The sequence below is a fragment of the Microbulbifer maximicatervae (SeqCode) genome (assembly GCF_052467695.1).
Genome location: NZ_CP174320.1, coordinates 411,200 through 468,870 on the forward strand (window position 1 = coordinate 411,200; position 57,671 = coordinate 468,870).

The following is a 57,671-nucleotide window of genomic DNA, read 5'->3' on the forward strand; positions in this document are numbered from 1 at the left end:
CACTGCTTGGTTCGCAACACCCTGGCTCCGAGCAAAAACGCTGAGAACAGGAAAAAGGAGACTTCAGCAATCACCGGCATCCAAATAGGGACCGCCACCAACAGGTAACCCAAACGGGCCAAGAGCCACAGGCCGACCAAAGCAATAAGTTGGGTTCCCTTTGGCGAGGGGATACCAGTCCAGGTTTGCATGGCCGTGCCGAGAAAACCCACAACAACGGTAGCCGCGAACCCAAACAGCATCTCATGGGAGTGCCAGACTACCCCCATTCGAAAAGCCGGCATCTGCCAACCGAATAACTGCCCCTGCCAGATAACCAGGGCAACCATACTCCACAGAGCAGCTCCCCAGAAAAAAGGGCGAAACGGCATACGCCAAATAGGTGCAATAGACTCCGCGCGCGCGCGGTCAACGATAGGTATCAAAATCCATTCTCCTTACCAACTACGGGAACACCAGGCTCCCTACACAAATAATTCGCAGTACAAGACCACCCCGACAGGCCTGCTTTGCTTGGAGAATCAAAGGCGTCCTAAAAAAAGCAGGACACAGGGGTTTATCTGTCCGGCGGCGCCGCAACCTAGGCAAAAGCGCCGACTTTTCAGTCATCCGCATCAGTGCGGGATATCGCCCGAGATTCCATTTCCAGGGATTGGGAAAGAGCCCTATTCTCACTCAATTAACAAAAATAGTTAACAAAAAAATGAGTAGTCTGTGAATTATTCTAACTGGGGTGAAGAATCTTTTTCTGTGTAGATAGCCTGAAAAAAACCACACGTTTTATAGGGTTATTTCTATTTTCAGGAAAAACTGAGCAAAGGTGAAGTGGACTTGAAGTATCTCACAAGTTTACTCAAATTGGGAAGCACTTCCATTTACAGAAACATACACGGAGCCACCAATAAACAAACACTCAACCAGGAATAAAGCTTGAACCTATTTCCCTAGTAATTCAGTAATTATCTCTCATATACAAACCATTATATTTTCACCATAATTTTATATGGCAATCATTACACGGTGCCCAGTGCCGGCAAGATACAGCCTAAGTTAAAGATTTACGCCAGCCTGTGCAGTGGAGGAATTATGCTCATACCAGGCTATCTTATCGCGGCATCAACCTTACTATTCTGCTGCCAGGCCCTCGCAACCAACACTTATATCCTGTCACAACAGGGTATTGGCAATCTGGCTATAGGGGACCAAAGCGACCCAACCATCATTAACAATCTCATCATGCAAACACAAGATGGTGAATTTAATAATGTGGTGGCTCAGCAATCCAACGGCAATACTGAAGGATCTATTATCCAGTTGCAGAGAGGCGTATCAAACGAGCTAATGTCAGTCCAATCCAGCAGCCTGGGTAGCACGACATCAGTCTCCCAGCTTAATGTTCTCAACAAGGCCGAAACCTCACAGACAAGTACACTGTTTAGCACTATAAGCATCAGTCAGGAACAATCCCTAAATCAAATTACGAGCATACAAAACCTTTCCACTGGTACAACTGCTAACATCTCGCAGATAGGAACCCTAAATTTTTCGGAATCTATCCAAGATGATGTTGCTCTTAGTGATGTCTCTATTAGCCAGTTAGGTAATTTTAATAGAGCTGAGATTATCGATAAAGAAAGTGGCATAGCAAACTCTGCCAGTATTATCCAAAGTGGAAGCCAGAATATTGATACTAGAATTATCCTGATACAGTCTCTGGGAACCAATAATCAAATTCAACAATTTGGCAATAACAACACTGCCCGGATAACAAATACTAACGGCGCCTTTAATACCAACTCAATAGTACAACTTACAGATTCCAGTGCTACTAGCATCCAAACAAGCAACTCTATTCAGGGATTTAACAGTTCCATCCAGCAAGGACAGAGTAATCGCGCTTCTATAATTGTTAATCTTGCTCAAAACAACCAGGCCTTTACATCTCAAAGTGGAGCAAACAACGGGTCCACAATCAACCAGATAAACATCAATAATTTTTCCGAGATAACACAAACAGGAACAAGTAATAGCGCCACGTCAATACAACTCGCTATTGAAGGGGCCAGTAGTGTTGTCACACAAAGTGGATCGGATAATAGTGCTGATATTAGTCAAAGTGGATCAGCCTCTGAGGCAGCTATAGACCAGGAATTTGATCAAAATACATTAATAGCCATTCAAGATGGCTTTAGTGCAAGACTACAGTTGCTGCAACAAGGCCTACAGAATCAAGTAAGTTCAACGCAGTCTGGTTATATTGATGATGCGGATATCATTCAACTGGGTGAGCTAAACACTATCAATCTCACTCAAACCGGCAGCTTTAATAGTGCAGAGCTACTACAACTAGGTACAGACAACTTTCTCAGGGTAATTCAATTGAGTTTTGGTGCTACTATCTCCATTTCACAGATTGGCAGTAACAATTCTGCGATATACATACAGTAGAGAAAGAGGCTAAGAAAAACCATATTATTAATTGCTCAGATTTTTTCTTTCTGGGAAACATCCCCTTTCACAAACAGCAAACTTACAATCAGTGCTGCAGCAGCCAAACACGCATTAACAGTAAATGCCCGATCAATACCTTCAGATAATTCCGGAGCCATCGCAACAACCGTTGTATTCATCGCCAGACCAATAGCACCGCCGATAATTTGGAACATATAAATTAAGGCCGCCGCCAAGCTTGCCCTGGCAGGCCCCAATACCGTAACCGCAGTAGTCGTTATCGTAGGAAAATATAAGCCTAATCCTATACCGAGAGTGAGCATTCCCGGTACCAAGTGCAGATAGTGATCGCGAACCACTAGGCCAGAAAGTAAAAACATTCCCAAACCTAAAAAGAGTGCCGCTCCCGCTAAAATTAGGCGAGCCCCCAAAAATTCATATAACCACCCTGCTATATATGAGACTACCGCATAGGTAATCATCACCGGCAATAAACCCGCACCAGACCAAACTGCAGAATAGCTCAACTCCTTAATTAAAAATTGAGGAATATAAAGCAACATAGATACAAAAGTGACCGATAGAAGCAAAGTCACCAGACAGATAGAAAAAAAGCGCCAATTAGTAGCTACATCCGGGGGAATAAGTGGGTCAGAGCGAGTATGAGGCTCAACCCAGGCAAATACCAAAAAGAAAATCACCGATGTTACTAAAAGTCCAATCACTAAAGGACTTCTAAATCCTACATCGATAACAAAATCCAGAGATAACATTAAAGCCAAAAGGCTAATTGATAATGAGGCCATCCCCCAATAGTCAACCTTTTCATTGCTCTCATCGGGCTTATCATCCTCAATTACTTTCCAGCCCACCAACATTGCCGCCAAAGCGATGGGTAAGTTAATAAAAAAAATCCAGCGCCAGCTAAGAAAATCTGTAAAGAAACCACCCAACAGTGGCCCTACAGAGTTCGCAAAGCCACACACCGTCATTATCAAACCGCCTGCCTGACCGGCGCGGTCATCAGGCATGATCTGATAGGTCATGCCGAGCACAGCGGGCCACATCAGAGCACCACCAACACCCATTAATGCCCGGCTTCCCAGCAGCATCCATTCATTGACGGCCAGACCACCCAAAACTGAGAAAAAGACGAAGATTGAGGTTCCAACAAAAAATAGCCGGCGCCGACCAAACATATCCGCCAAGCGCCCGCCAGTAACTATAAAAATCCCGAACACCAATGCATAACCGTTAATCACCCACTGAAGAGTGGAGATATCTGCGTTAAAGTGTTTTTCCATTGCAGGGATAGCGACGGAGAAGGCCGTAAAATCATTGGCCACCAAAAAGACTGCCAACGACAATGCTGTTAAGCCAATAATCTGTGATCGCGATAGCGGGGTCTTTGAGGCTGCCATGAATGCCAAACTTCACACTTTGCAAGTTATGCAATGGATATATAAGCTTGGACCAATGAAGGACCAACTGCAGCGCAAATTATCAGGCAACACCAAGTAACAGCCTAGAACCAATGGGGTTCTCATAAACTTTATTACTAGAATCTCGGTGCTTTTCTCCTATATCCAGAATGACTTTCTTCCGCAATACTCTGATTAGGTCCCAGCTCAGGCATAGACAAGCATTAATGCCAACAACAATGGCTTGATGTCAGTGTAAGTCCGCAGTCTCACTAATCCTCATTCCATGTTAAGCAGATCGATCAACCCAAAAAGCAGTATCCGGTAGCAGAAGTATTTAAAGCTATCAGCCGATGATCAATCAGGATTGATCGACAGGCTTGAGCGGGGCCCCTTCTCCAATTCTTATAAATCAAAAATCAAAGACTGACAGGATTTTCCCATCAAGGTGCTATCTTTAGCCATTACCATTCTCTCGATCAATCATGGCCATCAGGCCCTGGCGAACAGTACTTACTCATCAACCAAGTAAGAACTGGCAACACTGCTACTGAATATCAAATTGAACAAACAACCACTAACAACTTAATAAATCAAGCTCAGATTGGTGACAATAATAACGTTGAAGCAACACAATTTAACGGCAACAACAATTAAATAATGCCCACGCAGGCAGGAATGAACGATAGCATCACCACTACTTAATTTGGTAATAATACCGCGATTTCTCTGCAGTAAAGCCATGTGCCTATCTCTAGAAATTGGTATGTTCAGACAGCTATCTCCCAGAATCTATCATCCAACCCTCCTCCCAGCAGCCACATCCTAACACACTGAAAATATCAGATATTTTCCGATTTTAGTCCCAGTATCTCAGTGCTTTTATCTCATTCCCCTGAGGAGTCTCATGGTCAATAATTTTTTCCAAGGCTCCAATATCTGAAACGAGCTGGATTTCGACTTTTGGAGAGCCCAATCAAACGGATTACAGAGGAGAAATATCTATGACAAACGGTGAGCACTTATGCCCACCAGAATTTGGAATCATTGAGCCTTTTAGATAAAGCCGCCAATGATCACCGCCCCGGCATAGCCAGGTATTAATGCCGATGGCTTGGAGCCAGTGCAAGTCAGCAGTCTCACTACTTCTCTCACCATTTAGGGCCGATCAAATAACCTCCAATGCCCGACGGATGGTAGGTCGACGTTCGATTACACGGGATTGGATATGGATTTCACCTGTGTTGTACAGGAAGTACTGTGGACGCAGTCAAAGCGCCATAGCGAGTTGAAGTAAAGGAGTTACTTGTGAAGATCTTACCTATAGCCGTTACCGCTCTATCCCTTGCCATAAGTGGCCTGGTTCATGCAGATGACAATGAATATATTCTCTATCAAGAAGGTACGGGAAATACAGCCTCAGGGGATCAAAGTGATCCCTCTATATTTAACAACCTCATCGAACAGACTCAAATTGGGGATAATAATGATGTTGAGGCCATCCAGTCTAATGGCAATACCAACGGCACTATTATTCAATTTCAAGAAGGGGATAATAACACTTCAGATGCCACTCAAGATGCCACCACTGACTCCATCATTGAGGTCATTATCTTTGGTGACGGCAATGATATGGATCCCACGCAAACATCAACCAGCAATTCCTTCATGCAATTGGATGTAACAGGGAATAATAATTCTGGAGGCGGCTCACAGGATGCCACTTCTGATACCTCATTAATATACATCATGGAAGGCAATGACAATCTTGGCTTTTCAGTTCAGAATAATGTTTCCAACAGTTCAATGAGCTTTACCTTTGTAGGTGACGATAATCTTGGCTCCTCTGTACAACAAGACTCCGATTCCGCAACTTTAGTAGCTGAAAGTTATGGTGACGATAATCTTGTTAGCACCACCCAGAATGTCAGCTCAAGCACTACGATAATGATCTTTCAAACCGGGGATAGTAATCTTGCGGCCGCTGGAGAGCAGATTGGCAGTGCGAATAATACAGCCACAATTACTCAAATTGGGAGCTCAAATATAGGTGGACTTGGTCGTTTTAATAGCTTTAGTCAAAGCACTACGTATGAGCAGTTTGGAGACGGTAACCTATTTGATAATGCAACCATTGACTCAAGCAATAGTATCGGAACGGTCCTACAGCAAGGAAATGGCAATACTAGTCTTGCCCTATTACAGACGGTATCTGATAACGCCTATTACATATCACAGATCGGTGATGGAAATATGGTATTTCTTACCCAGTCTGGATCAAGTCACACTGCTGAGATCATTCAGATGAGTGATTTAAATGAGATAAATGCAGATCAACAAAGCTTTGATAACGATCTGTACGCTCTACAAAACGGTGAGGACAACCTGATCAATTCACTGCAGGATGGGGACAGTGAAATGGCAACACTAAGTCAGGCAGGCACCCTGAATGAAATAGATCTCACCCAAAGTGGACAACAGGACACTGCCACTCTATCTCAGGACGGTAACAACAACTTTCTAAGTGTTACCCAAACCGGATTTAGCGATAGCATCAATGTTACCCAGTTGGGTGACAACAATAGTGCCACTTTTACACAATAACTAGTTAATGGAAGCCCATATACTCATATATGGGCTTCTTCTTACCATCCATATTCTATCCACTACCAAACATAAATATAAATCTGCAATGAAATTACTATATAAATCAGACTTTTTTACTAGTATCTCAGTGCTTTTATCTCATACCAATTATCTTATTTATTAACAATACTAAAAGCGATACCGTAAGTAGGGATCAGTCATCACTTCACCATAGGTTGATCAACCGACAAACCAAACAGGAGCAAATTAAATGAATAGTAAAATCACCCAATACAGGTAAAAAAACAGGAATAAATATTTTACTTTAACCGAAGCAAAAATGAACATGGCCTCGGCATCTCCAAGCATTAATGCCAAAAAATGGCTTGGGATCAGTGCAAGCAAGCATTCTCAATACTTCCCTCACTATTTTGGGCCTTTAAACTTCTTACCTAGCGCTCATTAAAATTTAACTGGGCTACAGAAGTTTCATGCGTTAATTACCTTTATAGAAGCAAGAGATCTACCGCTCTTAACGCCATCCATAACTCATTAAATGAAAGGAATCATTTATGAAAACATCAGCCTTTGCAATCACTGCCTTAGCGTTAGCCATTTCCGGTATTGCATACGGTGACAATACTTATATTGGCAATCAAGAGGGAACCGGAAATATGGCCATGGGGGACCAAACTGGTGCCACTGACAGTCTAATCTCGCAGACACAGATTGGAGACAATAACGATGCCGAGGCAATACAATTCAATGCCACCAGCAATGGAACCATTACCCAAACCCAGCAGGGCAACAACAATTCCGCAGATAGTGAGCAAGATGGAAGCAGCAGTTCTTCAGCCGTCATTACTTTGATAGGTGACAATAACAACGCAGGGACGGACCAAATATCAACCAGCAACAGTGTAATGCAGAAAACCTTTATTGGTACTGATAATTTTGGCGGATCAAGACAAGAAGCTACTTCCAATACCACCATGATATATACCATGACGGGAACCAATAATGGTAGTGGCTCTATTCAGGAAAATACAACGAGTACCTTAATGAGTTTTACCATTACGGGAACAGACAATATAGGTAGTTCCTTACAGGAAAATACTTCTAATACTTCAATGATTTACACTATTAGCGGCACAAGTAGTGTTGGCAGTTCACTGCAAAGAGACTCTACCAATAGCTCGATGCAATTTACCATGATTGGCACCGATAATATTGGTTCATCGGGACAGACTAATATGGATTCGGCATTTCTGAATGTAGTTTCTATTGGCGATAGAAACGTCGGCACATCGGGTCAAACGGATAGCTTCAATAGCAGTATCAGTGTTTTTCAAATGGGTGACGATAATAGCGGTGGAGGAGGAGATGATGACGGCAGCTCAAACACTACAGTTCAAGTAACACAAGTGGGAAATTTTAATGTAGGATTTACCGTACGAAGCCAAAGTTCTGATCAATTTACTACAGTTGAGCAATATGGAAATGACAATTCCTTTAGCTCCTCAGATGACAATGCCAATAACAGTGTCGGCTCCAACCTACAGCAAGGTGATAACAATGACATTTTTGTTAACCTGCAATCTGTATCTGATAATAACTACTCCATCAGCCAAATTGGTAATGGCAATGATGCGGAATTGACACAGACCGGTTCCAACCACTCGGCTGAGATAATTCAAATGAGTGAATTAAACACTATAAATGCGGAGCAAACCAACTTAAACGCCGATCTTTACGCCTCACAAGATGGTGAGGACAACCTGATTAATTCCCTCCAAGATGGTGACAGTATTTCAGCCACGCTTAACCAGAGCGGCAATCTCAACGAAATAGATCTGACTCAAAGTGGATCGTCAGATATTGCTACATTATCCCAAGATGGCAATAGCAATTTCCTAATGGTAACGCAGACCGGCTTTAGCGATACCATTAGTGTCACCCAGCTGGGAGATAACAACAGTGCGACATATCTGCAGTAGTTATTCAAGTAGGCATACTTTTTACACGGCTACTTGATAGCAACCTAAATCGATCTAAATATGGAATTATCATGAAGAATATACTATTAATCCCAACCCTCTTCAGCATTTGTATTAGCGCCTATGCCAACAATACATATATCGTTAATCAGGTTGGTGCAGGCAATACCGCCATTGGCGACCAGAGCGATCCAACAATCAGCAACAATTTAATTTCCCAGACTCAAATTGGAGACAATAATACCGCTGAAGCAGAACAAATCAACAGCAATGCTAATGGGGTCATTATTCATAGTCAGCAAGGTAACTTAAACAATACACTCAGTACTCAAGATAATAGTACCAATGGTACTGTTAACGCCACGCAGGTAGGGGACAACAACGAAGTTGTCACAAGCCAAATTAATGACAACTTTAATGGCAATATTATCTCACAGTTTGGGATATTAAATTCCACTAATATAATCAATAACACTTCAAGCTTTAATACCAGCATTGTATTTCAGCAAGGAACCGATAATTTCAGCTCGGTCGTCCAAAATTCAGGAGGAGCAAATAATAGCATTACAGTGACCCAAAACGGCATTCAAAATTCGGCCAGCGTAGCCAGTTTTAATAGTGCAGCAAATACATCTATAGCTATTCAGCAAACAGGTAACTTCAATTCAGTCGGCGCCTCACAGACAGACTCATCACAATTTATGAGTAGCACAATCATTCAAACTGGTGACGATAATCTTGGAAATATCTTTAGTGGAGGAAGTACTTCTGGTAGCGTGACAATGATTCAGTCTGGCAACGCCAATTTATCCTCCCCAGTGCATACCGATAGCACACTTAGCCAAGGTATTAGTAATCAAATAGGCAATGATAATATTGTTGGTGCACTTATTCAGGACGCAACCACCAATGGCTTTATTAATATAACTCAGATGGGCAATCAAAACACTGGAAGTTTTGTGCAAGTTAATAGCGTCAATGATTCCGCCATGCTAGTTCAGCTTGGCGCTAGCAATGAGGCAACCGGTTTTCATTTTTTTAGTAACGACAGTGATGTAAATCTCCACCAGATTGGAGACCAAAATTTTATCTCTAGTTTCCAGACAGGATCAACCAATACTGTGGATGCAGAGCAAACTGGCAATCAAAATACAATAGATTTAGATCAGGACGGCGATTTATTGATAGCCGATATAAATCAAGATGGTATGTTAAACACGATTAACTCAATACAAATGGGACAGGATAACGACGCTTTTTTCTCCCAGAATGGCAATAGTAACTTGCTGGATTCGATGCAACTGAACACTTCATCAATTGCTACAGTTTCACAAACCGGTGACAATAATAGCAGCACTATTTTGCAGTAAAATTAGATTTTGGGCTGATCCAGCGATTAGCCCACTCTCTCGAAATATCTATACTTCTGCAAGCTAGAAATTCATCAAGGGCATTAACAGGAGCAGATCATTAACACAACAACTCATACTTCTACTCTATAAATTCTCTTGACAGCCTTTACATCTAGAAGATAAATACAACCTTCTTCATTGATACATATTGCTTGCAAAACTTATCACGGCCCAGAATCAAGATATCCAAAATTTATACGGATACACCTTTCACTATTAACATCTGCATTTTCAATATTTTCTTCCCAGAATTTCAGTGCTTTACTCCCATATTCGATAGCAGTGACATTGACAATACTATAATAGGCCCTCAACGAAGGCAGCTTCATAGGGCTTATTAATTTCCGTTCAAATCAGAAATTCTACATAGGGAGAGCTTCAATTAAGCATGGGAAATGATTACATCACTACAATTGTTAGTAACCGGACTCAACTGTAATGGCTGCACTCTGGCACTTCAAACTTTCATTGCCAATGAAAACGTACTGAAATCTGTAAAGTAAGCAGCCTCAACGATGATACTCACACCTAAGTCACTTACTAAACCAAATCTCAACCAGAACCTGACTTGAAAAGGAATTCAACAATGAAATTCAAAGCCACAATTGCCGGATTATCCACCCTTGCTGTGATACAGCTAGCACAAGCGAGCAACACCTACATAGTCAATCAAAATGGTAACAATAACACCGCCATGGGGGATCAAAGTGACCCCACCGTTACCAACAACCTAATTATGCAAACCCAAAATGGTGATAACAATACTGCTGAGGCGGAACAAATCATAAATAGCAATAATTTAGTGATCAGTCAGACCCAGATTGGAGATGGAAACTTAGCCATAGCGAGCCAGGAAAATAGCACCAACACAACCTACTCAGTCATACAGATAGGTAACAATAACGAAGTTGATTCCTCTATGTTAAATGACACCGCGAGCACCAATTTCATTTTTCAAAGTGGTGAATTGAATTTCACCTCTACCAATAATTTTAATTCCATGTCTAATATTACCAATGTTATACAGATAGGAACAGACAATGAAACTTTTACTGCTCATGCCTTCAATTCAAGTAACAATTCCATATTGGTAAACCAAAGCGGATCTCAAAATACGAGTTCTCCAGGCGCAAGTTTCGATGCGGAGAACAACAGTATTGTCATCTTACAGGATGGATCGCTGAACAATGGGGGAGTTGGGCAAGTTAGTGGCTCTCAATTTATGACGAGCACGGTCATTCAAAGTGGCGATGATAATCTAGGGGGAGCCAGTAATTTAAATAGTAGCTTCGGCAGTACCTTTTCTAATCAAGTGGGAAGTTTAAATTTAGGAAGTTCAAGCCAAATTGATAGCACACAGAGCCATACATTTATCCAGCAAACCGGTACTGACAATTTAGGTAGCATATCGATAAACTCCAGCGATAATGTTAGCGCCTCCTTCACACAAATAGGCGACCAAAATATAGTTGGTGGCGCAGGCCATTCCTCTAGTAGTAATGGTACTGTAGAGGTCACTCAAATAGGTATTGCGAATGAAGCAATTGCCTTCCAAATTATGAGCGACTTGGGAGTATTAACTCTTTTTCAAAATGGTGAACAAAATATGGCCCTGGCGGGGCAAACAGGGATATCTAACATCCTTCTTGGCGTGCAAACAGGAATACAGAACGTACTTTCTATTATTCAGGATGGTGATTCAATTTCTGCCGATACCAATCAGAGTGGCACACTTAATGAAATTGACCTTGATCAGACCGGCATGAGTAGTGTTGCCACACTTACACAAAATGGTAACAATAATTTTCTACAGGCTATGCAGGCAAATCCATCTGCCTCATCCACTGTGACGCAGTTTGGCGAAAACAATAGTGGTAATATCATGCAGTAACTCACCCACTATTAGCTCAAAGTACACAAAGTAGCGGAATACATGACCATTCATAAAGGACATGCATTAGGAGAAATGCTCATATCATTTACTCCACTTAAGACGTGAATTTCTTTATATGTAGTCGATGATACCAAATGCTTCTGTTTGGTGTCATTTTTTCTGTTAAAAAAGGGTGTAAGTTTATCCCCGGATAATCTTCCTGGATAAATCAAGGCAACAGGGTTAGCCTAAAGCTTTCATAAGCTAGGACTGCAACCTCTATCTAGATTTAAAATTATTCACAACCAGATAAATTTTGATCCATTCTAGAAGAGAAAAATTATAGTGCAAAAAATATCAGTTGGCCTAACTCACTGGAAGTAAACTTTATTACTAACAGTTACACACTTATCTCTCATTGAAAAGACTCATGCTTCATCAATACTTTTACCAAACTTTCAACATACTCAGGGAAACCAAAGGCAGTAATCATATATAGGTAGGGTAGAAGATTAAATAGCTCTACCCGGCATTAATAGATTTCAGGAGGTTTAAAGGAGAATTAGACAGTAAGCATGCATTTAGTAATCGCACAATTTGTAGTCCATATTTGGTGATATCTTAAGCGTGTTCGGCTTTGATCAATAACAGGCATAGCTAAGTATTAATGCCGATTAGTCAGTTTCGGAAAATTTCTTTTGCCAGTTCTGAAGTTTCCCCAAGCAAATATTGATCTCTATAGCGCCAACCTGCTATCAGCTCCAGATAGAAATGGACATTAATGATATTCATTTAAGCTTGTACCTACTCAATTTAAATATGTAACAAGCCTGTTTAAAATTTTGTTTTAGGAAAATGACTACAGTAAAGAAGTCGAGGTTTTATCAATGAGAATGCCTTTTCATATTCCAGCAATCCCATGTATTTTAGCAATTAGCATCAGCGCTACAGTACAGGCTAGTAATACATATATTGTAAACCAAACCGGCAATAACAACATGGCCATGGGAGACCAAAGCGATCCCACCGTTACCAATAATTTAATTGTACAAACCCAGAATGGGGATGATAATACAGCCGAGGCGGAACAGATCATTAATAGCAGTGATGGCGTGATTATTCAGACCCAGATTGGAGATGGAAACTTAGCCAGCGCGAGCCAGGAGGATAGTACAGGCACAACGCTGACAACCTTGCAGATGGGTAATACTAACGAAGTTACATCCAGTATGCTTGGTGACTCTAATAACACCAACTTTGTCTCCCAAACCGGTGAAATCAATTTCACTTCGACTGTAAATTTTAACTCCAGCTCAAACAGCACAAATATTATTCAGATTGGTACTGACAATCAATCTTCGGCTTCTCATTTCAACAATTCAAATAACAACTCCATATTTATTAGCCAGGATGGATCTCAAAATATTAGTTCTGCATCTGCAAGCCTTAATACAGACAACACCACCTCCGTAGTTTTACAAACTGGATCACTTAACAACGGTGGAATTTCCCAGTTTAACAGCTCAGACTTTATGACAAGCACCGTTATTCAGAGTGGCGTAGACAACCTTGGTGGAGCCAGTAACTCGAGTAGCAGTTTCGGAAGTACCTTTTCCAATCAGGATGGTAATGCAAACCAAGGAAGTTCCAGCCAAATTGATAGCACGATGAGCCAGACATTTATCCAGCAAATAGGAAATGATAATTTAGGCGGTGTATCGATAAGTTCAAGTAATAATGTAATCGGCTCTATCACTCAAATAGGTGATCAAAATATTATCGGGGGATCAGGCCACGCCTTTAGTAGCAATGGTACAGTAGAGGTCAATCAGATAGGCATTGCCAACGATGCAATTGCTTTCCAAATTATGAGTGATTCAGCACTATTAACCCTTTCTCAAAATGGCGAGCAAAATATGGCCTTGGCTAGCCAAACTGGATCATCAAATAGCCTTCTAAGTACGCAAACAGGTACACAGAATGTGCTCACTATTTTTCAGGATGGTGACTTGATTTCTGCCGATACAGATCAAAATGGTACACTCAACGAAATTGATCTTAACCAGACAGGTATGAGTAGCTGGGCCACACTCTCACAAAGTGGAAATAATAATTTCCTACAGGCCATGCAGGCGAACCCATCTACCTCAACTACCGTGACACAGTTTGGAGACAACAATAGCGGAAACATAATGCAATAATATGCCTGGCTTCAAGCTCACTTTAATTTCATAGAAAAATATTTAGTGATCATAAATTGGGGATTCACTGAACTGATACAATTATTGAATATATATTATTCTGTTTTGTTATCATATCTATCGTCTCAGTGCATCCCCAAAACTACTATTTCTTATAGAACCAACCATCAGCACATTGAATATCGTGGTAATACCACAAAAAGAGGCAATTTAAAATTACACCCACACTTACTCACACTCTTCGGTTTGTTTGCGCCCCCCCAAATTACCGAAACACTACAGCATCGCTGCACTCACATAGTACTCTCCAAAAAAAGTCCCCTCTTGAAAATTTCAAATACCTGGCTACATATACGCCATCAGACATCCATCGTATTTTAAGTGGTGAACTTAGGAATATATATTTAACATTTAGATCATGCTTACTAACCGCATACCTGCTGTCCAACTCAACACCCTATTAATGCCTAATATTTAAAATACTCAACTAATCTTCCACATCAAAATCTTATACATGGAAACATATCAACATTTAGATGCAAATATTATTGAATTCATACAATAACATTTAATGTGAAAAATACACGCCTGAGAACCCTTTACAAGATACTCACCTTGGAGATATTTTTATTTTAATTAAACCCCTACCACATTCCACTATAATAGATATAAATATATTTATATTATGCTATATAAAGGAAGCTCATATATTTCACATACGAGCCCCTAATAGATTACTGATTGATAAATTTTATAAAAAATTAATTAAATCGGGCTATAAAATTCCACAAAACGTTACCACCAAATTTAACAGGCCATGGAAAAGAAATTGTCTAATAAAAACTTGTTAATCCAAACAATCTGGATCTTTAGTGAGATATTCATTGTTTACCCAAATATTAGTACCACTGCAATCAGGGTCAACTGTATCCCTCAGATCAAAAGGATCATTATCAAAAGAAGAGTTCGCAGAAATAATATTGAAGTTGGAATTAGTAAAAATAAGAACTATACCACCATCTTGGCTATCACCGTTGCCATTATCAGTAGTTGTGTTCTGTGATATCACATTATTTGACGATCCTTCTATTAGAATACCAGCCCCTCCATTTCTGCTTGAAGTGTTGTTAAAAACTCGTGAAAAACTATCATCCACCTGGATTCCATCGGCAACACTACCTGTTACGGTACAGCCAGAAAAAGTATTGTAGTCATCATCCATATCGACTCCGACTCTACCACTATCAGTAATAACACAGTCATTTATAGTATTGTAAATACTATCTATATCTATTCCATCATTAACGCTATTAACAACTTCGGTACCAAGTACTTTGTGATACCCCTCTCCCTCTAAGAAAATTCCATCAAAACAGCCATCAATAACGCCTCCAGTGAGGGTGGCGCCATTACCTTCCATTCGAATTCCTGCACCACCTAGGTCTCCTCCTGTAGTACAGGTCAGGGAATAGTCGCCCATATTTAAGCTGCCACTTGGGCCGACAATAGTAAGTGCATCAGGTTCATCGGTTGTTAGATCACAAGATAAGTCCTCAGTGAGCACTTCTGCAGTTGTAATCACATCGCCACAAGCCACTTCAGCCAAGGCAATTGATGAATATGAAGACGCCGATAAAGCCATTATCGCTAATAGTGCCACCTTATCTACAGACTGCTTAATTTTCACATCCAACTCCTATCAGTTCAGAATAAAGAATACATCTCAGCACAGAGATACTGAGTCCCCTAAGTTTGGATGCAATAATAGCTTCCACCATAAGAAAAATTGCCCAAAATAATTGACGTCCGAATGTATAAAAAACTACGTCATTCTTTTGAAGAAACTAGTGCAGCTATATCGATAGCAATGATTAAATACAGAAAATTAAGCTGGCGCAATTACTTTCTGATGATTACTAGCATTTAACCCTAAACACCATACTCTGATCCAACTTTGGAAAGTACGATTTTATTCGCCAGCTAATGTATGCAGCTTAATTATGAAAAACTTAGGTTGTTTATATAAAATTTACTCATGATAGAAGTACTAACTCCGGGAAACTGTTACTTAATGTTCGGTCATAAAAAGGAGTTATCATGTACACCAAGGCTGGTATTTACGTCGCTCTATCTTTATTTGTTGCCACAAATTCTTTGACTGAAGCAAATAGTACATCACTGTATCAGCAGGGTATCGCTAACAGTGCCACTACTGACCAAAGCGATATTACTAGTATTCACTACCAGATTGACGATAGCAACCAGGGAAGTTCACTACAAGACTCCATTACGAACAGCGATCTTAACTATATCCAGTTAGGCCATCAAAATAACGCCTAAAGTGTTCAAACCGACTCTGAAAATGCTTCTATTTCTGTCTATTAAAAAAGGACAGAAAATTCAGACACCAGTTCACAAGATAATATTATCAATGGAGAAATGCAAGTTCATCAGATAGAATTTAATAACAAACCAACAATAATAGATTTAAACAGTGGCTCTAATAATAATACAATTTCTGTCCAAAGCGGTGATATCAATCAAAATTATGTATTTATTAGCGCGACAAACTCTACAATAGACTATATCAAGTAAGTTGGTGCGGACAACCAGTTTTTCTAACTCACAGTGATAATGATAATGACAAAGTAGAGATTATACAAGCTGGGGCCAGGCACACTATCGATATTAGTTTTTTCTCTACAGCTAATAATGAGGTCATTATTAATTAACTCGGCAGTAGTAATATTGGAACAGTGAATTTAGGCGGCACAAGTAGCGAACTGCAACTACTCAAGGAGGGATATATTAATAGTGTAAACGTCACTCAGAGTGGAGAAGAGACTCATCTCTACGCTCACCAAATAGGTAACCTTAATGGGCTCAGTCCAACCCAGAGTAGAAGACAAAATACTGTCAAATTCTCTCCAGTTGTTAACAATAAATTTATACACATGATCCAAACTGGGGTTAGTAGCAGTGCCGACATACTACAAATAGGTGGTGACAATAGCACGAACTAGCAGCAATAATTTAGCCTTTTCAAGGTTGTCTCGATAGCTGTGCTGACCGGTGAGCTGACGTGATCATCAGGGCGCAAACTCGACTTTATTCCTAACTTTGCCAAACTAAATTCTCATAGCCACATACCAATTCATCGACAAAAATTAAAGTAGCCTTTGATTGAGCTGACGCTATAAATCAAGTGGCTAACAACCCAACCTATGGCTTTAAACCATATCATCGTGTAGTAGAGTGATATTTTTTATGTATTAGCCTCCACTTAAGATTTCCAATCATTATTGACCGCACATATTTTTTCGTAGAAACACGGAAAGTACTATGCCTTTATATGGATGTTAAAGGCAGAGTATATGCTTACCACCCAAAGTCCAAATTGGTAAAGGAGTTATCCAATGAAGACCTATTCGCTTATAGCCACGGCCTTATCCCTTATGATCAGCGGGATTTCCTATGCGGAAAATACTGTCATCCAGAACCAGATGGGTACAGATAATAACGCGACAGCAGATCAAAGTGATCCGACCGTATTTGATAACCTTATTGTGCAAACACAAATTGGTGATAACAACGACGCTGATGCCAGTCAAACTAATGGCAATGTCAGCGGCGCCATTTATCAAACACAGCAGGGGGATAATAATAGTGTCACCTCGACACAAGATGCCACAACCAGCACTACGGCATCAGCACTCCAGGTCGGGGATAACAATATCGTTTTAACCAGTCAGGAAACCGCTTCAAACGGTAACAGTGAAATCCTCCAGAATGGTGACACTAACTTTGCCAGCTCTGAACAAACCTCCTCAGATTCTGATTCTATTTCAATCAGCCAGTATGGCGATCAAAACCTGGCTACTAGTACTCAGGACACGAGTTCCAGCAATGTTGTAGTCATTACCCAATCCGGTGACTTAAATATTTCAACTACATTGCAAAACACAGCAAGCTCTGGTAACAGCGCTACCACAATTCAATTCGGGCAACAAAATGCTGCTGGGATATCTCACCTTAACTCCTTTACCAATTCGGACTTGATAAGTCAGGTTGGTGATTTCAACAATGCCTCAATTAACAGAAACACCTCAAGTTCCGATAGTGCTATCGTAGTACAGTCCGGAGACTCCAATTTTGCCAGTGCTACTAGTTTTGATACTGCAGACAATACATTATCCATCTACCAATATGGGGATAATCAATCAGCGGTTGCCACACAAAGTAGTGCTTTTGAAAGTAACATTTATATTAGCCAAAGTGATGACAATAATATGGCTTTGGCAACACAATCAGGAGCCAGTGACAACATTGAAATTTATCAGTCAGGCTCATCCAATATGGCTACAGCCTTACAGGCGTCGACTGACAATAGCTCCAATATTATTTCCCAGGACGGTACACAAAACGATGCTACTGTCACACAAAGTGGTTCATCGGATACATCCTCTGTTGAACAAATTGGAAATATGAATATGGTTTCAGCCAGCCAAACAGCCTTTAGTGGCTCCCTAGATATCATTCAAGATGGTGACGAGAACGATATTATTTCCACTCAAGATGGCGATATGGAAACTGCGTCAGTCCTACAGGCAGGCGATTTAAATACTGTTGAGCTAGCCCAGAGTGGTATGCAAAATAACGCCACCCTATCACAGGATGGCAGCAGTAATTTTCTTTCTGTTACTCAAACCGGCTTTAATGACACAATTAGTGTTACCCAACTAGGTGACGGGAATAGTGCGACCTTTATCCAATAGTTTCCTCCCAATGGATAAAGGCTACACCAAGCCTTTTCAAGTACCCTTATGTTTTTATGTAAGGAGCTACTTCAAATAACTTCCAGAAGTGCCTTCATTAGAGATTTTGCAGTTAAGGAGTATTTATGAAAATCTCAAGTTTAGCGCTAACTCACCTTGCATTAGCTATTAGCTGTACTGCAGTTGCTGACAATAATTTTGTAATCCAGGATCAGATTGGAATTGGCAATACTGCCACAGCCAATAATGCTCAAACAGATGTTAACAACAGCACAATTATTCAAACCCAAATCGGTTTCAATAATAGTGCAGACGCCTTACAAATTGACGGTACATTCCTTAGTACTATTATTCAACTCCAAATTGGGGATGCCAATGATAGTGAAACGGCCCAGGAGAATACGACCAGCAGCGAGATAAATTCTCGACAGCTAGGGGCCAGTAACAGCGTTAATGCCGGTCAAGGGACTGTTACCGACAGCATACTCGCCGTTAACCAGTTTGGCACATCGAACACTGCCAATTCACAGCAGGTGGTAGCTGACGCAATTTTTTCACTGGCTACACAGGTAGGTACACAGAACTCTGCTGTGATCTACCAGGAAAACCTAAATTCTGGATCTGGTACTTTACAGCAATTCGGAAGTTTAAATACTGGGAATATACTCCAGCTTGCTAGTGGTAACCCCAACGCATCCCTACTACAAATAGGTCTTCAAAATACGGCCAGGGTTGACCAACTGAGTGTCACTGATTCTTTTACCTTCATTAGCCAGATTGGAGAAAATAATGATGCCCAAATCAATCAAATAGATGCCGCAGCAGATAACGCCCAGATAGTTCAGGCTGGCGCAGAAAACTCAGCAGAGGCGACACAAGATATCAGCAATTTTAATACTGTTTTTATCGCTCAGGTCGGCACACTGAATACAGCCACAACCAACCAGAATATTTCAGAGAATGGTACTTTAATTGTAACCCAAGCGGGTTCGGCAAATAGTGTCGAAGCAGATCAGAATACCGATCTTAGCAGCGCACTTATTATTCAAGCCGGAGACCAAAACTCAACAGCTACAGATCAGGTGGGGGCTGATGTAAATCTGACAGTTACCCAGTTCGGCTCTAGCAATTCAGTCACTCTCCAGCAGGACGGCGCTCTCCTCGATGCGACAACAGCACAATTTGGCACAACCAATGAAGCCGTAATTGCTCAGAGTGGTTTAGGTAACACACTAACATTGTTACAAATCGGCGATGGGCACTATAAGGAAATATCACAAACCGGAGTAGACCAGTCATCCTTTACTGTTCAAATAGGCAGCTCAAACTTTGTCAGTGTTATGCAATAGTTTTAACACTGAGAGACTTCAAACAGGGGCAGTATTAACCCTGGTACTAATAAAAAAGTGACCTGGCTGCGGGGGAGAACCAGGTCACTGAAAGGGTTTGGGTGGGGGCTATTCGGCCCCCTGGTTTTTAGTCTTGGTAATCGATGGTCATATCAAAGTTGCCCTCAACACACTTGGCATAATCGCCCTCATTCAGTGCAGAGTAGGCAGTCTGATAATTCACCAACTGACATGCGTAGCTCTCATTATTTGGGGTATCCGCAGACCATCCCCAATCTTTATCCCAGTAAATATCCAGGGATGCTGCACCACCAGTCTGGAACTGCCCCATATTGGCACAACCGAGTTCTTCATCTGCCGGAATTTCTACACCGAAGTATTCCGCTGTGCTCTGGTAGTACTCGATCCGATACTGTGAGCGGTAGTCTTCAGTACCAGAACTACATTCGATCGCTCCATTAATAATATTGGTGGTAACACCGAATCCAGCAGTCAGGTTATTAGCCAGATCCACACTGTTCGGTTCCCAGGTGCCATCGATTACATGCAATATGCTTGGCTTGGGTGGCTGTGGATAGACGAAGAAGAAGATGGAGCTTGCCAGGTTCAACCAGGTATCCGCTACCAACTCCGGTGCTTCCAGCAGGGTGTAAATATCACCGTACATCGCCTGGGAGAAGGGACCGTAGTTATAGTTCCAGCTCAACTGCTTGGCGCCGCGGCCGAAGTAACTCTTGTAGCCACCATCACTATTGATCGCACAGGGCCATGCTTCAGCTGCCCAGCTGCTGCTGGCATCACAGGCGCCGTAGCCACCGGAAGTATCTTCAGTCCAGCCAATTTCCCGCAACCAGTAAAGGCCCTGGCGCCATTCCGGCACTTCCCAACCGGTTGCGTGGGCACCGGTTTCCTGGGCGTAGTGTGCAAACATGACAGCCATCGACTTGCGACAGATCGCTTCGGCATCGCGGCCATCGGTATAGTCACCACAGAAAGCTGGGAACTTGGCTACGGCTCGGAGGAAATTGGTGTAGGTGTACTCTTCCGCTCTGAGGGCGAAAAGGTAATCCCAGTCTTCTTCAGACAGGATACTCTCAACGCGGAGGACATTTTCGGGGTTTGCACTGCGGCCAGGTTGTACCGCCTCAACCACAGCGTTGTCCCGGGTTTCGACAGTATCCTTTACTTCCTGAAGCAGGGAATCACTGCTGGTAATCGACTCTTCCGCAGCTTCCAGTTCGCTGATGCCCATCACATAGCCATCGGCTGCGGCACAGCCATCCTGGCTAATGGAGACCTCGTCCACATCACTGGCTTGAGTGGAGTCAGAGGCCGTCAGCTGGAAGGTGTAGGTTACATCGCTATATACCTCAGACAGGGTCACTGAGGTAGCGCTGCCGGTATAGTTGGTCATCTTTACAACAGGGCCACTGGTTTGGCTCCAAATGTAAGAGATATCGCTGCCGCCGGTACTGCCTGAGCCATCCAGATTAACCGTTCCACTACAGCCTACATTGATACTTGAGGCCGAGATATTTGCGGTTACTGAGCTTTCAGAACCATCGGTATTATCATCATCGTCGTCTTCATCGGTATCGTCCACCGCGAGGTTTTGCACGGTTATCTGTGCTTCTTCAGTAGTGTCACCATCACTGACGATTAGGCTAAAGACATAGCTCACATCAAAAGTGCTTGATGGTAGGGTAACAGTGGTGGATGCGCTGGTCGCAGAAGCAATATCTGCTTCAGGAGAGGCCGGGGATAATTGGGCCCAGCTGTAAGATAAGTTGCCGTCGCCACCGGAGGCACTGGCATCAAGTGTTACAGTGCCACCACCGGTAATTTGTGTCTGCGACACTGAGGCACTGATCGTAATGGGAGTGCTGTCAGAATTATCGTTGCCATCGTCACTGTTGTCGTTATTGTCGTTATCACTGCCGCCATCATTGCCACCGGTGCCGGTGTCATCATCGGAGCCGCCATCACTGGAGCAACCATCCGCTTCCTTAAGAAGCCAAGGGGAACCCCAGGTATTTTCAGCCGTTAATGCATCGGTGGGGTGGTCGTCACCATTAGCCCACCACTGGGCAACAAATAAGTCGCCGTCGTAACAAACTTCTTCGCCTTTGCGATAGTTTTGACCGGAAATATAAGTATCGGAATCATCGGAACCACCAGTGCCACCACCGCTGCCGGAATCTGTATCATCATTGTTACCAGAATCCGTATCTCCGTTATTTCCGGTATCAGTATCATCATCAGAATCGGTGTTATCACCATCACCAGAATTGGAGTCATCGCCACCACTGGTATCGCACGCACCTGACTCCTCCAAAATCCAGGGGGAGTCCCAGCGGTTTTCTGCTGTCAGGGCATCCGAGGGGATTTGAGAAGCTGTTGCCCACCATTGAGCTTTATATAAGTTTCCCCCGTAGCAAACCTGGCTGCCACCGGAATAACTCTGCCCCGCAACGTAGTCGTCGGCGGGTTGTGCCGCACTCAAACCTTGAGTGCCCAGCATCAGCGCCGATGCTATGGCTGTGCGAATAAAAATATGGCTCATAGAATCTCCAATTGTCGTTTTTAGGGTTCTATTTAAAGTTTTACGCGATGAGGCAAATACCAAACTGCCAGGTATTATTTGCAAAAATAGAGATCGAGAGCTTGTGTGAATAACGTATAACGGAAGGCATTAATAAATAGAGCAGACATTCTTGGCATAAATATTTATACACTGCCAGGATGCTCTAAATTGAAAGGAGCCCACTTCCCTTCCCCGTCTTTATTTACTCAACTGGGTGCAACTGCCCCTACACCTTTAATAATTATCACAAACACTTACTTTATTTCTGTACGCTGTTCAGATAGCCCCATACGTACTCAGCAGTTTCGATAAATAGCAAACAGAATGGTTCCAGATTTAAACAGAATATTTCGTGACCATATCGACACAGGTCACGTGCGCCAGTGAGCAAATGTCTAAATTCAAGATCAAAGGCACGTAAAAAGCGGAAATTATAGGTTTTTAAATCTACATAAAACCATAAAAGAGAAAAATTTTACCAATAACAATACAGGATCAAAATGTAAGGATAATTACCTAGCCAACAGACACCAATAGATAAGTTCATGGCGCTTTACATCGTCTAAGTGAGAAAAAGTTCCCAATCTAACCAGGAACTACCACTGATAAATGCAGTTTTTCACAATTCCTATATCTTTCGTCAGTGACTTTTCTCTCAAAATAAAAGTACTTCTGGCCCATAGTATTTCCCTCACTCCATGGCGACACTTTAGATCGGCAATATCAGCAGTAATAAGCCGTAACTGACAGTCACTTATCCTTTGGCTAGCACCCCGTGCCCCAAGCAGGAAAGAACTCAAATTAGTTCAACAAAGGGAGATCTTTGTGAAGCCTTACACTATCCTTTTTTCATCCACAATTCTGTTGTTAGGTACTCTTAGCCACGCGGACACAAGTACTGCCACTGTAGAGCAATACGGCGATAGCAATCTGGCAACAGCCGAGCAAGCCGACTCAACCATTGAAAATAACTTAATAGAACAAAGGCAAACGGGTAGCTCCAACTCTGCCGAAGCGATGCAATCTGTGAATTCATCCTTGGGCTACATACTTCAAATGCAAACTGGAGACAGTAACAGCGCCATCGCCAGCCAAGAAGAAAGCACTTCAACCACGGTGCAAATTGTGCAATTGGGTGATAATCAGACCGCACTCAGTACCCAGATACTTACCACTACGACTAATGGGGAAATCTATCAGGAGGGGCTATTGAATAACGGTAGACTCTTCCAAAGTGACTCCATTGGCAATACAGGCTACTTGTTCCAATCTGGACAAAGTAATATGGGGTTTGTTCGCGCCACAAGTGGTGACTTCCACTCAGGCTCACTTCTCCAAACAGGAACCTTGAATGATGGTGCCCTAATTCAACTACGCGGTACCTTCTATACCTCTACCGTGACACAAAACGGAATAGGAAATGAGGCGACCAGCTTGCAGAACTTTGGCGAGTCCCTTATTAGTGAGCTCACCCAATTAGGTGATGGTAACAATGCCATTCTCTGGCAAATATTCAATGAAAACAGCTACGCCCAAACAAGTCAGATCGGATCAGACAATATCTCTTCCTCTCGACAAGAAGGTGAACTCATGAGCATCACCACCACACAGGAAGGTATGTTTAATGAGGCTGTTGCATTTCAGGAGGGTACTTCGAGTTTCGCCTTATCTCAACAAAATGGGCTGGATAATTTTATTGATATTTCACAGAGTGAAGTCAATGGAAATATCTCAGCCAGTCAAGTGGGCAATGGTAATATCGGGATGATATCCCAATAATAGAGATTAAGATTTTTAATCGAGAGTTTTGATTGTACTGGGCTTAGGGAGCCTCTGAATAACTCCGTGTTACCTCTGGCTTGCAGAGCGGTTCACAATCAAGGCGCGGCTTTGCAAGAATGTCTAGACCTTTCAAGAAGTCGCAACGCGGAGTGTGAATCGCTCTGCAAGCCCCGAAGGGCGGGCCTTGAAGGCCACAGCTGCTGCGTTGCAGCTCTTACAAAGGACTAGAGCCATTCGCGGCGAGCTGCGCCTAACATCTGCAGCCTTCAAGACTCGCAGAGGCATTACGGAGTTATTCAGAGGCTCCTTAGGAACCGTCCAATCGATAATTGCCCGTTAGCAACTGGCCAGCGGGCAATTGTTAAACTCTTGCTTAAGATGCAAACACCCTAAGACGTCCCTCACGCTTCTCCTCGCTAAAGTCACAACTGGTCAACCTAAACATCAATACATATTCGGAAAGGCAATGAGTATCGTGAATATCCCCTGGTAAGAACGCACTACAGTCACCGGGCTTCATTTGATAGCAGCCCCGGCTCACCAGTTGTTCACCGTCGTCTTGATTGAGCAAACCATAGGTAGACATCTCCACTTCACCATGTTGCACCGCGTAAAATACCCAGCCATTGCCATGATTATGTGGTGGACGATAGAGCCCACGAGGCTCCACATGAGCCAGCAAGATAAAACCCTTACCTTCATCCCGGTATAACTCTACACTGGGTTCTTGGCGACTGTGTAGATCAGCCAACCATGCCTCATTAGAATTTGATGCCGCCAATTTTCCCAGGGCTTCTCGACATCTCACAATTGATGAAGTATCAAGTCCCTGCCAATTCGCTTTAAGTGCTTCGACACACTGTCTCAAAGAATTCGTCACTGATTGGTCCTCCTAAAGCTCTCTCGATATCTTGTTGAAAATTACTGCGAATCCACAAATTCAAGATACAACTTGAAGCCAGCTTTAAGTCAACCAGATCTGTGCCTGTATTTTTTTGCTATTAAGGTAGTGGGTGAAGTGTAAAAGCGTTGGACTGGAAAATAGGAATAAATCAGGGAATAGAGATGGGTATTAACGGCTCCAGCAGTTATTAATACCCGCGAGTGCTCACTAAAACGAAGCACTCGCTAATGGGTTTACTTTATAGTTCTGGAGGCAATCTTTAATTTTGCGCTTTGGAAGCAAGCTTGCTGGCAAGAATAGACACCACCTGTATTGTTAATGCGGTTAACAAGAACATTGATGCCAGGCGATAAACGGCATTGAGACCATCCGCTATCTGCGATGGGCTCATGTCTTGCAGGGGCTGGCTGGGTACAAGCCCTACAAAAATCACACTCATCACAGAAGCTCCAGTCAATAAACCCAAGCCTCGTGAAAGGCTGAGAAACCCGGAAATACGCCCACGAACTTCGGCCCGGGCGCTATTCATGGTCATGGTATTAACTGTCGACAGGTAGGTTCCGTAACCCATTGCCATAGTGACGGAAAAAACCAGATAGCCTACCAAGCCCTGCTCCACCCTGAGCAGCCCCATTCCCAAGGCTCCACAAAGCAAAATTAACAGACCCAGTAATACGATACCTCGACTATTGAATCGATCCACGGCTCGACCGGCAAGATTTGAACAAGCAGCCACCATAAATGATCCGGTTGTCATCACCAGCCCTGCGATAAAAAGGTCCAGATCCAGTGCCAGGGTCAAATAAAAAGGCCCTACAATCAGGCTACTCATTACCGATGAAGCCACCAAAAAGTTTCCGGCCACATTCGCCAAGAATGTCTGCTTTCCAGAAGATTCCGTAAATCCTTCACGCAGGGGTTGTACTTTCTGCCTGACATAAAACAACCCCACACCAAATATCACCGATAGAGCGATAGCAATTCCATTAACTACGGAATATCCCTCTCCCAATGGCTTAATCGCCAGGGTATAAAAAACAATGTTAAAGAACAGGAATGCTGCGGCCAGGTAGCGTTTGAGTCGACTTCTGCCATCAACAACTTCGCCGACTATGTTTTCCGGTAGAGTTCGATATGCGAGGAAAAACACCCCCAATCCCACCGGCACTACCAACCAAAAGATAGCCTGCCAATTCAGGTTTTCGACAATCAAGCCGCCCACAATAGGACCCATACCAGTCCCAACCGCAGACAGGCTGCCCAGTAATCCAATTATCTTTCCCGTTTCACTTTTATCGAAAACGTCGCTGGCAATAGCCATAGACACAGCCACGAACATCGCCGCACCGACCCCTTGTATTGCGCGGAAAAAAACCAGAGTCCAAACATTAAAAGACAGCGCGCAAAGTAATGTCGATAAGGTGAATATCAATCCACCGCTTAGGAACAATTTTCTGCGACCCAGCTTGTCACTGAGGCTTCCGGCAATAGGCAGGGTCGCAGTCATACACATCATGTAGGCCACGGTAATCCACTGAGTATTACTGAAGGAAGCCCCTAAGCTTTCGATTAATACAGGCAACGCCATATTAATTGCGCTGACTCCCAAGGCTGCGAGCAAGGTCGCCAAACACAAGGTGACCAAGACTCCTCTTTTGGAAACCTGAGCAGCCTCTTGGGAAATTGGGTCTTCGGAATAACTTTTCGCGGTGTGCATAAGCTGAACTTTGACTTGCCAGTAATGACGCGTGAAACTAGCATACAACTTCAAGTGAGCTTGAGGTCAATGAGCGATGAATAACAGGGAAGAACTGGATATACGCGAAGTCTCCAAACTGTCGGGACTCCCCTCTTCCACACTTCGGTATTATGAGGAAAAAGGCCTGATAAAGTCATGTGGTCGTCGGGGAATTACCCGAATTTTTAAAGCCACAGTGATAGAACAGTTGTCCCTTATCTCCCTTGGCCGCTACGCCGGTTTTTCCCTGGATGAAATTGGCGAGATGTTTTCCTCTAATGGCAACCCCGCTATCGACAGGGAGCAGCTCCTCGCCAGGGCCGACGATCTGGAAAAGAATATCCGCCGACTCGAAGCTATGCGCGATGGGCTACGCCATGTGGCCAACTGTCCCGAGGTCAATCAGCTGGAGTGCCCCAACTTCCAAAACCTGATTAGGAAAGCGACCAAGTTACAGCATAAGGAAGACAGGAAACAGAAGCGACGCTGACAGAATAGCAGCGAATAAAGTCAGGAGACACTAAACTCTGTCATCATTCCCGAGTCCTCATGTTCCAAAACATGGCAGTGCACCATATAGGGCATATCCGGCATCGCCGGCAGCGGGAAACGAACAAATATTTCCGCTTTGCCGCCATCGGATATGGGCATCGTATCTTTCCAGCCGCGCATATAGAGTGGCGGTTCTGCATTATTGTATTTCGTGACTCGAAACTGGCAGCCGTGGATATGTACCGGGTGTAGCATTCTGTCCTGTCCTTCAGAGATCTCCCAGCGCAGGTCCTTATTCCTCGCAACCTTAAACCCGGGCTCGGTAAATGCAAAGGAAACCCCATTAATCGCATTCGCAGTTAATTGCTCTTTTAACGGCAATGCCGGCCCCTCAGTAATTAGCTTCAATACCTTGGCCACCACATCGGGGTTGGTCGTACCTCCGGCAACCATCTGCGGCAGCCCCGTTGCACCAATCACTGCTTGCGCCTGCTTCTGTCGGTTCATTTGCATCACCAGCTTCTGACTGATTGGTGGCAGGTTTTGGGGAATTGTCGGCAGGGATACCAGGCTCTCCGGCAACTGTCCTTTCCCCTCAGATGTTCCAGGCACCACACTGAGAAAACTGTGAGCCTGATCAAATGGCGGCAGGCGCATTATTGGCTGGGGCACTGGCAGTGTTTGGAAGTCGAAAGGCTTGCCATCGCGGGTATCGATCATTACTTCGTAGCGCTCTCCCGCAGCAATAGGCAGTACATCCACTTTCACTGGTTCCGAGAGAAAACCGCCGTCGCTGGCTATTACGTAGAGTGGTCGCTTGTCACTGGTGGCAAGCCGATAGTTGCGCCCGTTGGAGCCATCCAAAATACGAAAGCGCACCCAGCCTTTAGGTGGCCTGACCACCGGATTAATAACGCCATTAACCAGAAGTCGATCCCCACAATAGCCCGCCGCAACCGTCACTTCGTTAAAGCGATGGAAGAACTGACCATCATCGGTAAAGCGGCGATCCTGAATCACTAACGGAATGTCATCCACACCCCACCGCGAAGGTATCGGCAGTGCATCGCCTTCTTCATCATCGATAATAATCAATCCCGCCAAGCCTTTGAGTACCAACTCGGCGGTTGTCGGGTAGAGGTGGGGATGAAACCACAGAGTGGCGGCGGGCTGGATTATGTTCCAATCTACGGTCCAGGTTTCGCCAGGCTTCAATGGCATATAGGGGCCACCATCGGCATTGCCGGGTACGATCAGTCCATGCCAATGCGCAGTTACATTTTGCGGCAGATGATTGACCACGCTGACGGTTACTTTCTCGCCCTTACGCACCCGTATCACTGGACCTAAAAACGGACCATTGAACCCATAAGTACGCGTAGTCACCCCCGGCAGGAAAGACTGCTTGCCCGGGCGCGCTGCCAATTTAATCCGGCCTTGCCCATCTGCACGCAACTCCGGGGGAATCGGTAAAGCCTGACGGCGACCCTTCTGTGCCTGGGCAGCTTTGGAAGTCGACACCCCTGTTAGTAAAGCCGCCCCCAATGCGCCAGAGGCAAAACAAAATTCCCGTCGCGACAATTGAGCCATGGGCTCACCTCCCTATGTGCCATAGCTCCAAGTGTCTAAGGCACTGGTCATTTTTATCCCCAGAAATCTTAGACGGCTTATTCCCATGGCCCAGTAGTAAGTTGCGACAACAGTGCGCTCAATACAGAGTGGTACCCCGGTGCACAACTCAGTGATCCACAGCTCTTGTGTTCTAAGTGAACTCGGTTAACCTTGCCCACGAAAAGTTAGTAGCGAAAATAAGAAGAGTAATCCCTATGCCGTTTCTTATTCTATCCATCCTTATTCAGGCGGCTTTTGTAATTCACGTGCTCAAAACCGGGCGTAACACCACTTGGATTTGGGTTCTGGTGATGCTGCCCATGGCCGGAGTTATTGCTTACCTGGTCCTGGAAATTCTGCCGGAAGTAAACCAATCACGCAGTGCCAAAAATGCGCGCAGGACGGTACGGAAAACTCTAAATCCCAATCGGGATATCCATCAGGCTGCGCAAGAATTGTCCCGTTCCAATAATGTGGAAAACTCTATGCGCATGGCCGATGAATGCGTGAAACGCGGCCTTTATCACGAGGCAAAAACTCTCTATGAAAAGTGCCTCCAGGGGGTTCATCAGGATGACCCTGAGCTGATGTTTGGGTTGGCTCACTGTCAGTTTGCTCTCAATCTGTTTGAACTGGCCAAGGAAACACTGGACCAATTAATCGAAAAGAACCCCGATTTTAAAAATCAGGATGCTCACTTACTTTACGCTCGTACACTAGCGGCATTGAAGCAAGTAAAAGAGGCCTACCACGAGTATGAAACACTGTACCAATACTACAGCGGACCAGAAGCGACTTTTTACTTTGCCTTATTCTTGAAAGATCAATCCCAGGTGGAAAAGGCCAATGTATTGTTCAATGAAATCCTTGATAAATCCAAAACACTGGGCAAGCACTACAAAGCAACTCATAAGCAGCTGTTAAAGCAGGCAAAACTGGAAGTATCCTGAGACTCAATGGTAAAAAGGCTCCCAATATGATTTTGGCGGTAGATGTAGATTACCGGGACCCCGGAGCAATGGTAGCCGGGGTCGGCTTTGAGAATTGGTCAGCTCCTGAGCCCGAGCAACTCTATCTCAGTAAAATAGAGAGTACCCTGGCCTATGAGCCCGGTGCTTTCTACAAGAGAGAACTCCCCTGTATCCTCACCCTAATCGAGGAGCACAAGATAGAAGCAGAACTGATTGTTATCGATGGTTATGTATTTCTCGGAGGGGAACAAAAACCGGGTCTGGGTGCCCATCTCTACTCCGCTCTCCAGCAGGAAGTTCCCATCATCGGTGTCGCCAAGAAACCGTTTAAGGACACCCCTGTTGAGGCGGAGCTGCTGCGGGGAAAAAGTGTAAAACCGCTGTATATCAGCAGCCTCGGTCTCCCTTTGCCGGAAGCCAAAAATTTGGTGAAAAAGATGCATGGAAACCACCGTATCCCCACTTTATTAAAACGCGTGGACCGCGAGTGTCGAAAGTCCCCACGATAATTCCCGAGAGAATGAAAGGCGGTTATCCCCGCCATTTCCCAGTCACATCCCTGGGACTTTCTTCCTACATTTTCAATACTTATTTCTCATATCCTACCCCTTCGATGCCAGCAATAATTTTTCTATTCGGCGGGAAATAGCTACTGAAAGTAAAAGCTACCTGGCATCCGTTTATCCCATAGGGTTAATTTGGCGCTTAGATAGACGGCTAGCAGTAGCTAAGATCCCATACTGATGTATTCGGCTCGTAGTTTTTGATGTCTACTTGTGAAGTACGAGTGGGCGATGTTCATTAGCAGCCCCGAATGGGCTCCTTAGAAGTTTTGTAGTAAAGGAGTTACTCATGAAATTATGCGCCAGTATTGCGACACTCGCACTGGTTGCCTTTAGCGGCAATGCGCTGGGCACCAACTCTACTGACTTGGAACAAATCGGTTCAGGTAACTCAGCAAATTCCGATCAAACTGAAGCGGGTTTCGGCAATACTATTATCAAACGCCAAATAGGTGATACTAATACCGCTACCGCCACTCAAAGTGGCGGTGTTATTAACAGTAGTATTCAGAGTTCCCAGATCGGCAGTCAAAACGAGACCACGATATCTCAATCCGGTGGTGCTTCTCTAAGCGCAACCAATACACAAATCGGATCGCAAAATACTTCCGAGATCACCCAAGAACTCTCTCTCGATAGCCAGGTATCTATTCTGCAACTCGGTACCTCCAATGCTTCCACTATCGAACAGCGCTTTGGCAGCGGTAATACCATTACCAATATCCAGGATGGAGACAGTCACTTTTTTATTGGTCGCCAGGAAGCCAGTGCTAACGGCAGCATTTTTGTATTCCAGGACGGCGAAAGGCAAAGTGCCGTGGTAGAGGAAACCGCAGGCAATATAGGCAGTTCCGTTTTAATCTTTCAGTTTGATCGGGACGACTTCGCCACCGCCAGCCTGGTTTCCACAATCGATGGCACCTTGGACATACTGCAGGATGGCAGCGATATCTATGGCGGGCTCGCACAATTTGCCAGTGTCAGCAGCAGTATGACCTTACGGCAAACAAACAATCGCCACTTCGCGTTTGCGACCCAAGTAGACAGTCTGTTCAATGACCTTCTGATTATCCAAAGGCTCGGCGATGCCAATATCACCTCGATTACCCAAACCGGTGCCTTTAATACCCTTGAGTTGCGCCAAAATGGTGGGGGCAACAACGCGGCTTTAGAACAATCCGCACTGAGTAGCAGTATCGATATACGCCAGACCGGTACCACCAACCAGATTACGGGTTCCCAGCTGGGTGCCGAATTCAACTCCATGAACAGCGAACAGTTCCTGATTGATAATGTGGTTGTTATTAATCAAGGCGGCTTCCTGATCAGCGCGACCAATGAACAAACCGGGTTGCAGAATGTTGCCAATATCGAGCAGGCAGGAACAGAGGTAGATATATTCACCCGTCAGTTGGGTTTCGATAACCGGGCAACGTTCGAACAGGCTGGTGAGTCTCTTTCAATAAGCTCCCGACAATTTGGCGATAGTAATAACATCACCATCACCCAGAGCGGTGACTCCAACTCAGCCTTTAGCCTGCAAATTGGTAACAATCACACCAAGGAAATTACCCAGACAGGTTCTAATGGCCGCGCTTTTAACTTCCAGATCGGCGGCGAGAGTAATACCGGCGTAATCCTCCAATAATTTCAGCCAAAATTCAGAAGCCCCCGGTAATACACCGCGGGGCTTTCGATTGCGGTCGCTACAGGAAAAAGAAGAAGGGAAAAGTCGTTGTGCAGCCCCGCGAGAGCGGGGAACAACTAGGATGCACTCCGACAACTTCTCCATCGTCGGTTTATCCCCGAGTATTCAGGGAACACCTTGCGCAGAGCACAAAGGCCATGCCTTATCCGGTTTACCCCTGTACAAACAGGGAACAGTCGCGCAAAAGGAGCGCGATCATAGCACACCCTCATTACATCCCCGAGCCTTCGGGGAAACATTTTCAGAACTAATGTCCGTGCGCTATCGGCTACGGTCCAGCCCCGCCCAGCGGGGGAACAAACTCAGGTGTCGGCACAACCCAACCCCACACTCGGTTTACCCCCGCAGCAGCGGGGAATAGCCCGAATCATTACCGTGCAGCTTTGACGATTTTCCACGGTTTAACCCCGCCTGGGCGGGGAACAGCCTCAGTTAAGATCGCCTTATTGCGCAATTACCGGTGCAACTCCGCTTATGCGGAGAACCTATTCGGAAAGGAGTGTATAACAGGATACCCTCCGGTTTAGCCCCGTATATACGGGGAACAGTATGACGCTGGTTTGACCATCATCTCACCGGTCGATTTATCTCCGCTGATGCGGGGAACTCTCTAAATATGCCTATTTGCTATCCGCTAAAGTCTTAGTATCGTTGCCGATGCTTTTGAATCCCAGCCCTCGCTCTCAAACACTTCCAGCTGTATAACAACTCTATTTATCCCAATCAGATTCGGCGGATTAACATCAATCCACAACCAAATGCTTTGGCCGGTCCCATACCCGCAAAAATATTTCTTATAAATAATTCGGGTTCAGTAACCAAAAGCTCTCCCCGGTAATCCACTGAGCTGAAACCTGCACCGCGCTGCTTTTTATGTAACAAATTCCAGCGATAGCCATTGCAGTGTAGCTTTGGTGGGTAAATATCAAATCCGAGGCGTGCCCCCCGGTGAATTAACCAGCTGCGAGCGGCAGTTTGGCTGACATCCTGTAACCGGGTTTCAATCTGCCCCTGGTCAAACTGCTCCGGCTTTGCCTGCACCAAGCTCTGTTTGAGCTGCCCTTTGCCTCCTTCAACAGGTAAGCCATGCAATTCGCACTGCTCCCGCAACCAATGGTATTGGGCATCCATCAGAACATCGTGCCGCTTGCCACGCTTTTGCCCTTCGGTTTTACGAGCCACAGTAGGGTTCGCCCGCAAGCGGAATGCCAGCCGATCGCCGGGGTTTAAGCGGGGGTCGAAGATTTTAGTCTCTACCAAAAATATCGGATTATCCTGCGCAGGCCGGACTTTTGACAGCAGGTAATACACCGGTAGATTGCGTTTGCTAAGCAACTGCTCCCGCGAGGATTCCTCACGAAATAAAAAGCGCTCATCACCCTCAAAAAGATCCCACAAGATTTGATGGATACCGTAGCTGTTCTCGCTGAGCAATCGCGCCAGCTGCTTCTGCACCGCTAGCGAGGGAGATAGTTGAACTCTGGATAAATACATAGCCGGTCCCTTATAACTGCCAGAAGTTTTCGATACGCGGCTGGAACTGCCAGCGCTTGCGGGATAAGGGCTGATCGAGACGGCTGAGCCGCTGTACAGATCCGGCTGAAAACTCTCCATCTTCCGCAGAGAAATCATCCAAGCTGCCCTCCCAGTAGTAACGACAACTCTCTTCAATAGGCAACCAACGCTCCTGCCGGGCCCACTCCGGTTGGTAATCTAGCAGTTCCGGGGGGTCGTAATGATCCAGGGCACTGCGGAAATTGTCCGCACCGATCACCCGTGCGGCAGTGGGGGCTGAAAGGGGAAATGCCTTGCGCCCCAGGTAGAGGTGATACTTTGGCCGGGCCAGGGCTGCACACAGCTCCGCCAGAGTCCAGTTAGCCTCTTCACAGGATCTCAGGGCCACTATCGCCTGCGCATCCACCAGATACTCCCTGCGGGATAACAGGGTTCCCAGACGCGCTTTCCCTACAACCAGCTCATCCCGGCGCGTATGGTAGCGGCGCTTGCCAGCGGAATCTGGGACCTGCACCGTGTGGAAATCCTTTAGCAAAGTACCGACATTCAGCACCTTTACCGCCTGGCGATATTGCCGGGCCAGGTTCTGGTGTAAGTCCTCTCGCTCCCGGGGTATCCCTAGTGCCGCACCAAATAGTCCCGCAATAGCGGATTTACCCGGGTAGTGTGCGCTGTGGCGGGATTCCCCCACAGCCACTTCCCCCCAGGAAGCCATGGCACCGTAAAGACGAAATACTAGGTATTCCATAACGCCACCTATTCGCTGACAAAGGCCAAAAGTTCCTCGATATTACCTTCGCCAGTTACGGCATTGAGAACGAAGCGACTATCGGCACAATCCCCGTACACCTTATCGAAACTCTGCAATTGCTTTTGCAGTGCATCAATAGCGTCATGGGCGTAATCCTCGCTATAGCGATCAACCGGCTTCAGGTAGGCCGCAGAGAGAGAGCGCGGTTGCTGGTCACCGGCTTCGGCCACGACATAAGAGGCATAGGCACGGCTGGCATAGCTGTTTTGTTTACCGCTGGGAGAAACTTTAAGGATTGTCTCAGTTAGCGCAGCTACGGCTCGATCGGCCAGGGGTTTATCCCCGCCAAGGTTTTCAATTAGCAGCTCTTTGTTAATGCAGATATAGGAATAAAATAATCCCGCAGCAAAACCCGCCTCCCCCAAGTGAGCAGCACCGGCATCCTCGCTGCGATCATTCAGGTCGTCTACCGCAGTAAAATAATCATCTTCAATCACTACAGAGTGAGCCGAGAGTGCATGGGCCACCTGGCAGGCCGCTTCAACGTTATAGGTGGGCTTGGAAGCGAGCATACGGCCAAACAAGGCGATATCCACCGCCATGTTTTCCTTGCGCAATAAATCCAATTCTATCTTCTCCGGCTCCCGCCCCTCTTCTGCCAAGGTTTTCAGTAGTGTATTGATCCCGTTTTGCTCGGCACTACTGAGGTGAACTAACTGCTCGATTTCCAAATCGGCCAGAGGGTTATCTTTTTCCGGCTTTTTTAACTTACCGAATTGCTCGGCAACTTTCTGTGCCCACAATTTGGCCTTTTTCTCAGAGACACCCTGATCCAATAAAGTCTCATAGGCCAGTACCCCCTGACGCTTGGTTCTGGTGCCAATTAGGCTATCCCCCTGCTCCGTTGCCAATACCTGCTGGAACAACTCCGACGTTCGCCAGTGACGCTTAAGGCTCTGGGAAGAGATTCGCAGGCGATCACAACCTCCCATCTTCGCTGTTTTTGGCCGCCCCAAGTCATCCCGGTTCAGGTTCGCAGGGGGATAGGCGGTCAATACATGCAATTGAATAAAGCGGCTCATAAATCTCTCCTTGTTGCGACCGTCAGGCCATCACATTACTTCGATTCATTTCTCAGGTATCTGATCAACAGTCACTGTCAATCGGTCTGGCTTTGCTCTGTGCTTAGTGTTGTTATGGGAATAGCATTTAAAAATTCTTTAGGCCCCTAAGACCCCTTTAATTTGGAAACTTTTGAATTTTTATCAATCTGGTAATACGGCGTAGTAATCAGTTGCCCAACGCACAGCCAGGCGTTCCTGTGGATGCCGTGCTGGAATCGTGCGCATCTCTCTTTGCCAGTGCAGCAAATCATTGGCAAGAGAAGCTATATTGGCTCTGCCATCCAGCAGGGCCAGGGCCCGTACTATGCGGCGATAAAACTCAGCCGTATCACGACTTTTTTGTAACTGAAAAAAACGCAGCTCACTTAAAGGGGGGCGCCCACCTCTCTCCCGAGGCATAGCCAGGGACCGGGCAAAACTGATATCCATAGCCTCGCTGCTGTCAACATCAATTGTTTTGCTGGTGTTATCATTTTTTACGTGTGCAATTACGGTGGCTACCAGAGCCGCATCTTCGATACGAATTTGCTCATCTTTCTGCCAGCGCTCGGGCATATCCTTTAAAAAACGGATAAAGGCGGGAGTAGGCATTACATCCATGGGCTCTACCGCACGGCGCAAACGCGCTCGGTCGGCTCGGCCAGCTTTGTCATTGAGCCAGCGGTGCCATTCGCGCAGTCGGCTCACATCTGTATCGCTAAGATATTGATATCCGGCCATCACAATTCCTCCTGTTGTTGCTCAACTTTGGCTGTATTATCCAGAGTCTTTAAACTTGCCAAGCTGGCGAGCTTATTCCTTAAAAAACGTCGCGCCCGGATCACTCGCTGCAATTTCAAGTCTTCCGCAGAGCCCTCCATTGACCAATGGTCAAACTGCGCCAAGGCCGTTTTTTTCAGTGTGTGTACCCAGGCAATAGCCACCGGTGCAGGTGTTAATTGGGATTTCTTGGATTCGAGGGATAATTGCTTGAGCAAGCGATAAAACTGGCTTTCCGTCGCCTGCCAAAACGCCTGATCGACAAATGAAAAATCTCCTTTAGCCTCATTAGGGTTATTAAACCAGGCAGCCTTGACCCTAAAGCGCAGTTCTTTCAAAGTATCTTTTGCAGCCGTTAAAAGCTGCCCTGCCAGCTGAATAAATAGCGACCGGTACTCGGGGGAAATAGGCAGTACTGGCATTTCCTGTTCATACCAGCAACGTGCTTTCATATTGTCCATGTCATAGCCAAATCCCCACAGGCGTACATCGACATTCGAATCCAGTTCTTCGAGAATTTCCGCATATTCCTCATGGAACAAGCGCACCGCCCCGCTCGCTTCATCGCCATTTGAATGGTCATTCCACATAAGACCCAACCAATGCCGATAACCGAGACCACTCTGTTGACCTTTCAAACTCAAGGGTGGGGCTTTTTTCTTGGGATCACGTCGATAGGGCGTCAGGGGATGAATCCAGGGACCCTCGTAATTAATGCCATAATTCTTAGTGGTATATTCCCGGATTAATTGATTCGTCTGCTCTCCACAAAGGTCGCAGTAATCCTTGCCTTCTCTCGGGATTTGGAAACGTATCCTGCGCGGCATACCCCAGTACATTTGCAGAGGATGGGTATCATTGGGAGACGTAGAGGAACCTTGTTTGTCAGAGAGGCGGGAGGGAGCGAGCCAGGGGAAGATACAACTATCAGAGCTTTCAGACCTCGCCCCAAACTCCTTTTGTGGCAAGATATTGAGCCACAATTTCTGCCAAAGGTTGGCATCTTCTGCCTCTGGAATTATCAATGTGGTCAAAGGGCCACCACCACGCAAACTCGTTCTATGCCCCACTCCTCCGGAGGGGGCGTTAATTTGCAAGGTAAACAAGGCACTAGCGGCACAGCTGGGACATACACCCTGCACCCTACCGCCCTTAATAAATAGATCCTGATTATCTCTACAGGTTTTACTGCCCGGCGCCTCAATCAGTAGGGCAGCAATCGACTTTGATTCCCCCACACTCAATTCCAAGTCCTGCATAAATGCAGGCCCGGACTCTTGAAACAATTCAAAATTGGGAGCGTAGTTTTGCAGCCGTGATTTCAGTGTTTCCTCAGTAGGCGCCTTTTTCCAGTAGACTCCCCAATCATCGACACTTTCAGGTGCAAAAGCTGTTTGCAACAGGCCAATTAAAAACTGGAACAGCGCCCCGCGAAAATCCGGTCGTACCGTGCAAATATCCACGACAGGATTATCCACCTCGGCAATTTGCCAAGGAGCAATTCTTTCCTGCATACCGCATCGCCGGATAATTGGCAGCCAGGAATCTTCAACCAAATTCACCACGATCCTCCCTGATCCAGTCTCCGCCCTCTTACTCCGTTATAGCCATGCTTTTTTCAAGAGCTAAAGGGAACAGTTACACTCAGAGCAGTGCGAGCGCCTCTGCCTCATTTTTGAGTGCTCAATCTCTCAGCGTCACTGCCGGGACACTAATTCCGTTACCTTATGCCACTCTGACTGGGGAAAAATGATCTGGCTCAAGTCTGGGCATCTTTCTCACTTTCCGCACCGGAAATCAGGGTCGCGCCTACTACCTCACACAAAGAAAAGTGCTCAGTTATCGCATAGACCACACACAAGATAAGGGTATTAATCCCATTCGCCTCTCTATATGGGAATATTCCTGTACAGACAATTCCCCCACCCTTTAGCCTGCATCAGCTATTGACCTCAATTGTTAATCAACAGATACAAAAAAGCCCCTTGATGGGGCTCAAAACTAGCGACAGATTCTATTGTGAAGGAAATTTAACGAATCGGTATCCAGCTCAATATAAGTTCATCACTTTTAACCGGCCGGTAGCTATCGGCACTGAATCGCCACTACTAAGCCGTTCAACCCTTACCGACTTCAGATAAAAGAAAAGACTTTATTAACTGCTTCTGACTCTGCTACAGAGCTGACATCATTTCTATTAGGTGTGCGGTGATCCACTACTTTTGATTGTATGGATATACTAGATTGGAGTTCGACTGTGAAAGTGCCGGCAATTATTACCGACACTTTCATACTATTAACTAGAAAATTTCGTAGGTGAAAACTTTTAAATTTACATCTTCAATAGCCTCTAAATCACCCTGAATATCAACTGTCAAGGTATCGCACATATCCGCGGCAATTGAACCATTATCTATCGTTAAGACTACTTCATTGCGAAAATCTGAAATGGGCACATTCGTATAAATATTTTTATCGTCCCTATCAACCCCTATTGCAGTTTGAGTACCATCTTTGGCAACACAACTTGCCGTGATCGAAACGTCATACACATAGTCAAAAATTTTAGGATGATTTTTAGTGTAGCAACGCTCTCCCCTATGGGAATAACGACAAACGACATCTGGCCTCAACCGTCCCAAACCAGATACAATCGCAGTAATATCGAAACTGATTTCTTGCGCACTATCACCCAAGATATCAATCTCAGCAATTCGCCGAGTATCCGAAGTATAAGAGTACTCAGTAACATTATGCTTAACGCCGCTAATAAAAGTCATTTCTGCAAAAGACTGACTCGCTAACAACAAGGCAAACACCGGCAACATAGACTTCAAAAACTTCATTTTTCATCCTTAAAAAAATAATCGAGCAGGCAGTATAAATACCCAAATATTAACTAGCAAGAAGATCCAAACAAAAAATTAAAACTATAAATACTTCAGCAATTACAGCAAAAAAACCTATATATTCAGCCTGCATTCACACTCAGTATGCCTTACAAAAATCTCAAAAAAATATAAATCAAAACTCAAATTAACCGATTATTTAAATCTCCACTTATCTTTTCTCGTCACAAAATTGCAGATCACAACATCCCCATCAAACAACAGGAAACCACATAAAGACAAACTTAGCTTTTATTTGAATATTGCCCCGCGATTAAAAAGCAATAATTAACAAAGCAAAGGAAACATCTATCACATCGCAGACATCGACAACATGTTTAAGTGCCTTATGATATTAAAAAGCTAAAACAAACAAAGTAATAAAATATCAATTCAGCTAGCCTAAAGCTTATTCTCGATCGAATTACAGATTAAGTACTCTTTTATTTTACTTAAAGTACACCATCTCGATTACAAGGTAGCTCCTGGGTTATCTCAAACTGGTTAAGTTGATTTCACTCATTCCAACCACTTTTCTTTATTGCTGAATCTAGCATCAATACTCTTCAATCAATTTTCTGCCACCACTTGATCTACTGATGGAGAAGAAGTAGCAGATATTGACTCCAACTATCCACTCTTTTCCTTATGATCAGCTGATACCCTTCAGAGTCGAAATCTGGTGACCTACCATCCTAAAGAGAAAGCAATATCAGGAACCAGCTCCGTTTTTGAGAACTAAGTCTCTCAGCGTCACTTTAGGGGCACTAACTTTATTACCGCATGTCACCCTGATTAGAAAAAATACCTCACCCAAGTCTGGGTATCTTTTCCAGCTCACTAAGGAAGTGTATGTACGGTTGCTTATCAGCCAAAAATCGACTGCTATTATATAAACTGTAAAATATGCAAGGTAATTGCATCAACTTCGGTCATTATTTTGATACTTAAACCCTTTAGTGCAAAGTTATTAGAAACAAATATTAGCTAATTACTTTTAGCACCCCTGCATTTGAACATTAAAAAAGCCCCAAAATAGGGGCTTTACGTTTACTTACTAAGAATTATTTAATCTAAATTTGGCACCAAAATAAGAGCTTCATTTTTTATCTCACCTGCATCCACAGAGACAGCCTCACCATTACTTAGCCTCTCAACCTCAACTGACTCTAGGGTAATCGAAAAGGCCTTACTTACGGGCTTTTCTTCTGGCTCAACTATGTTATTCGAAGAATCAGCACAACCACCAACAAAAGCAGCGATAACTAAAACAAAATAAAAGCGCACATTGGATTTTAAAGGTTTCATATATCCACCAATTAATAGCAGTAATTCCGAAAAACTCTCTGAGGTTTTAAAATTCATACGTCACCAGAAACTGGGCCTCACCAACGGGCAACTGAAACTTTTTGAATAAATCTAATTTCAGATAGCCATTATCAATTGAAAAGAGACCATCGCCGATTAACTCCGAATTACTGGCAATTCCATTGTTATCCATATCCAAATACAAACGCACCCTCTGTATGTCCGATACTTCATCCAACTCACCATCGGCCTTGAGTGTGAGTGACTTCAGCATCGCATCAGCAGAGTCACTCTGTAGGGAGAAAGCCAACACCGGTGCCTCCTCCTCTAACTGAAACTGTGAATTCTCAAGTGCATAGGATTTTATATTTACAATAGGTTCTTTAACATTGAGGGTCGCGACAGCACCAGGATCGACAATAATGCCATTCATCTCTCCGTCATCATCATTGAGGCCACCATCTACCAAGCTAAGCTGGATACAAAAATGGCCCTCATGGAGCCCAGGCTGGTACTTCTCACTACCCGGCTCAGGACAATCACCCAGCTGCCCCAGTGCAGAAGATACACGGTTAAATTCATCCTCAATAAAATCCACCCATCCAACACTTTGGCGATATTTCAGATAACGAGCACCTTCGAGTAAAGCGGCATTTAAAGGGACAACAATGTTAGCGATTTCCCCAAAATCTGTATCGTAAATAACAAAGTCAAAAATACCATGCAGGAATTTATAGCTATTCTGTCCTGCCAAATTATCCTCAAAGAGATTATCTATATCCTCTAACGTAACCTGGCCCAATTGTTGACCGGCAATATAGGCACTATCACCAAGTCTCAAGCTTGTCCCTTCAGAGCTTTGCATCACTGCACCAGTTCTATTTACCGGCAGCTGGGAACGAACCGCTACCCTATCTAGATAGTCCGGTATTCGATCACCATCTAAATCTAAGAATCCCTCAACGCTGTCACTCAGCCCATCCTGATCAGCATCCTCATTATCGGACAATACAGGGGCACTGCCATCCACTCGCAATATCAGCTTCGCAGTATCTGACAAACCACCAGAATCTGTAACAGTAACAGTAACTTCGAAAGCTCCCGACAAACCTGCTGGATCAAAGGTAAATACGCTTTCACCAGAGTCGTTAAGCTGAACTAGCTTTGGGCTGTTCCAACTATAGGTAAATGGGTCCAGCTCATACTCATCTGTGACCCAGGCTTGAATCTCTGCCGGTCCCTGATCCTCATAAATTACAGCCCTGAACTGGCCAGCTTGAAATAGCTTTGCCGTAACTTTGGGGTAAAAGTTAAATGTAGCGCTAGGTATAAGTGGAATACTTGAAATAGCAACTAAACTGTCACCATCAGCCCAATCTTGGAAACTAATCGTTGACCCAATAACACAAAAGCTATCACTGTCCTCGGAGAAATCACTAGCACCGCACCCGTTATCAACTAAAGGGAATTTAGATAAATCAATAACAGATACTTCATTACCTTCTACTGGAGATTCGAAATTAATATAGGGTAATTCTATCTCAGCACCTGTTAAATCCAAGGTCAGCACTACCGAACTGAATACACATGTCGTATCGAAGTCTCCATTGGAAATTGTACTAGACTCAACCGCTTCGCCCGAGCATCCCTCACTAGGGTTTGCCGAGTCTTCTCCTGCGGGCATAACACCCATGAAAGAAACAACGGTATCAACTGTAGTAAGGTTATGTATTTCCGCCGATTGAGCATGTCCCAGAAGGCCTGAGTGTTCATTTAGAATTGTAAATTCCCCTCCATTGAAGTTTATATATAAATTACTGATGGAATAGCCATTACCTTCAAAGGTCGCAATAAACGGGTTTTCACTTGTACCGATTGGCTCCCAGCCCAAGCCCTCGTTCCAGTACTCATCATTCGCATCAACATAACTATCGCCATTGGTATCAAAATTCAGGTCTTTGGTCAGCTCAAAGCCATAACAGCCACTTTCTGGGCAACCATAGTTACTACTGTATAAAGTTGATCCGTCTAGGTTGTTACGAATCTCATTAAGATCTTTGAAACTGCGAATCTCAATCAGACCATCATTATCAATATCAAGATCAAGATCAGAAAGAGAGGCGTCAGCTGATACACCTTCCATGGACAGTAGCCCGACAAATATTACTAACCCCCGAAGTGTCGAAAGCTTTTTGTATTTAGTGGTATAAGACTTCAATCGAAAACTCCTTTTTCTATTTTTACCAAAAATCTCAGCCGATTTTTAATTCACTTTCAGAACTCGTGCCGAGAATAGGGATCGCGAAAGGGAAGCAAAATAGTTACTAACTTGATACCGAGCAACTGGAGTAATCCAGTATCCATCCCCCCAAATAAACCCGCAACCAAACCTCCCGGAAAAGCTATTACATAGAATTACAGGCCTACTAGTGAATGTTTCCTGCCTACAAAATCACATCAACCACCGGTGAGCTCTGCAGATGGCTTATAAATTATTGGAGAGGCACCTGGTCTTCAATGAGTGAGCCAGGAAGGGATATTCAAGGCTATGCAGGGCAACTCCTGACAAAGTGAAAGGTTAATATTTTTATTTTTTAAATAGTAAAAAGCCCGGACCAGCCGGGCTTTTTGGGTGATTCTGAGCTTCTTCGTTTCTTGATCAGTGCGGGACTTGAAAAATAACTTCTAGCCAGTGGTTACGGGACGTATAGGAAAGCACAACAAAAAAGTAACACCACTTTGAATCCTCCCTCTACTGAGGCGTCTCAACGACTGAGCGTGATGCTGAAATTCAAGCGTGACTTCACCTACTCCAAATCGACAAAGTGCGAGGTTACCTAATACTGAACAGGCAAGCCGGCTTTAGCAAAAGTGGTTCTCAAAAGACCCCAAAGGGAGTCCAGAATCGCCCCCCCTTACAACCCTTGGTGGTTGGCAAGGTCCAGGACTTCAAACAGTATGGACCACCAAGACCGCACTATTCAGCTATACATATGCGCGCTTGTAAAAATTTTCATTCGTCTTCGCTATACATACCAGAGTAAAGCCACGTTGAGAAACCGACGAATATTGCACCAACTACAAGATAGCCAATCACCCACAGCCATGGAAAGGCAAGAAGCCAATGCAGGACATAAATTAGGACGAGTATACTAAAACTTATAGACAAGCAACTGCGTAGGGTAGGCATAATTATTCCCTGACTTAGTCAAATAGCTAGTAGTCCATATCATTTCTTGCTGAAATGACTAGCTCTCTACTTGGCCAAAATTGAGATCTAAAGCTGATCTCAGGGCTCAAGCTATATTGATTACATTACTTTGCGTATTGAGCACTGAGCGGAAGAGCCGCATTCGGAGCTACCAGATATCCGCAAGCCAATGATTCTTGCCGCTTGGTTTGGCTGGCTTGTTTTGAGTTGAGTATCTATCTGTAAGGGCCATTGGTGCCTCTACCAGTTTCTAAATTGAACTAGGTAGCACCAAATGTAGCACCAGATAGCACCGGGTGACAACGAACGAGAACGGAGGGCTGTGTACCCTTCAGATAGCAAAAAGCCCGGATTTACCGGGCTTTTTGGATGATTCCGAACTTCCTCGGATCTTGATGTGGTGCCCAGGGCGGGACTTGAACCCGCACGAGCATAGCTCACTACCCCCTCAAGATAGCGTGTCTACCAATTCCACCACCTGGGCAAAAATCTTTTACTGCTGTTCCTCACTTTCCTGGTTAGCAGCTGGCTCTTCTGAACCGGTGCTGTCTGCAGGAATCTGCGGGATATCGCCAGTTTCCAAATCTGTTTCGAGCTGCGGGATATCGCTATCGATAGCCGGCAGTTCTTCAGCTGGGCCAATTTGCTGCACCGCTGCTGGAATTTGCGGAAGGTCCGCATCAACGTTGGTGCCTGCACCTTGCTTAGCCAGGATGGCCAGGCCGAAACTGGTGACGAAGAATACCGTCGCAAAAATTGCTGTCAAGCGGGAAAAGAAATTTCCGCTACCTTGACTGCCAAAAACTGTCTGAGACGCGCCCGCACCAAAGGATGCACCGGCTTCGGCACCTTTACCTTGCTGCAACAAAATCAGGCCAATAATGCCCAGTGCGGTCAAAACGTGTACAACTAATACCAATTTTTCCATCTTCTGGAAACTCTCTACCGGGGTCTAAACAACCCGTTATTCAGTATTCGCCAACCCGCGTGCTGTTAATTTAAACAGCAGCGCGACAAATCTCAGCAAACTCGCTGGCATCCAGCGAGGCTCCACCCACCAGGGCACCATCAATATCTGCCTGGGCAAAAAGCTCCCTGGCATTTGCGGATTTTACACTACCGCCATATAAAATCTGTACTTCAGCGCCCAAATCTCCCAACTGCGAGCGAATAAATGCATGTACAGCTTGGGCTTCATCAGGGGTAGCAGTTTTTCCGGTGCCAATGGCCCATACCGGTTCATAGGCAATCACGGACTGCTTCCAGCCAGCCGAATCAATGATGTCGGCAACCGCTTGAAGTTGTTCTGCAACCACTTCGAGAGTGCGCTCCTGCTCGCGTTCTTCAAGGGTTTCCCCGACGCAAAGTATTGGAGCCAGTCCCGCCTCTTGGGCCGCAACAAATTTTTTCGCCACTAACTCACTGGTTTCTCCGTAGAGACTACGGCGCTCAGAATGCCCGACAATAACGTAACGGGTATTCCAATCCAGTAACATGCTAGCGGAAACCTCACCAGTAAACGCCCCTTTGGGCTCCTGGCTAAGGTCCTGGGCACCCAGACTAAAACCTCCGCTCTTTTCCGCCGCATCAGCCACCAAGCCGAGGTATGGAAAAGATGGGCAAACAACAACACCGGACTTCACACCTTCGAGGTTGAGTTCGGTGAAAAAACGTTCGGCAAACTCGCGGCTGCCGTTCATTTTCCAGTTTGCTGCTACTAGCGGTGTTCGCATGTGTGCTCCTTCAAGGGGCGCAAATCTTAGCGACATTGACGCCAACATACAACCAAAATTATACGAGTTTCTTCTGCGCCCCAAGAGGACCGATTTACTACGGGTTAAATCGCAGCAGATCAGTTATTTCCAATTCGCTCCACCACGGAGGAAATATCTTTGGCCAGCTGTTCTACCAGGACGCTGTCGCGACCTTCAACCATTACCCGGATCAGAGGCTCTGTGCCAGATGGCCGCAGCAGCACACGTCCGCTGTCCGCCAGTCGGCGTTCCGCATCGACAACAATAGCCTTAACATCTGTGTGATCGAGCACACCATCGCGATGAGCCAGTTGCACATTAATCATGTGCTGGGGGAACATTGTCATACGGGACTTAAGCTGATGCAAGGGCTCATCAAACTCACACAGGCCACGCAGTACCTGCAGTGCGGCGATAATACCGTCACCGGTGGTAGACGCATCGGCACAGATAATATGGCCTGACGACTCACCTCCCAGCTTCCACTGATTAGCTGACATTTTTTCAAGCACATGGCGGTCGCCCACTTTGGCTCTCTCAAACGGGATTTTGTTTTCGCGTAATGCAAGCTCAAAACCGTAATTGCTCATCAAGGTGCCGACAACACCACTGCAACCGCCCAGGAATTTATGCTGGTGCATAGCGATGATATACAACAGCTGATCGCCATCGACCAATTCCCCATTGGCATCGACGAACAACACCCTGTCCCCGTCACCATCAAAGGCTATACCCAGGTCCGCACCGCGCTTAACCACGGCCCGTTGCAACTGCTGAGGTTTAGTGGAGCCGCAATCTAGATTGATATTGAGTCCATCAGGGCCCGCTCCAATTACGCTGACTTCTGCTCCCTGCTCACGAAACACCATCGGCGCTACGTGATAAGTGGCTCCATTGGCGCAGTCGAGAACAATCTTCAAACCCTCAAGGGAGAAACCCCAGGGCGTGGAAGCCTTGCAGAACTCGATGTAACGCGCGGCTGCATCATCAACTCGATAGGCGCGACCGAGATCGTCGGAAGTTTCCATCGGCAGCTCGAGAGCGGCTTCAATCTCCAATTCAACCTCATCCGGTAACTTGGAGCCTTCAGCGCTGAAAAACTTAATGCCATTGTCGTGGTAAGGATTATGGGAGGCGCTGATAACAATGCCTGCACCGGCATGGAAAGTCCGGGTCAGGTAGGCGATCGCCGGAGTCGGCATTGGCCCCAACAGGGCGACATCCACGCCAGCATTAATCAGGCCCGCCTGCAGCGCTGCCTCAAACATGTAGCCGGAGACCCGAGTGTCCTTACCGATAAGGATGCGGGGACGTCGGTGGTGTTTAGCTTTGGAAATTCTTCCCAGTACCTTGCCCGCTGCATATCCCAGGCGCAGCATAAAATCGGGAGTAATTGCTCCCTCGCCAACGCGACCACGAATACCATCAGTGCCAAAATACTTTCTTTCCATAACGCTTCTCAATTGTGTACTTCGCCGCTTTTCTGTTCTGTCGGAAAACCACAACAGGACCCTGCGGCTTAAGGTCTCTGTAAGACATCACTCATCAAATTTCGCTGCAAACCAATTGCTGCATGCGCAACACATCCACGGTTTCCGCAACATCGTGGACACGTAAAATTCTTGCGCCTTTTTGCGCAGCCAACATGGCCAGGGCCAAGCTACCGGGGAGTCGGCCATCTACATCTCGATCGAGCAGGCGGCCGATCATCGACTTACGCGACAAGCCTGCCAGTATGGGCATATCCGCCGGCGCCAGCTGCGACAAATTACGCAACAACGCTAAATTGTGCTCATCGGTTTTGCCAAAGCCAAAACCCGGGTCGAGAATGAGCCGGTCCCGTGTCACCCCCAGATCGATACAGAGATCGACCCGTTTCTGCAGATACCTGGCGACATCCTCTACAACATCAGTGTAAGACGGATCATCCTGCATAGTGCCGGGCTGACCCTGCATATGCATCAGGCAGATCGCCAAGCCACTTTCGACGGCTGCTTCCAGTGCACCCGGGCGCTCCAGGGCGCGAACATCATTGATCAGTCCCGCCCCTACCGCAGCTGACTCACGCATCACTGCCGGGGTACTGGTATCGACAGAGATAATCGCGTCAAAGTTCGCTTTGATTGCCTCCACCACCGGCACTACCCGATCCAGCTCCTGCTGCTCGGTGACCGGCGATGCGCCAGGGCGTGTCGATTCTCCGCCAATATCCAGGATTGTCGCTCCCTCAGAGAGCATCTGTTCCGCTCTCTGCAGAGCCAGGGTCAAGTCCAGGCTACCGGAGGCATAGTAATTGCCACCGTCGGAAAAGGAGTCTGGCGTTGTATTCAGAACCCCCATAACCACCGGTTGGGAGAGGTCTAAGGTGTGGTTACCACAGATAATTTTCATTGGCTGAAATAAAAAAATGCCAGATCGGAACAGGCTATCGCCCTATCCCCAACCCGGCATTTGGTTTTGTCCAGTTAGTCGCTTCGGAGAATCAGTGGCCGTTTAATGGGCCGCCGACGGTATTGCTCTTATCCGCCTCAGTTGAGGCCTCTGTGGTTTCAGTATCCTGGGTCGGGCTGTTTCCACCAGAACCGAAGTTATTGTCTTCCCAATCCCTCGGTGCGCGAACTTTGCGGCGAGCCATCAGGTCGTCCACCTGCTCCGCATCCAGGGTTTCGTATTCCATCAGCGCATCTTTCATCGCTTCAAGAATATCTCGGTTATCCTCCAACAGCTTTTGTGCTCGCTCGTAGCAGACATCGATAATACGGCGCACCTCCACATCAATTTCATTGGAAGTCTTGCCGGAAACCGGATTGCCCTGGCCGGGCTGACCGCTTTCATCTTCGCCGTAATGCAATGGGCCGAGCTTTTCAGACAAGCCCCACTTGGTCACCATACTGCGCGCCAAGTCGGTGGCCCGCTCGATGTCATTGGAAGCGCCGGTAGTAACGCCGTCGATACCCAGGGTCATTTCCTCAGCAATACGGCCGCCAAACAGGGAGCACAATTGCGATTCAATCGCGCGCTTGGACAGGCTGTACTTGTCTTCCTCTGGCAGGAACTGGGTCACACCCAGAGCGCGGCCACGGGGGATAATAGTTACTTTGTGTACCGGGTCATGCTCGGGTACCAGTCGACCAATAATGGCGTGACCGGCCTCGTGATAGGCGGTATTCACCTTCTCCTTTTCATTCATCACCATGGACTTGCGCTCGGCGCCCATCATGATCTTGTCACGGGCGCGCTCAAACTCTTCCATGGTCACGGTGCGTCTATTGGCCCGCGCAGCAAACAGGGCGGCTTCGTTGACCAGGTTGGCCAGATCGGCACCGGAGAAACCAGGGGTTCCACGGGCAATCGTCTGTGGGTTCACCTTGTCGTCCATAGGCACCTTGCGCATATGAACTTTGAGGATCTGTTCGCGGCCACGAATATCCGGGAGTCCAACAAATACCTGGCGGTCAAAGCGACCTGGGCGCAGCAAGGCATGGTCCAGTACATCCGGGCGGTTAGTCGCGGCAATAACGATCACGCCCTCATTACCTTCGAACCCATCCATCTCAACCAGCAACTGGTTCAGGGTCTGCTCGCGCTCATCGTGACCACCGCCAACACCGGCTCCACGGTGACGGCCAACAGCGTCAATCTCGTCGATAAAGATGATGCAGGGAGCCTGCTTCTTGGCCTGGTCAAACATATCCCGCACCCGGGAAGCGCCCACACCAACAAACATCTCAACAAAGTCAGAACCGGAGATGGAGAAGAAAGGTACTTTTGCTTCGCCGGCAATTGCTTTGGCAAGCAGGGTCTTACCGGTACCGGGAGGGCCACACATCAATACGCCACGGGGGATATTGCCACCCAGGCGCTGGAACTTGGTGGGATCGCGCAGGAACTCGACCAGCTCCTGTACCTCTTCCTTAGCTTCATCTACTCCGGCAACATCGGAAAAAGTTGTCTTGATCTGGTCTTCGCCCAGCAGGCGCGCCTTGCTCTTACCAAATGCCATAGGACCTGAGCGACCGCCGGCTCCGCCCTGCATTTGGCGCATAAAGAACATAAATACAGCGATAATAATCAGGATCGGGAAGCTGGCTACCAGAAGCTGCTGCCAGATGCTAGGTGACTCAGGCTCGCGACCAACAAATTGCACATTGCTGCGCACCAGCTCATTGGTCAGTTCATCGTCGATAATCTGTGGCTGGATAGTCTTGAAGCGGCTGCCATCGGCTTTTTCGCCGGTAATCACCAGACCGTCTACGATCACGTTCTTAACTTGGCCCGACTGCACATCCTGAACAAAGTCGGAGTAACTGAGAGCCTCATCCCGTGACTGTGGTTTAAAGTTTTGAAAAACCATCAGCAGTACCGCTGCGATGATCAACCACAGTACTAGGTTCTTTGCCATATCATTCAAAGGGATAGCCCTCTCGCTTTCGCAATCAAAATCCGTTCATTCCGGCAACGCCGGCCACATCAATACCGGATAAAACCAGTATAGGTGCGGGGGGTCAACAGCCTTCGCCCCCGATACAGGTATCGCTTATACCATATGGGGAGTCAGACTAGAAATACGCCGATGTTCTCAGTCGCTCTCAGCCCTTAAATCCTCGCGCCACCACGTATACTTCACGTGAACGGGGGCGGGAAGCACCAGGTTTGCGAGTTACGACACTGTTGTAGCTCCCACGCAAGTCGCGGATCAACTCGTCGAAACCCTCTCCCTGGAATACCTTTGCAACAAATGCACCACCGGGCTTAAGTACCTGCCGGGCCATATCGACCGCCAGTTCTACCAAATACATGGAGGCGGGCTGATCAACATCGCGTATCCCACTCATATTGGGGGCCATATCGGAAATCACAAGGTCTGCCAGTTCATCGCCCATGCGCTGTAACAGTTCACTGAGCACCGACTCCTCGGTAAAGTCCCCCTGGACAAAGTCCACACCGGCCAGCGGGTCCATCGGCAATATATCTGACGCCAAAACCTTGCCTTTGTGCCCTACCAACTCCATCGCTACCTGGGACCAGCCCCCTGGAGCCGCACCCAGGTCGACAACAGTCATTCCTGGCTTGAATAAGCGGTCCTTATTTTGTAGCTCCTGCAGCTTGTAGCTGGCACGGGAGCGATAGCCCTCTTTTTGGGACTGTTTGACGTAATGGTCATTAAAATGTTCACGCAGCCAACGGTGGCTGCTCTTAGATCGGCCCATCGGGTACAATGCCTACAATCACTACAGCTTAATTATAAGAGCGGCCACAGACCGCGATCGGGTCCGCCGAACAAACGCTGGCGACGATCGCGGTCTGTGGCCGCTCCCACATCGAATTCCACAAAGTGGTAATGGAGTATTGTATGCCTTTAACCGCCGACCGCAAAAAAGCTCTTCGCTCTCTAGGTCACAATCTGAAACCTGTTGTGACCGTAGCCGGCAATGGGCTGAGCGAGGGGGTGATGGAAGAACTGAACCGTGCACTCGAAGACCACGAGCTGATCAAGGTCAAACTGATGATCGCCGACCGGGAAGTACGCCACCAAATCGTTGGTGAGCTTTGCGAAAAATCCTCATCCGAGCTGGTACAGGAAATCGGCAAGATTGCCCTGATTTTCCGCGCGGCGCAGAAGCCGGATATTCGCAAGTCCAACCTGCTGCGTTAAACAAAAAGGGGAGCTAATGCTCCCCTTTCTTTTCTCAACCAGTGGAAACTGGCTTACACAGCACAGGCAACTCCCAGGATTCTCCATTGGACAGTCGCCTCAACCAGCATTTCTCACCATTGCCGACTAGTTGAAACTTGATCGGCCGCCCCATATCCCGGCCAATCAGAGCCATCTTTTGGGGATTACTCTCAATCACCAAAATAGTATCGTCCACAAACACCCCAGGGCCCAGGGTCACATTAACCCCGCCCAGCGCTTGCGAAACTGCAGCCTGCAACTTGCCCTGAATCTCCGGGCTCGTTTCCTGTAACAGTGCCGGTGCTGCAGTTTCAATACTTTGCTGGGAGGAGCAACCAAGACACATCAATGCAAAACCGCAAAGTTTAGCCAAAGCTGCCATTTTCATTTTATTTCACCATTATGCGGTTACTGCGAGAAACTTCCTTGGTCACTCGTGCATTGAAAATGGGGCCACCCTCGCTTTCACCGGAAATGGCGAATGCGCTAACGGCAATATCTCCACATTCGCCAGTCTCAATGTAATTCAACGCAGTGGCAAATCGCGCTTCATCAGCATTACCCAGGAGATTATCAAAGTCATCCCCGATCACACATCCGGGCAAATCAGCATCATTTCCATAATTACCATTGGGTACAAAGCCATCGGAGTAATCGCCAAAGCCTTTTGCATTCACACCGGAGAACTGAATTGTGAAGTAAGTAGTGCCACAGTTATCCAGGGGGTAAAAACCGTAAGGCTTACCGCAAGTAGTCTCACCGATCTGAATAACTTCTACATCAATTCCGCGCAAGCCATTGATAATGGCCTCACTGGCTGAGCAGGTATTTTCACTGGTTAAGACAAACAGTCGCGACAGGTTTAAAGTCGGCAATTCTTCCCCGTATAAAGACTCATCAACAAAGCCCAGACCGGTCGAGTAGAATGGAGTCCCATCCAATGGCGCTCCGGTAATTGGATTAGTTTCCGGATGCTGGTCGTTAAACTGGGCAATTTCAAATACCTGTCCCGCAGTATTATCACCTGCGATCATATAAGCTAACTCTGCAGCGATATCGAGGTAACCACCACCGTTATAACGAAGGTCTAGTACTAAATCGTCAACAGACTCAGACTCAAGCTCGCTGACAGCATCAATCAATTCCGCTTCGGCTGTCGCAATATGATCATTGAACAACATATATCCGACTTTGCGGCCCGAATTCGTGTCCACCGTTTTAACATATTGAACAGGATCTGATTGCACTGGTGATGCAACCAAAGTGACAGTCTCAATCGTTGAAGAACCCAAAGGTCTTATTTCAAATACATGGGACTCACCATCGTTTTCCGGCCACATACCGTAATTTAAGGTATCGACATCATCACCATAAGCCAGGTCAACGCCGTCCACACTGATAACTTCTGCACCGCGGGTGATAATATCCGGCAGATTACCACCGTTTTCCTCATCCAGATAAGCGACTACCGCTTTACGTGGCGGCTTATCGGAAAGTAGGGCCCACTGGACACCATAACCAACGTACACACCAGATTCAGTTTGTGAATACCACTCATCTGACGGGACCGTATAATGGAAGCGGTCCTTTTCTCGACCGGAGGGAGTTAGAGCGAAAGTTCTTAGCTCTTCGAAATAAGCTAAAGAATCATCGAAGCTCGCTGGATCCTGGTCTTCAATCTCGTCGTACCATAGGTAGAGCTCATTACTCATTGAGCGCAGCCAGTTATTCTCGTCCTCGCGGGTGCCCGCTACATCAGCATAAGCTGAACCCGTTGCTGGGTCTGTGCCACTGCGGGGAGCAACACACCGGCTCGCATAAGTTGAGACAGGCAGGAAGTTATCCTTTTCCCAAGTGCCGCCAACGGCAGTTGGCGTCTCAGAACCATCTCCACTATCAGAGTCAGAGCTACCTCCGCCTCCCCCACAGGCTGCCAAGCCTAAAGCTCCCAGAGTAACAACCCCTGCTAAAGCTAGCTTACGTAGACGGATTTCCATCCCCAAACTCCTATTAACCTTTTTATTAGTAAAGATATGTAAAGCGGTGGAGCCTACCACTATTTGAAAAAGGGTTCGATAACCAAGTTTTTCATCAAAAGAAATTGCTAAACCAAAATACAGAAAGGCCTGAAGAGGCACATCACAATTTGTACCCCACCAGGCCTTTCAGTACAAAACAGGTTAATTACTATTAATAACCCGAGTCAGCAACTAATTGCCGACTTTACCCAAAACCCCCTGCAAACTATCTTTTGCATCACCGAACAGCATGCGTGAGTTTTCTTTGTAAAACAGCGGGTTAGCAACTCCCGCATACCCTGAAGCCATAGAGCGTTTGAGGATAACAACCTTACCGGCCTTCCAAACTTCCAACACCGGCATACCGGCGATAGGCGAGCCCGGTTTTTCCACTGCATCCGGGTTTACCGTGTCGTTAGCACCGATCACCAAAACCAAATCTGTAGCGGGAAAGTCTGGATTAATCTCATCCATTTCCAGAACGATATCGTAAGGCACGTTAGCCTCAGCCAAGAGCACATTCATATGTCCAGGAAGACGTCCAGCTACCGGGTGAATACCAAAGCGCACTGTTTTGCCTGCTTTTCTCAAACGATCAGTCAAGTCACTAACCGCCTGCTGGGCATGGGCTACCGCCATTCCGAATCCGGGAACAATAATGATACTGTCCGCCGCATCCAGTTCATCCGCAAGCTCCTGTTGATCAATGGCAATTACTTCACCATCGACTTCCTCATCGGACACTTCACCACCATCAGAGCCAAATCCACCGAGAATAACGCTGATAAAAGAGCGGTTCATTCCCCGGCACATGATGTAACTCAGGATGGCACCGGAAGAACCCACCAGGGCGCCCACTACAATTAACAGATCATTGCCCAGCATAAATCCGGTAGCGGCAGCGGCCCAACCGGAGTAGCTGTTCAGCATGGATATAACCACCGGCATATCAGCGCCGCCAATAGCCGCCACAAGGTGAATACCTAACAGCAATGCAATTGAGGTCATTAACAGCAAGTTAATAACCGTACCCGCATGCACATCTGCCGGTACAAACAACACACCCAGAACAATACAGGCCAAAATGGCAATCAAGTTAAGCCAGTGCCGGGCCGGTAGCATTAATGGTTTCCCGGAAACCAATCCCTGCAACTTACAAAAAGCAACCAAAGAACCGGTCAGGGTAATTGCCCCAATAAATACACCCAGGTATATCTCAGTGCTGTGGACAACATGAGCAGCTCCGTGTAACTCCACAACCGGATCGAGGAAACCGCCCCAACCAATTAATACCGCAGCCAAGCCGACGAAGCTGTGTAGCAAAGCCACCATTTGTGGCATTTGAGTCATAGCCACACGCTTGGCCAGTGCCAAACCAATCACCGCGCCGACGATCATAGCGATGGCGACCATCCAGTAAGCCCCGGCGGCCACTCCAGCAATAGTGGCAATAATGGCAACTGCCATTCCCACCATACCGTAAATATTTCCCCTGCGCGCAGTTTCGTGACTGGATAAACCTCCCAGGCTCAAGATAAACATCACTGCCGAGAAGAGATAAGCCATTGCAATCATACCGTTCATCACTCTCTCCTCCCGTTACCGGCGAAACATTTTCAACATACGGTAGGTCACAAAGAAACCACCGAATATATTAATACTGGCCACCAACACGCCGATGAAAGCAAGCAGGCTCACCAAACCCGAATTGGCAATCCCAAGCTGTACTAATGCACCAACAACCACAATGCCGGAAATTGCATTAGTAACACTCATTAGCGGAGTGTGTAGCGCATGGGTAACATTCCAAATCACTTGCCAGCCAACAAATATTGCCAGGACAAATACGGTAAAGTGCGAGACGAAATCAGGAGGTGCCACACGCCCCAACCACAGCAATAAGATTGCCGCGATCGCCCAAAATGCAAAAATAGATACGGGAGATTTTCGTTTCTCAGCTTTCTCCTCAACAATTTTCACTTCTTCAGTAGCTTTCGCCGATGGCTTGGGCTGAGCAGAAATTTTTGGTGCGGGTGGAGGCCAGGTAATCTCACCGGATTTAACCACTGTGGCACCACGAATCACTTCATCATCAAAATTGAGATTAATCTCACCATCTTTTTCTGGAGTTAGCTCCCCAAGCAGATGAGCAAGATTGGTTGAATACAGGCGCGAGGATTGTGCTGCTGCTCGACTGGGCAGATTGGTATAACCAAGAATAGTGACGCCGTTCTGCACCACTTTTTCATGAGCCACTGTATAGTCACAGTTACCGCCCATTTCTGCTGCTAAATCCACGACGACAGAACCCTTAGGCATACTGTCGACCATATCTGCAAGCCATAATTTCGGAGCGGGTTTCCCCGGAATTAAGGCTGTGGTGATCACAATATCCACTTCTTTGGCCTGCTCGCGGAACAGTGCCATTTCAGCATCAATAAATTCCTTCGACATCACCTTGGCGTAACCACCGGAGCCCGAGCCTTCCTCCTCAATTTCTACGGTGAGGAATTCAGCCCCCATGGACTCCACTTGCTCACGTACTTCAGCGCGGGTATCGAAGGCCCGCACTATAGCTCCCATGCTTTTTGCCGTACCTATTGCAGAGAGCCCCGCTACACCAGCACCAATAACAAGTACTTTTGCCGGGGGAATTTTTCCTGCTGCCGTGATCTGCCCGGTAAAGAAGCGACCGAAATTGTGGGCAGCCTCCACAACCGCACGATAGCCGGCAATATTTGCCATGGAGCTGAGCGCATCCATTTTTTGCGCGCGGGAAATTCTTGGAATCGACTCGACCGCTAGCGCATTGATATCGCGCTCGGCAAGCTTCTGTAGGAACTCGGCATTTTGTGCCGGCTTCAGAAAGGCGATCAGCGTAGCCCCTTTGGGAATCAGGGCCAACTCTTGATCAGTTGGTGCTTGTACTTTTAATACTATGCCCGCATCAGCCAGGCACTGTTGCATATCCTCACGGACTTCTGCACCGGCTTCAGCATAAGCTTCATCAGTAAAACTGGCCCTGTTACCAGCCCCCTTCTCCACCGCTACGGAAAAACCCAAATCGCGTAATCGTCTTACGCTATCGGGAGTCGCTGCAACACGTGCTTCTCCCTCTGCGGTCTCTCTAGGTATGGCTATAATCACCGCCGTGCCCCTCTTAGTTGATTTTATGAACTTACAGCTACATCTACCTCAAAAAGTATTGGATTGCCCAATTTATAAACAGATCGAGTGTAAACGTCGTCAAAGGGGATGAAAAGAGGGATAACCTGATAGCCGTAATTGGCGAAATTAATAAGACTATATATCCTGAATTGGCTATATAGACCTGAGAGAAATCAGCCAAAATTAGTCTCGCTCGAAACCTTTTTCCCTGAAGTTAAATTGCTATTTGTTTATCCAAAATATAAGGAGTTGTCCTTTTTAAATGGCCTTACCGCTCAATTCACTATGAATTTTCAACCCAAGAAAATCCCCACAGTGGAGTGACCACCTACAAACAAACAAAAAACAACAAAAATTTAGGGGTAACTGACTATTTTTAATAACCGCAAATAGATCACCAAACACACCGTGTTAGTTAAATATTGTCGATAAAGACGACTATCACATTACACGTATAATAAAAAATAACGCGCCATGTGACAGTCTACTCACGCAAACCACAAATGTGCAGATGGTTTTGCTTCCATAGTACCAAGTCACACTTTTCTGCCTGAAAAATATGTACTAGCCCCCTACTTGTGCAAAAAAAACAATATCCGCAGAATGTCGCACCAGGAAAAAGCAGTAACATCAGATTTACCTCATGGAATTAGAGACATACATCCACTCCCCCACCTCTGCGTATTTGGCACAACTATTGATTAAAAGTTGGTAAAGCCCAATAAAAATTATTAGATGAGTGCCGCAGTAAATTGTGACTAATCCAAGCCCTGGAATCATGCTGGTCGATGACAATCCCGAGCGCGCCCAATTGGTTTGTGAGCGATTACGTGCTGCTGGCTACAGCATTCTCGCCCAGATCAACAGTGCCGAAGGCCTCCTCTTCCAGGTGGAAAAATACCGTCCAGATATTGTGCTGATAGACATCGAATCCCCGGACAGGGATATCCTGGAAAGCCTGGCCATAGTCAATCGTGAGGCGCCAACCCCAGTGGCTATGTTTTCAGGTAGCGGAAACGCAGACTTTATTAGTCGCGCGGTCGACTCCGGAGTAAGCGCTTATATGGCCGAGGGAATGAC

At 46.0% G+C, this 57,671-nt stretch carries 41 protein-coding genes and 1 tRNA gene (2 of these 42 running past the window's edge); 16 read left to right on the forward strand and 26 right to left on the reverse strand.

What is annotated here, in order from left to right:
• Positions 1-425, reverse strand: the 5' end (the start) of a protein-coding gene (locus ACJJI8_RS01875; RefSeq protein WP_444934077.1) for an NnrS family protein. 736 nt of this gene lie to the left of the window's left edge; the window shows 425 of its 1,161 coding nt (coding positions 1-425); the start codon lies at positions 423-425; the stop codon falls past the left edge of the window.
• 811 nt (positions 426-1,236) lie between these two features.
• Here ACJJI8_RS01875 and ACJJI8_RS01880 point away from each other — a divergent pair.
• Complete coding sequence (locus tag ACJJI8_RS01880; protein WP_444934078.1) at positions 1,237-2,448, forward strand: hypothetical protein; 1,212 nt, start codon at positions 1,237-1,239, stop codon at positions 2,446-2,448.
• 35 nt (positions 2,449-2,483) lie between these two features.
• Here the strand turns inward: ACJJI8_RS01880 and ACJJI8_RS01885 are convergent, their stop codons facing one another.
• Positions 2,484-3,872 carry an MFS transporter gene (locus ACJJI8_RS01885; RefSeq protein WP_444934079.1) on the reverse strand — a complete coding sequence of 463 codons (1,389 nt, stop codon included), beginning with the start codon at positions 3,870-3,872 and terminating at the stop codon, positions 2,484-2,486.
• Between the two features lie 1,308 nt (positions 3,873-5,180).
• Here ACJJI8_RS01885 and ACJJI8_RS01890 point away from each other — a divergent pair.
• The 5 genes from ACJJI8_RS01890 to ACJJI8_RS01910 all read left to right on the forward strand — a co-directional run bounded on the left by ACJJI8_RS01890 (position 5,181) and on the right by ACJJI8_RS01910 (position 13,941).
• The gene (locus ACJJI8_RS01890; RefSeq protein WP_444934080.1) at positions 5,181-6,476 is read left to right on the forward strand and encodes a hypothetical protein; all 1,296 of its coding nucleotides are present in this window, start codon (positions 5,181-5,183) and stop codon (positions 6,474-6,476) included.
• Between the two features lie 554 nt (positions 6,477-7,030).
• Positions 7,031-8,455, forward strand: coding sequence for a hypothetical protein (locus ACJJI8_RS01895; protein ID WP_444934081.1), 1,425 nt, complete (start codon positions 7,031-7,033; stop codon positions 8,453-8,455).
• Positions 8,456-8,526: 71 nt separating this feature from the next.
• Entirely contained in the window at positions 8,527-9,825 is a 1,299-nt protein-coding gene (locus ACJJI8_RS01900; protein WP_444896190.1) for a hypothetical protein, read from the forward strand.
• A gap of 628 nt (positions 9,826-10,453) precedes the next feature.
• Positions 10,454-11,758 (forward strand): hypothetical protein, encoded by a 1,305-nt coding sequence (locus tag ACJJI8_RS01905; RefSeq protein WP_444934082.1) that lies wholly within the window; start codon positions 10,454-10,456, stop codon positions 11,756-11,758.
• Between the two features lie 869 nt (positions 11,759-12,627).
• Positions 12,628-13,941 (forward strand): autotransporter outer membrane beta-barrel domain-containing protein, encoded by a 1,314-nt coding sequence (locus tag ACJJI8_RS01910; RefSeq protein ID WP_444934083.1) that lies wholly within the window; start codon positions 12,628-12,630, stop codon positions 13,939-13,941.
• An 847-nt stretch (positions 13,942-14,788) separates the two neighbouring features.
• Here the strand turns inward: ACJJI8_RS01910 and ACJJI8_RS01915 are convergent.
• Positions 14,789-15,628, reverse strand: a complete 840-nt coding sequence (locus ACJJI8_RS01915) for a right-handed parallel beta-helix repeat-containing protein (protein ID WP_444934084.1) — start codon at positions 15,626-15,628, stop codon at positions 14,789-14,791.
• A gap of 410 nt (positions 15,629-16,038) precedes the next feature.
• Here ACJJI8_RS01915 and ACJJI8_RS01920 point away from each other — a divergent pair, with 410 nt between their 5' ends.
• The 3 genes from ACJJI8_RS01920 (at position 16,039) to ACJJI8_RS01930 (ending at position 20,065) form a co-directional block, all read left to right on the forward strand.
• On the forward strand, positions 16,039-16,281 hold the full coding sequence (locus ACJJI8_RS01920; protein ID WP_444934085.1) for a hypothetical protein: 243 nt from the start codon (positions 16,039-16,041) through the stop codon (positions 16,279-16,281).
• A 1,076-nt stretch (positions 16,282-17,357) separates the two neighbouring features.
• Positions 17,358-18,716, forward strand: a complete 1,359-nt coding sequence (locus tag ACJJI8_RS01925; RefSeq protein WP_444934086.1) for a hypothetical protein — start codon at positions 17,358-17,360, stop codon at positions 18,714-18,716.
• Positions 18,717-18,841: 125 nt separating this feature from the next.
• Positions 18,842-20,065 (forward strand): hypothetical protein, encoded by a 1,224-nt coding sequence (locus ACJJI8_RS01930; protein WP_444907362.1) that lies wholly within the window; start codon positions 18,842-18,844, stop codon positions 20,063-20,065.
• A 127-nt stretch (positions 20,066-20,192) separates the two neighbouring features.
• Here ACJJI8_RS01930 and ACJJI8_RS01935 read toward each other — a convergent pair whose 3' ends face one another.
• Positions 20,193-22,628 (reverse strand): glycoside hydrolase family 19 protein, encoded by a 2,436-nt coding sequence (locus ACJJI8_RS01935; protein WP_444934087.1) that lies wholly within the window; start codon positions 22,626-22,628, stop codon positions 20,193-20,195.
• Between the two features lie 846 nt (positions 22,629-23,474).
• On the opposite strand from ACJJI8_RS01935, the gene ACJJI8_RS01940 reads away from it, so the two are divergent.
• Positions 23,475-24,428, forward strand: coding sequence for a hypothetical protein (locus tag ACJJI8_RS01940; protein WP_444934088.1), 954 nt, complete (start codon positions 23,475-23,477; stop codon positions 24,426-24,428).
• A gap of 376 nt (positions 24,429-24,804) precedes the next feature.
• Here ACJJI8_RS01940 and ACJJI8_RS01945 read toward each other — a convergent pair whose 3' ends face one another.
• Both ACJJI8_RS01945 and ACJJI8_RS01950 read right to left on the reverse strand, forming a co-directional pair.
• Positions 24,805-25,311, reverse strand: coding sequence for a hypothetical protein (locus ACJJI8_RS01945; protein ID WP_444934089.1), 507 nt, complete (start codon positions 25,309-25,311; stop codon positions 24,805-24,807).
• A gap of 283 nt (positions 25,312-25,594) precedes the next feature.
• Complete coding sequence (locus tag ACJJI8_RS01950; RefSeq protein ID WP_444934090.1) at positions 25,595-27,106, reverse strand: MFS transporter; 1,512 nt, start codon at positions 27,104-27,106, stop codon at positions 25,595-25,597.
• A 22-nt stretch (positions 27,107-27,128) separates the two neighbouring features.
• On the opposite strand from ACJJI8_RS01950, the gene ACJJI8_RS01955 reads away from it, so the two are divergent.
• Positions 27,129-27,563: a helix-turn-helix domain-containing protein gene (locus ACJJI8_RS01955; protein WP_282931385.1), complete on the forward strand. Its 435-nt coding sequence runs from the start codon at positions 27,129-27,131 to the stop codon at positions 27,561-27,563.
• Positions 27,564-27,583: 20 nt separating this feature from the next.
• Here the strand turns inward: ACJJI8_RS01955 and cueO are convergent, their stop codons facing one another.
• Positions 27,584-29,155: a multicopper oxidase CueO gene (gene cueO, locus ACJJI8_RS01960; protein WP_444934091.1), complete on the reverse strand. Its 1,572-nt coding sequence runs from the start codon at positions 29,153-29,155 to the stop codon at positions 27,584-27,586.
• A gap of 236 nt (positions 29,156-29,391) precedes the next feature.
• On the opposite strand from cueO, the gene ACJJI8_RS01965 reads away from it, so the two are divergent.
• The 3 genes from ACJJI8_RS01965 to ACJJI8_RS01975 all read left to right on the forward strand — a co-directional run bounded on the left by ACJJI8_RS01965 (position 29,392) and on the right by ACJJI8_RS01975 (position 32,358).
• Positions 29,392-30,126, forward strand: coding sequence for a tetratricopeptide repeat protein (locus tag ACJJI8_RS01965; protein ID WP_444934092.1), 735 nt, complete (start codon positions 29,392-29,394; stop codon positions 30,124-30,126).
• A gap of 26 nt (positions 30,127-30,152) precedes the next feature.
• Positions 30,153-30,656: an endonuclease V gene (locus ACJJI8_RS01970; RefSeq protein ID WP_444915611.1), complete on the forward strand. Its 504-nt coding sequence runs from the start codon at positions 30,153-30,155 to the stop codon at positions 30,654-30,656.
• Positions 30,657-30,999: 343 nt separating this feature from the next.
• Entirely contained in the window at positions 31,000-32,358 is a 1,359-nt protein-coding gene (locus tag ACJJI8_RS01975) for a hypothetical protein (protein WP_444934093.1), read from the forward strand.
• Positions 32,359-33,141: 783 nt separating this feature from the next.
• Here ACJJI8_RS01975 and cas6e read toward each other — a convergent pair.
• From cas6e to rlmE, 15 genes are all read right to left on the reverse strand, one after another.
• Positions 33,142-33,912 (reverse strand): type I-E CRISPR-associated protein Cas6/Cse3/CasE, encoded by a 771-nt coding sequence (gene cas6e / locus ACJJI8_RS01980; protein WP_444934094.1) that lies wholly within the window; start codon positions 33,910-33,912, stop codon positions 33,142-33,144.
• 10 nt (positions 33,913-33,922) lie between these two features.
• A complete protein-coding gene (gene cas5e, locus ACJJI8_RS01985) occupies positions 33,923-34,681 on the reverse strand; it encodes a type I-E CRISPR-associated protein Cas5/CasD (RefSeq protein ID WP_444934095.1) in 759 nt (252 codons plus the stop codon).
• Between the two features lie 8 nt (positions 34,682-34,689).
• Positions 34,690-35,766, reverse strand: a complete 1,077-nt coding sequence (gene cas7e, locus ACJJI8_RS01990; RefSeq protein WP_444934096.1) for a type I-E CRISPR-associated protein Cas7/Cse4/CasC — start codon at positions 35,764-35,766, stop codon at positions 34,690-34,692.
• A gap of 183 nt (positions 35,767-35,949) precedes the next feature.
• Positions 35,950-36,528 carry a type I-E CRISPR-associated protein Cse2/CasB gene (casB, locus tag ACJJI8_RS01995; RefSeq protein ID WP_444934097.1) on the reverse strand — a complete coding sequence of 193 codons (579 nt, stop codon included), beginning with the start codon at positions 36,526-36,528 and terminating at the stop codon, positions 35,950-35,952.
• Positions 36,528-38,129 (reverse strand): type I-E CRISPR-associated protein Cse1/CasA, encoded by a 1,602-nt coding sequence (casA, locus tag ACJJI8_RS02000; RefSeq protein WP_444934098.1) that lies wholly within the window; start codon positions 38,127-38,129, stop codon positions 36,528-36,530. The genes casB and casA overlap by 1 nt, the downstream gene beginning before the upstream one ends.
• A 738-nt stretch (positions 38,130-38,867) precedes the next feature.
• Positions 38,868-39,413, reverse strand: a complete 546-nt coding sequence (locus ACJJI8_RS02005; RefSeq protein ID WP_444896169.1) for a hypothetical protein — start codon at positions 39,411-39,413, stop codon at positions 38,868-38,870.
• A gap of 1,110 nt (positions 39,414-40,523) precedes the next feature.
• Entirely contained in the window at positions 40,524-40,820 is a 297-nt protein-coding gene (locus tag ACJJI8_RS02010) for a hypothetical protein (protein ID WP_444934099.1), read from the reverse strand.
• The gene (locus ACJJI8_RS02015) at positions 40,810-42,981 is read right to left on the reverse strand and encodes a hypothetical protein (RefSeq protein ID WP_444934100.1); all 2,172 of its coding nucleotides are present in this window, start codon (positions 42,979-42,981) and stop codon (positions 40,810-40,812) included. Before ACJJI8_RS02015 ends, ACJJI8_RS02010 begins: the two co-directional genes overlap by 11 nt.
• A gap of 1,391 nt (positions 42,982-44,372) precedes the next feature.
• Positions 44,373-44,458, reverse strand: a tRNA-Leu gene (locus ACJJI8_RS02020).
• A 9-nt stretch (positions 44,459-44,467) separates the two neighbouring features.
• Positions 44,468-44,902: a preprotein translocase subunit SecG gene (gene secG, locus ACJJI8_RS02025; protein WP_413663227.1), complete on the reverse strand. Its 435-nt coding sequence runs from the start codon at positions 44,900-44,902 to the stop codon at positions 44,468-44,470.
• 70 nt (positions 44,903-44,972) lie between these two features.
• Positions 44,973-45,707 carry a triose-phosphate isomerase gene (tpiA, locus tag ACJJI8_RS02030; RefSeq protein ID WP_444934101.1) on the reverse strand — a complete coding sequence of 245 codons (735 nt, stop codon included), beginning with the start codon at positions 45,705-45,707 and terminating at the stop codon, positions 44,973-44,975.
• A gap of 119 nt (positions 45,708-45,826) precedes the next feature.
• On the reverse strand, positions 45,827-47,179 hold the full coding sequence (gene glmM / locus ACJJI8_RS02035) for a phosphoglucosamine mutase (RefSeq protein WP_444934102.1): 1,353 nt from the start codon (positions 47,177-47,179) through the stop codon (positions 45,827-45,829).
• 94 nt (positions 47,180-47,273) lie between these two features.
• Entirely contained in the window at positions 47,274-48,119 is an 846-nt protein-coding gene (gene folP / locus ACJJI8_RS02040; RefSeq protein ID WP_444934103.1) for a dihydropteroate synthase, read from the reverse strand.
• A 91-nt stretch (positions 48,120-48,210) separates the two neighbouring features.
• The gene (ftsH, locus tag ACJJI8_RS02045) at positions 48,211-50,130 is read right to left on the reverse strand and encodes an ATP-dependent zinc metalloprotease FtsH (protein ID WP_444896163.1); all 1,920 of its coding nucleotides are present in this window, start codon (positions 50,128-50,130) and stop codon (positions 48,211-48,213) included.
• Positions 50,131-50,317: 187 nt separating this feature from the next.
• On the reverse strand, positions 50,318-50,938 hold the full coding sequence (gene rlmE / locus ACJJI8_RS02050; protein WP_108734402.1) for a 23S rRNA (uridine(2552)-2'-O)-methyltransferase RlmE: 621 nt from the start codon (positions 50,936-50,938) through the stop codon (positions 50,318-50,320).
• Positions 50,939-51,081: 143 nt separating this feature from the next.
• Between rlmE and yhbY the strand changes: the two genes are divergently transcribed.
• A complete protein-coding gene (gene yhbY, locus ACJJI8_RS02055) occupies positions 51,082-51,384 on the forward strand; it encodes a ribosome assembly RNA-binding protein YhbY (RefSeq protein WP_108734403.1) in 303 nt (100 codons plus the stop codon).
• A gap of 34 nt (positions 51,385-51,418) precedes the next feature.
• Here the strand turns inward: yhbY and ACJJI8_RS02060 are convergent, their stop codons facing one another.
• From ACJJI8_RS02060 to ACJJI8_RS02075, 4 genes are all read right to left on the reverse strand, one after another.
• Positions 51,419-51,793: a hypothetical protein gene (locus tag ACJJI8_RS02060; RefSeq protein ID WP_444934104.1), complete on the reverse strand. Its 375-nt coding sequence runs from the start codon at positions 51,791-51,793 to the stop codon at positions 51,419-51,421.
• A 1-nt stretch (position 51,794) separates the two neighbouring features.
• A complete protein-coding gene (locus ACJJI8_RS02065; RefSeq protein ID WP_444934105.1) occupies positions 51,795-53,402 on the reverse strand; it encodes a S41 family peptidase in 1,608 nt (535 codons plus the stop codon).
• A gap of 213 nt (positions 53,403-53,615) precedes the next feature.
• Complete coding sequence (gene pntB, locus ACJJI8_RS02070; protein ID WP_413663233.1) at positions 53,616-55,007, reverse strand: Re/Si-specific NAD(P)(+) transhydrogenase subunit beta; 1,392 nt, start codon at positions 55,005-55,007, stop codon at positions 53,616-53,618.
• A gap of 15 nt (positions 55,008-55,022) precedes the next feature.
• Entirely contained in the window at positions 55,023-56,570 is a 1,548-nt protein-coding gene (locus ACJJI8_RS02075; protein ID WP_444934106.1) for a Re/Si-specific NAD(P)(+) transhydrogenase subunit alpha, read from the reverse strand.
• A 775-nt stretch (positions 56,571-57,345) separates the two neighbouring features.
• Here ACJJI8_RS02075 and ACJJI8_RS02080 point away from each other — a divergent pair.
• Positions 57,346-57,671 carry the 5' portion of an ANTAR domain-containing response regulator gene (locus tag ACJJI8_RS02080; RefSeq protein WP_444934107.1) on the forward strand. It continues 262 nt past the right edge of the window, so 326 of the gene's 588 nt are visible here — the first part of the coding sequence; its start codon is at positions 57,346-57,348; the stop codon falls past the right edge of the window.

Bases quoted from the DNA above. Each gene is read 5' to 3' on its own strand.
- ACJJI8_RS01900 (WP_444896190.1), top strand. From the start codon at position 8,527: ATGAAGAATATACTATTAATCCCAACCCTCTTCAGCATTTGTATTAGC.
- ACJJI8_RS01910 (WP_444934083.1), top strand. From the start codon at position 12,628: ATGAGAATGCCTTTTCATATTCCAGCAATCCCATGTATTTTAGCAATT.
- ACJJI8_RS02065 (WP_444934105.1), bottom strand. From the start codon at position 53,402: ATGGAAATCCGTCTACGTAAGCTAGCTTTAGCAGGGGTTGTTACTCTG.
- tpiA (WP_444934101.1), bottom strand. From the start codon at position 45,707: ATGCGAACACCGCTAGTAGCAGCAAACTGGAAAATGAACGGCAGCCGC.
- ACJJI8_RS01905 (WP_444934082.1), top strand. From the start codon at position 10,454: ATGAAATTCAAAGCCACAATTGCCGGATTATCCACCCTTGCTGTGATA.
- ACJJI8_RS01975 (WP_444934093.1), top strand. From the start codon at position 31,000: ATGAAATTATGCGCCAGTATTGCGACACTCGCACTGGTTGCCTTTAGC.
- ACJJI8_RS01925 (WP_444934086.1), top strand. From the start codon at position 17,358: ATGAAGACCTATTCGCTTATAGCCACGGCCTTATCCCTTATGATCAGC.
- ACJJI8_RS02005 (WP_444896169.1), bottom strand. From the start codon at position 39,413: ATGAAGTTTTTGAAGTCTATGTTGCCGGTGTTTGCCTTGTTGTTAGCG.
- ACJJI8_RS01920 (WP_444934085.1), top strand. From the start codon at position 16,039: ATGTACACCAAGGCTGGTATTTACGTCGCTCTATCTTTATTTGTTGCC.
- ACJJI8_RS01935 (WP_444934087.1), bottom strand. From the start codon at position 22,628: ATGAGCCATATTTTTATTCGCACAGCCATAGCATCGGCGCTGATGCTG.
- folP (WP_444934103.1), bottom strand. From the start codon at position 48,119: ATGAAAATTATCTGTGGTAACCACACCTTAGACCTCTCCCAACCGGTG.
- ACJJI8_RS01885 (WP_444934079.1), bottom strand. From the start codon at position 3,872: ATGGCAGCCTCAAAGACCCCGCTATCGCGATCACAGATTATTGGCTTA.
- yhbY (WP_108734403.1), top strand. From the start codon at position 51,082: ATGCCTTTAACCGCCGACCGCAAAAAAGCTCTTCGCTCTCTAGGTCAC.
- cas6e (WP_444934094.1), bottom strand. From the start codon at position 33,912: ATGTATTTATCCAGAGTTCAACTATCTCCCTCGCTAGCGGTGCAGAAG.
- ACJJI8_RS01965 (WP_444934092.1), top strand. From the start codon at position 29,392: ATGCCGTTTCTTATTCTATCCATCCTTATTCAGGCGGCTTTTGTAATT.
- ACJJI8_RS02060 (WP_444934104.1), bottom strand. From the start codon at position 51,793: ATGAAAATGGCAGCTTTGGCTAAACTTTGCGGTTTTGCATTGATGTGT.
- ftsH (WP_444896163.1), bottom strand. From the start codon at position 50,130: ATGGCAAAGAACCTAGTACTGTGGTTGATCATCGCAGCGGTACTGCTG.
- cas7e (WP_444934096.1), bottom strand. From the start codon at position 35,766: ATGAGCCGCTTTATTCAATTGCATGTATTGACCGCCTATCCCCCTGCG.
- cueO (WP_444934091.1), bottom strand. From the start codon at position 29,155: ATGGCTCAATTGTCGCGACGGGAATTTTGTTTTGCCTCTGGCGCATTG.
- ACJJI8_RS01930 (WP_444907362.1), top strand. From the start codon at position 18,842: ATGAAAATCTCAAGTTTAGCGCTAACTCACCTTGCATTAGCTATTAGC.
- cas5e (WP_444934095.1), bottom strand. From the start codon at position 34,681: ATGGAATACCTAGTATTTCGTCTTTACGGTGCCATGGCTTCCTGGGGG.
- ACJJI8_RS01970 (WP_444915611.1), top strand. From the start codon at position 30,153: ATGATTTTGGCGGTAGATGTAGATTACCGGGACCCCGGAGCAATGGTA.
- casB (WP_444934097.1), bottom strand. From the start codon at position 36,528: ATGGCCGGATATCAATATCTTAGCGATACAGATGTGAGCCGACTGCGC.
- glmM (WP_444934102.1), bottom strand. From the start codon at position 47,179: ATGGAAAGAAAGTATTTTGGCACTGATGGTATTCGTGGTCGCGTTGGC.
- ACJJI8_RS02010 (WP_444934099.1), bottom strand. From the start codon at position 40,820: ATGAATTTTAAAACCTCAGAGAGTTTTTCGGAATTACTGCTATTAATT.
- secG (WP_413663227.1), bottom strand. From the start codon at position 44,902: ATGGAAAAATTGGTATTAGTTGTACACGTTTTGACCGCACTGGGCATT.
- pntB (WP_413663233.1), bottom strand. From the start codon at position 55,007: ATGAACGGTATGATTGCAATGGCTTATCTCTTCTCGGCAGTGATGTTT.
- rlmE (WP_108734402.1), bottom strand. From the start codon at position 50,938: ATGGGCCGATCTAAGAGCAGCCACCGTTGGCTGCGTGAACATTTTAAT.
- ACJJI8_RS01955 (WP_282931385.1), top strand. From the start codon at position 27,129: ATGAATAACAGGGAAGAACTGGATATACGCGAAGTCTCCAAACTGTCG.
- ACJJI8_RS01880 (WP_444934078.1), top strand. From the start codon at position 1,237: ATGCAAACACAAGATGGTGAATTTAATAATGTGGTGGCTCAGCAATCC.
- ACJJI8_RS01895 (WP_444934081.1), top strand. From the start codon at position 7,031: ATGAAAACATCAGCCTTTGCAATCACTGCCTTAGCGTTAGCCATTTCC.